Source organism: Alkalibacterium thalassium, assembly GCF_900101165.1.
Lineage (GTDB): Bacteria > Bacillota > Bacilli > Lactobacillales > Carnobacteriaceae_A > Alkalibacterium > Alkalibacterium indicireducens.
Window position 1 is genome coordinate 14,782 of record NZ_FNFK01000008.1, and the last position, 48,523, is coordinate 63,304.

The window sequence follows — 48,523 nt, forward strand, 5'->3', positions numbered from 1 at the left end:
CCTTACTCGGATGACTTTTCGCTTTGAGTGCCGGTGCTATCGGGATTGCTCCCTTTTCTCCTCGACTATGCCTTTTTGAACATAGTATGTGCCCACGGACAATGCGCTCTTTTGATAATAGGTTGAAAGAATTCTCTGAATTCTTTCCTTATTGACCTTTTCACCACACCACTCATATATATTGTTGACCGTAGCTTTCCTCTCAGGAAAAAGCAAAAAGTATTCCTCTATTTGACTTATAACTACTTTATCTTTAGATATTATCTGCATACAAGATTTACAGTACACCCTTCGTTGAGTGATCCTTATATCAAATTTTCCACAGTACAAGCATCGTATCCCCTTCCTCAATTCCTCATAAGTATACGCCGGCCTTTTGATTTGAATGCGCCCTTCCTTGTTATGTTCTTCAATCAGTTTTTCTGCCAGTCCCTTCATCTTTTTTATTCCCCATGGCTCGTCCCGCTGTCTACGATTGATTTCGGTCAGACGGGATTGAATTTGCCCATAGAAAATGAACGGGTCGGCAGGTGTCGCATGATACAGCATACATGCCGGATTGACAAACACAACATAGCCTTCGATACTCATTTTGACCTGCCAGGACTGCAGCAGCTGCCTCAGAAGAGACGACGTTCGATTAAGCTGGGTGAGCGGGTTCGATATCTCCTGGCCGGCTACTGTATAGATGTCGCCGTCTTTCATAATAAAGTCACCCTCGTAGTTCTTGACTTCAAAGATATACACGACTTCCGAAGTCAGGAGAACTGAATCGATCTGCACTGTGTTTCCTTTGATGGTCAGCGAAAGATCCTGCAGCATCACACACTCCTGCTCCAGATACTTCTCTCCCATCTCGTCGAACTGCCTTTCACCAATTAATCCCTTCTCCATATTCAGCAGATTCTGCTTCTGTTCAAATGAATATGCCTGCCTTTGGTTCAGAGCTCTCAGCACGTTGAGTTCTTTAGATGCTTCCCGCGGCTTCATTATCTTCATTGATTCTTTCCTCCAGCTGATCAATTTGTCTTCATTCATTATATTGTCCAAACGATTGAATTCTCACGAAATTGACTAGCGGCGTTTATCAAAAGCAGAAGATTTTCGCTCAAAAAAGATCCTCACTTTTCATAAAAAAATCACCCTCATGAACTGATGACAGCTCAAGAGGGTGATTCTGTTGACGAGAAGGCACGGGCCCCTCGCGTCTCTATCTTATTTTAATTAAGCTTTGTTTGAAGAACCGAATTCTCTCATTTTAGCTTTAGTTGTTTCAGTGATGTCTGCTTTACCAGGTCCGATGATTTTACGAGGATCGTAAACTTTTTCGTTGGTAGCAATAACTTCACGTGTGCGCTTAGCCCATACTTGCTGAAGCTCAGTGTTTACGTTGATTTTAGTGTGACCGTATTCGATTGCTTTTTCAATCTGGTGAGTTGGGATACCTGATCCACCGTGAAGTACAAGTGGTGCACCTGTCAGTTCAGAAATTTCTTTCATTTCGTCAAATCCAAGTTTAGGTTCTCCGTCGTAGTCTCCGTGTACAGATCCTAGAGCAGCTGCTAGGGCATCGATTCCAGCTTCGTCAACCATACGTTTACATTCTTCTTTATCAGCGTACATTACGCCACCGACAACGCCGTCTTCTTCTCCGCCGACAGTACCGATTTCAGCTTCAACTGACGCACCTTTAGAGTGAGCATATTCAACCACTTTTTTAGTGAAAGAAATGTTGTCTTCGATTGGATCATGAGAGTGGTCGATCATAACTGAAGAGAATCCAGCATCGATCGCAGCTTTACATGTATCAAATGATGAACCGTGGTCCAGGTGAAGAGCCACAGGAACTGTAATGTCCATTTCTTCAAGTAAAGCATTAACCATAGCAGAAACAACAGTGAATCCACCCATGTATTTAACTGCTCCTTCAGAAGCACCTAAAATTACTGGAGATTTTTCTTCCTGTGCTGCCTGTAAAATGGCTTGTGTCCATTCTAAGTTGTTGATGTTGAATTGCCCAACTGCATATTTTTCAGCCAAAGCTTTGTTCAACATGTCTGTCATACTTACTAAACGACTCATAAATATAGCCTCCTCAAATTTTTGCGCACTTTTTAAACCGATATACGCCCTCGGTCTCGCTTATTATTATATACAAAATTTCACAATAAAACTAGTATTAATCATTAGGTTGTCTCTCTATTTTCAATTTCTTTCATAAATCCAGCCTCATTATCATTTATCTATTCTTGTTTTCTAATGACTTTTCAATAAAGGCTTTAAACAACGGCTGAGGTCTGTTCGGTCTGGAAATAAATTCCGGATGGAACTGGCATCCGACGAAATAAGGGTGATCGGCCACTTCTATGATCTCCACCAGTTTATTGTCTGGAGAAACACCAGAGAAAATCAGCCCTTTTTCTTCAAGCAGCTCACGGTAGCTATTGTTGAATTCATATCGGTGACGATGACGCTCCTGAACGATTTCCTTATTGTCATAGGCTTCGGCAGTCACTGTACCCGGCTGCAATTGACATGGGTATAGACCCAGTCTCAGTGTTCCACCCATATCCGTCACATTCTTCTGATCCGTCATCAAGTCAATGATGTTGTGTTCAATGTCAGGATTGACTTCCGCAGATCCAGCCCCATCAAGCTTGGCTACGTTACGGGCAAATTCCACAGCTGCCAGCTGCATGCCAAGACAGATACCGAAGAATGGAATCCTGTTTTCCCGTGCATATCGAATCGCCAGCATTTTCCCTTCCAGACCGCGTTCTCCGAATCCACCCGGTACGAGGATGCCGTCCACATCATCCAGTTCTCTGACCAATTCTTCTGGAGACAGTTTTTCTGCATTGACCCATTTGATGTCGATATCCGAATCTGCAGCATAGCCGGCATGCTTCAGTGCTTCAACTACGGACAAATATGCATCCGGCAGTTCCACATATTTCCCTACAATAGCAATTCGAGTAGACGTCTTCAGGTTCAGCACTTTCTCTTCTAGCGCTTTCCATTCAGTCATATCCGCTTCCGGTACATCCAGTTTCAGATGATCGACTACAATCTGATCCAGTCCCTGTTTCTGTAAGTTCAACGGGATTGAATAAAGCGTATCGACATCCAAAGATTCGATGACCGCTTTGGAATCCACATCGGTGAAGGATGCGAGTTTTTCTTTCGTATGCTGCTCAACCGGATATTCCGAGCGGACGATCAGCACGTTTGGCTGGATTCCAAGGCTTCGAAGTTCTTTTACGCTGTGCTGGGTCGGCTTGGTTTTCATTTCACCTGCCGCTTTAAGGTATGGAATCAGTGTCGTATGCAGATACATGACATTGTCGGACCCGACGTCACTTTTCATCTGACGCAGAGCTTCAAGGAAAGGCAATGACTCGATGTCTCCTACTGTTCCACCAACTTCAGTGATGATCACGTCCGAATCGGTCGTCTGTGCCGCACGCATGATCTTTTTCTTTATTTCATCTGTAATGTGCGGAATGACCTGAACCGTTCCGCCCAGATAATCACCGCGACGTTCTTTGTTGATCACTTCAGAATAGACTTTCCCTGTCGTGACATTTGAATACTGGTTCAAATTAATGTCGATGAACCGCTCGTAATGCCCCAGATCCAGATCCGTTTCAGCGCCATCATCCGTTACAAACACTTCTCCATGCTGATACGGACTCATCGTTCCTGGATCCACATTGATATAAGGATCAAATTTCTGAATCGTTACTTTCAGTCCTCTGTTTTTCAACAGTCGGCCAAGAGATGCTGCCGCGATACCTTTTCCGATTGACGATACCACTCCGCCTGTTACAAAAATATACTTTGTCATAGTACTCCCTCCATAATTCTTTTAAGGAAAGGCAAAATGTCTCAAAAAACAGAAAACTCCCTATTCCATTTAATAAATGAAATAGGGAGCGTTGAACTGTCTTACATTCTGTCTTGTTGACCCTTCATATACATAACATGTACGTAGGGTGCCCAATAAATAGTTTAAAGACCTAATTGCTGTAAGTCAAGTACGAATTCTGTCAGTTTCCCCATTTGAGTATAGCAGCGGAGTTAATGATCACTGGAACCATCCGTCCGCCATATCGATGCCCTTTTACACTTTTATTCTGCAGACGCTTTATTCGATCTCGACTATTAATCTACGAATTTTTACGTATCAAAAAAGCTGACCCCGATAGACGGATGGTCAGCTTTTTCCGACAGGCTCGGTTATCAATTAGCCCATCTCTATTCTTATTCGTCTTCCTCGTCTTCAAGCACATCTTCATCATCAACGATGTTCAGACCTTTCAGCTCTTCGCTGTCCTCGTCCTCATCACCAAGATCATCAAGATCGTCTTTGTATTCTCCAAGGTCTTCTTCATCTTCGTCATCGACCATGACACCATGCTCATCGACTTCGACACGGTCCCCATACTTGACGGCTTCTTCCTCTTCTTCATCTTCTTCATCTTCTTCATCTTCTTCATCTTCTTCGACTTCTTCGTCATCATAAGCCTGATCAAATCCGGTACGGCTTCTTCGGCGTGGTCGTTCGTCCTCTGCATCGTTATCATGCGTAATTTCTTCATCGATCGAGTCGATAGGGTACCACGCACGTAGACCCCAGCGGTTGTCGCCTAAGGAAATGAATCGCCCGTCTACATTCAGATCAGTATAAAACTGAATCATTTCACGTTCCAATGTTTCATCATCCAGCGCCAGATAGTCTGCCACTTCTGACAGCAGGTCATTGAAATCAATCACTTGTCCAGTTGTTTCAAGGATGGCATGAGCCACATCTACCATAGCCAGTTCGTCTTTTTCCTGACCTTTAAATTGATTTAATTCCACGACTGTAACGTCCTTTCTCTCATCGGTTTCAGTGAACTACCCACCACTTAAATCCTTTGGATTTTGAAGTGGGAGCTTCCTACGAACTCCATTCTTGTTTGCACAAAATTCATGCAGACAGAGGAATCGGATATGGGTAGGCTCAAAAGGCAGTCCCTGCCTCATAGGTTTTCTTTTACTTGGCTAATGCCAAGGAATACTTAGTAGGCTTGGTTATCGCCTAAGTATAGACTTGGTTTTCGTCTACACAAGAAGTATACCAAATGAAACGGAAGTTCGCGACTTCAAGCTATCGCTTGACCGAAATTCATCTCCCACTTTCACTGGTGCTTCGTACCCATACGTTTAGAAGTGGGAGACTTCTTTCGGAATTACGTTAAACTTTCTCTTCAACTAATTTATACTACATGATTACGTTGTAAAACGCAATCTAATTTGATACTCCCCTAGTTTTTGTCCATTTGCATGCAGTTTATAATCGATATAGACTCTTCCGGAAAACGGGCGGTCATAATAGCTGACTCTCAAATCGTCGGTCAGTACCTGTAGCGGAATGATTCCCGCGGGTGTGGCGTAGTTGGTTTCTGTATGTCTGTCACTGTTGAAGGTCAGACGCATCGCCCGCTCACCATTTCTGATCAGATTCACTACTCCGTCAGGATTGATTTTGACCGTCACTGGAACTGTTGCTTCCTCATGCGTTTCTTCAAATCGAATGTAGTAACTGTTATTCATGTACACGACTCGTCCTTTTTCTTCGAACGAATGCTGATGCGTTTCTCCATTCTGTATATAGGATGTTTCCATTTTCACTTCGGCCGGCAGACCGTTTTTCAAATCTCTTGAAAGCACAAGCACTACCCCTTCCTTATTCTCTTTTGATTGTCTGTCCTATACAGTTTATCATAAATCATATTCGGCGTCTCATTCTATATTCGACTTCTGTATCCTAACCCCGTTGATTTTTGGTATACTGAAAGAAACTGACGATGAAATAATTAATGAGACAATATGAAGGACGGACATTATGACTGAAACCCATTCTTATTTTAATGATTACACACAGCCTTATCTGCTTTATGATAAGCTGCCGGCTGATTATTCAGAGCACCGCTTCGCTCCTTTTGCGCTGACGGATGCCTTTATCAAAGAAGCGGGAGAAAAGAAGCAGCCCATCCTGCACTTCTGGCAGACTGATCCGCTGATCATTTTAGGAATGATGGATACCAAGCTTCCATTCCTTAGCGATGCCCTGACAGCTTTTGCGTCCGGCGGCTACGACTATCTGGTCCGAAACTCAGGTGGACTAGCTGTTGTGAGTGATAGCGGAGTGCTGAACTTTTCCATGATCTTTCCTGAAGGCGAAGAGCGACTCTCTATAGACGAAGCCTATTCCCGAATCCATCATGTTGTTCAGACGGCCTTTTCTCGCTATAACAAAACGGTCGATGCGTATGAAATTGCAGACTCTTACTGCCCGGGTGAATTCGATTTAAGTATCGAGGGGAAAAAAATAGCTGGTATTGCCCAGCGACGGATCAGAGGCGGAATCGCTGTAATGATTTATCTCAGTGTATCCGGGGACCAGACCCATCGGGCAGAGATGATCCGCGAGTTCTATACCAAAGGTCTGGACGGATCCGAAACCAGATGGAGCTTTCCTGCTGTGAATCCGAACGTGATGACGACGCTGGAAGATGCCCTCGGTGTTTCCTTAACTATTGAGGAAACAAAGCAGCATCTGCTTTCTGTATTTACTCAGGCCGGTGTCACACTGGTTCAGGGCGATATGACAGCATCCATCGCCTCTGCTTACGACGAAGGCCTTCAGAAAATGATCACCCGAAATGACAAATTACTACCTTGATCCCCCTCAGTGCTTGAGGCTAAGAGAGGAAGGAATGGTCTACTTCACACAGCACCTTCTTGTTAATATAGAAGAAGATGGAGTAGAACCGACAACTATGTGTATCGACTCATTTGAAAAGCAGGACCGCCTGCCTATTGAAAAAGTATTTAAAGATCCCGTGCACGACTACATTCATGTCCGACACAAACTGATTTTAGATCTGATCGACACCAAGGAATTTCAGCGTCTGCGTCGGATCAAACAGCTCGGGACCGCCCAGTTCACCTTTCATGGTGCGGAGCATTCGCGTTTTTCCCATTCGCTGGGCGTTTATGAATTATCCCGTCGGATAGTGGATATGTTCGAACGCAACTATCCGGATGACTGGGACTGTTCCATGCGCCTCGTCACCTTATGCGCAGCTCTACTGCATGATGTCGGGCACGGCCCCTTTTCCCATACATTCGAAAAAATCTTCAATACGGACCACGAGTCTCTGACGACGGATATTATTTTATCCGAGGGAACGGAAGTCAATACGATCCTTAAGCGCGTATCTCACGACTTTCCTAACCAGGTGGCCAGTGTCATTACCAAGCAGCATCCGAATCCTCAAGTCGTTCAGCTGATCTCCAGCCAGATCGATGCGGACCGGATGGATTATCTGCAGAGAGACGCCTTTTTCACCGGTGCCACATACGGCGCCTTCGATCTGTCCCGCATCCTCAGAGTGATCCGTCCCTATAAAGACGGCATTGCTTTCCAGTATCAGGGCATGCATGCGGTGGAAGACTATATCGTGAGTCGTTTCCAGATGTATATGCAGGTGTATTTCCACCCGGCATCTCGGGGAATGGAAGTCACTCTCGACCGTCTTCTCTACCGGGCCAAACAGCTCTATAAAGATCAGGAGCTGTATCCGGCGTTCGACCTTCTCGATCCGTTTTTCGAAGAAGACCCGACTCTGGATGACTACCTGAAACTAGACGACGGCGTACTTCAGACGGCCATTATTTTATGGACTGAAAGTGATGATGCCTACTTGAGCGAGCTATCTAAAATGTTCCTTCACCGCAAACCGCTGAAATCAGTTACGTATATCGACGGAAAAGACGATGATGTGGTGGAGACTCTGAGGGATATAGTCGGGCACTTGACATACGATAAGAACCTCTATACTATGACCAATAGCAGCTCTGATCTGCCGTATGACTATAAATTGAAAAACAAGACACCGATTCATCTTATGCAGTCGGATGGGACCCTTGTCGAACTCAGCAAGGTCAGTCCCATAGTCAAGACACTGAGCGGGAACCTGCACGGCGACCACCGCCTGTATGTCCCGAAAGAATTTCTGGAAGAACAAAGCGATAACATTAATATGTTTCAGGAGGAATACGATGCGTTCCAGCGCCACATTGTCAACGGAGCAATCATCCACCCTAATGAAACATGAGAAAAGCTTCACGTGCCGTTCAGCCTCGACAAGAAAATACCTTAGTATCTGTTTGAGCTTCAGCTCTTACAGATATACTTGAGATCGTCCGACCGGTGGGAGTAGAGGGAATTTACCCTGAATTGCTGTGACTCTAGCATTTCAATGCGTAGAGACAGAGTATGCGGAAGAAGAGCATCATGCGCAATGGGTAAATTTATCTTTTTCTCGAGAGGCTGGTACGTCCTTACAAGTTGTAGTGCTTCAGCACGTACAACTATTGTTGTGATCGACCGACCAACGGGAGTAGTTAAGCTAGACAATATTAATTAATGCACGAAACTTATACTTTAACACTTTCAATTAAAAAATACATTGAAGCAAAGAATGGAGAACAGGCATGACGATCAAACTAGTTGCCATTGATCTGGATGGCACATTACTGAATGAAGAACATAAAATCAGTCCAGAGGTGAAGCAGGCGATTCAGGCTGCCCGACAGGCCGGCGTCAAAATCGTGATCTGCACCGGACGTCCTTTCCCAGGCGCCACAGCCTTTTTGAAAGAACTGGACCTGAGCGCTGATGATGATTATGTCATCACTTATAACGGCGGACTGGTACAGGAAGTCAAATCCGGAAAAGTAGTCGTCAGACATATGATGGATCATGACGATTACCTCACCTTGCAGGCAGCTGCTCAAGAAGCCGGTTCACATTTCCATGCTATCCACAATGAAGGAATCTTTACACCGAACAGCGACATTAGCGAATATTCTGTCCGTGAAGCCTATCTGATTGGCCTGCCGCTGTTTTACCGTAAGCCTGAAGACATGGATCCATCTGTTATCTACAATAAAATGATGATGATCGACAAGGAACCTGTTCTGGAAGCGGCAATTTCCCGTCTTCCTAAATCCTTATGGGATAAGTATACAATCCTTCGCAGCGAACCTTTCTTCCTTGAAGTCCTGAACAAACAGGCCAGCAAAGGAACCGCCGTTAAAGATCTGGCTGAACTACTGAATATTCCACGTGAATCCGTCATGGCTCTCGGCGACGGGGGAAATGATGTGGATATGATCGAATGGGCCGGAATTGGTGTGGCGATGGACAATGCGCGTGATGAAGTCAAGGCCGCTGCCGACCATATCACAGCTTCCAACCGTGAGAACGGCGTAGCACAGGCACTTGAAACCTTTGTTCTCGAAACTTGCGTATCTTAAAATTTGATATATATTAATGAAAGGCTATCATTTAGCCTTTCTTTTTTTTAGTGCTATACTTATAGTAGACTATAGAAAAGGAGCGTTTTAACTATGCCAGATAAAGTTGTTTACACTACAGCCGCAGTCAATACAGGAGCGCGAGAAGGAGAAAGTCACACACCTGATCGTTCATATGAAGTGCAGGTCGATACGCCAAAAGAAATGGGTGGATCTGGAAACGGAACTAATCCTGAGCAGCTGTTTGCTTTAGGTTATAGTGCTTGTTTCCACGCTGCTCTGGATCACTATAAAAAAGAAGAGAAGATCGACAACAAATCTCAAGTCACCTTGACTGTTCACTTGATGAAAGACCCCGATGATGGCGGATTTAAATTAGGAGTAGAAATCGAAGTCGGTATTGAAGATATGTCTGAAGAACAGGCCCAGAAACTTGCAGATAAGGCGCACGCCTTCTGTCCTTACTCAAAAGCTACTAAGGGAAATATCGAAGCCACAGTCAAAGCTGTGCCATATGTAGACGGAAAATAAACTCACCCCTGCATCGAAAAGAGCCGATCCATCAAAAGTGATGGATCGGCTCTTTTTTCTGTTCTGATGATGTCTCTTAAAGGAATCAGCTGGGCTGAAAGATGTGAAACTCGCTGTTTTCGGCTCGCTTCACTCGATCTTCCGCTCTCCTTTTTTAAATACAAATATAGAAAGGCCAAATCCTTACCCCTTCCTCTTTTCAGAGCCCTTTCACCTGACTTGAAGCACCTTCATCATCTCACTACCCACGCGTTCCCCTTGACGAAACGAATGTATGTTCCTATAATTAAAACAAACATACATTCCCTTAAAGGAGGTCCTTGCCATGCTTCAAATAATGGATTACTCCAGAGAGCCACGTAGAGATATATTATGTATCGATGTAAAGTCTTTTTTTGCCTCGGTTGAAGCAGTTGAGAGAAAGGAACACCCCCTCAAGGCCAAAGTTGCCGTTGTCAGTAAGCCGGACAATCATGGTGGACTGGTACTAGCTTCTTCCCCCATGGTCAAAAAACTTTACGGAATCAAAACAGGGACGCGGGTATATGAAATCCCAAAAGATGCGTCGATCGACATAGTTGAACCCCGAATGGCCTTGTACTTAGAAAAAAACTTGGACATCGTGAACATTTTCAAACGCTTTGTTTCGGACGAAGACCTTCATGTCTACAGTATCGATGAATCTTTTCTGGATGTGACACGCTCCCACAGATTGTTCGGCAGTACTGAAGATATAGCCAAGCGCATCCAGTACCTCGTATGGAAAGAAATGAAGCTAGTCGTCACTGTAGGTATCGGAGACAACCCTCTTCTGGCCAAGCTCGCTCTGGACCATGCGGCTAAACACGATCAGAAAAGCAATTTTATCGCAGCCTGGCATTATGATGATGTGCAGAATACGGTCTGGAAAATCTCTCCTCTGAAAGATTTCTGGGGGATCGGATCGAAAACGGAGAAACACCTCGAGCGAATCGGTATTCGTTCAATCCATGACTTGTCACAGACTGATGTCAGAAAACTGAAGAAGCGGTTTGGAGTCATTGGTGAGCAGCTCTTCTTTCACTCCCACGGCATCGACCGGACCCGACTGTCTGATACATTCACACCTAAAGAGACCTCTTTCAGTAAAAATCAGATTTTGAACAGAGATTACACCGTAAAGCATGAAGTGGAAATCGTGATACGTGAAATGGCTGAGGAGAATGCCGGGCGCCTGCGCAGACATTATCTGACGACTGGACTGGTGAAACTGAGTATCGGTTACTCAAAAGATGTCATGGACCGCGGCTTCAGTCACCAGCTGCCGATTGAAAAAACAGACTCATCTAAAAAAATCATTGAAGGGCTCCTGATTCTCTTCCATCGTCACTACAGATCCCTTCCTGTCCGGGTGGTCAATGTCACCTTCGGGAAAATCGAACCGAAGTCCGCACTTCAGCTCTCATTATTTGATTCCGCTGAAAAGCTGATCAACCAGGAGGATCTGGATCAGACGATCGACTCCATCAGACATAAATATGGTTACACTTCTCTACTTCACGCCAGCAGCCTGACCAGCGGCGGGATGGCAATGTACCGGTCCAAGCTTCTTGGCGGTCATCGATCAGGTACCCAGAAATAAACTGCTTTCTGTACATGCCTCAAAGAGCAAGCAGAAAAGAGTTAAATTCATACTTAAAAACTAAAATGAAAGGAGCGGATCAACATGCAGGAAGATGTAATCAAACTGTCCCCTGATGCTTTAGGGTACAAGGATCGGGGAAAAATGAAATGGATGGGCATGATGCTGTCTGACCATGCTGAAGCATTGAAAAAGCAGAAAAAAGCCAGCCAGTCAGCCGTGATCGTTCCAAAAGAGAAACAGACACTCGAAGACATCAGCGCCTCTCTTTATAAGAGTTACACCTCAAAAAAACCATTGGCCATTCAGATCGATATGATAAAAGATGGAAACTATCTTCCCGATACAGAAGGGCTTGTAAAAGGTTTTAGAGGTTCTGTCGTATTTATTGAACGTCGTGACCGCTCGATCAGACAGATCCGACTGGAAGAAATCAGACACATCAGCTGGATAGATGCTGCTTCCTGGTTTGAAAAATACCAGCGGCAGTCAGTTTCTTACTGAGCTAAAAAAGCCCTTCTGGATGAAAGAAGGCTATCTTCATTTCATCCAGAAGGGTACTGGTATCTGATTTCATAGTATTTAATTTTAGTGACAGTACAAATGCCTTATTTAATGCCGCGCCGTAGAGAATTTAGCATAAATCTTTTTCATCTGTTTATTGCCGGCAAAGAACCGTACGGTTGCGATGCGAACGACGACCATGATGGCATTCTGAATAAGTCGAGGCGGCAGAAGAACAGCAATCGGATTTTGAGTCAGAATATGAAGCCAGATCGTATTCAATGTCAGATTGACAAACAGAGCGATCAGCACTTCAGCCATTATGATGCGTTTCAAAGTCACGTCACGTTTGTTAAGAAACAGCCCGTAAATAAGTCCTGTCAGAAAGGCTGACAAGGTAAAGCCAGGGAAGAATCCACCGATACCCGGACCGATGATAAAACCTAAAATATCAGCCATAACTGCCCCAAATCCGCCTATCCATGGTCCGAAAAGCATCCCGATCAAAGCGGTTGGCAGGAAAGCGAACGTAATACGGACCACTGGTGTCGTAACGCCTACCATCCCGAGCGTAATATTCATTGCGACCAGTAGGCCAACAATGGCAATGCCTAATGTCCGGTTCTTCATTGTCCACCTGGATAAGCGGACAGCCCGGAAAACCAGCAGCCAGATATAGTATAAGAAGGCGATGCCATAAATAAGGCCATTGTCTTCATAAACTAGATTGATCTGAAACAGTTCTCTTTGAAAGAAAAGCAGAAAAGGTGCACCTGTAACCAGGAGGCCCAGCAGCAGACTGATGAGCATACTTTCTTCTTCCAGCTGTCTGGATACAGCCACACTGATCAGCAGTAGCAGTCCTGTAAAGAATGCAAGGAAGAGCATGTCTGTCAGAATCGTCTGTAGATCTCCAGTTCCGTCAAGCAGCTGATTGAGTCCACCCATTCCGCTTTGTGCGCGTGCGAAAGGAATGAGGAAAGCCAGGCATAAAGGTCCAGCCAGACCGATAAACCCATAGTGAATCCATTTGTTCTGGCGTCTGCCAGTATGTGGTGTTGCAGTCATATCGAAGATCTCCTTTAATTTTAGTTCTCTTTCAGCCAACGAATAAGAAAAGCTTTACGTGCCCGTTCAGCCTCGACAAGAAAATACCTTAGTATCTGTTTGAGCTTCAGCTCTTACAGATATACTAGAGATCGCCGGAGCGATAGCGAGTAGTGGAAATTTGCCCCGAATTGCTGTGACTCTAGCATTTTAATGCGTAGAGACAGAGTATGCGGCAGAAGAGCATCCTGCGCAATGGGTAAATTTATCTTTTTCTCGAGAGGCTGGTACGTGTAGCTAGACAGTATCAGCTACTACACGGAACTTCTACTTTTCAACAGACTGAAAAAGGGCATTAAACTGAGTACGGCAGCCCCAGTAAAATTAAAGAGTCCTCACTAAAAAACTATTCAGTTTTCAAGCGGATGCAGAGAAAAATCGCAAAACTACCGTTTCTTCGTCTGGAGGCAACATCCCATCCACCCAGCACTTAACGTTTTCCTCTTACTCTTTTTCCTTCTCTATTATAAGCGACTTGCCCGATATCCTCAATAGGGTGACGATAATTTACTGATCAAGTCCAGTTTTCTTCAACCCCTGCTCGGTTATCAGAAAGTCTACCGGCACATCATGTGCTTCAATCGGAAAAGATTCGACGATCTGATTGGAATGAAGCAGCGAGACAGTAGGCTTGTTGAAACCAGCAAGTAACCGGTCAAAATATCCGCCCCCGTATCCGATGCGGTAGCCCGCCGGTGTAAAAATCAGGCCGGGAACGATCATCAGATCCAAGTCTTCCGGTTCACGACGAGTGGTCTTTTCCGGTAAGGGTTCTTCAAGTCCGAAGTACCCTTTTTCCAGTTGTCTGAACGAACTGATTTCATAAAAATGGAGATCTTTTGTTTCGTGAATCGATTTCGGCACACAGACCGTCTTCCCTTCGTCCCAGGCCCGTTCGATGATCGTTCGTGTGTCCCACTCCCGACCGCTTGAAACAGTCACACCGATGGAGTCAGCATTCTTCCATAAGTCCGACTCAAACAAGTGATCGTGCAGATCGTTTTCCGTACGGTTTCTTTCGAGCCAGCCGATTTTTTCAAGAGAGAGGAGCATTCCCTTTCGTAAGTCTTCTTTCCCCATACTTTCTTCCTCCTTTAATCCGCACGCTGATTCCATGCAGCTTGAGCGACTTGTTCAGCCAGTATCGCGGTCGTGATCGATCCGACTCCCCCAGGTACGGGGGTGATCGCTCCAGCTTTTTCATACACATTATCATAGCTGACATCACCCACAGGCTTGCCGTCTTTATATCCGAAGCCTACATCAATGACTATGGCGCCTTCCTTGATGTGTTCTGCTTTTACCAGTTCAACAACACCTGTCGCTGAAATCACGATATCGGCCTGGCACGTATAATGCTTGATATCCTTCGTCTTTACGTGAACATTCGAAACAGTCGCTTCTTCATTCAGCAGCATAATGGACAATGGTTTGCCGACGACCGGACTGCTCCCGATGACGCAGACATCTTTTCCTTCAACTGCTATTCCATAAAATTCAAGTAAAGCCATGACTGCTTTAGGCGTGCTCGGGACGAGAGTGGTCGGATCATTTTCCACTACCCGACCAAGATTTTCAGGTGTCAGTCCATCGATGTCCTTATTTGGGTTAAGGCAACGCGCAATGTCATTGCGCGCCAAAGTGTCCGGCAGCGGCTGCATGACCAGTATCCCATGAATATCAGCTTTCTGGTTGAGTGCCTCTATCGATTGAAGGACCTCTTCGGCATCTGCTGTTTCTTTAAAAATGACAGGCTCCACTGCAATACCAGACTGCTGCATAGTCTTTATCGCCGCATTCTCATAAGAAATGGATGATTTATCGTCTCCTACTCTTACAATGGCCAAAGTCGGATAGCAGTCAATTTTCTTAAGGTCTTCCACCGTATTCATGGTCCGTTCCAGTAATGCCTTAGCTACAGGTCTACCTTTCAATTCTTTAGTCATAAAGTCCCTCCGTCTTTAATGATTGATAATAAACAGGTGAACAGCACGTTTCTCCCCATGTCCTATTCACCATTGTACCCTAAATAGATTCCGGCCACTCATTTTTTTCCAGAAAATATTCGATGGTCTGACGCAGCTGGCTGATTCGCTGTTTACCGGTTGACAGGCGCTCGATTGCTTTCTTCTCAAGTTCATTTCTTTCATTTTTATCTGAAAGAAGTTTCGTATTTATCGTGACATTCAAGACAGCTGTTTCAAGTACTGTCCCCATAAACAATGTCGCCACCATCAGATCATTCACGATTGTCCCTCTCATTTTCATGCGGGTCAGCTGCTCGATCAGATCGATCAAGTCGTGACTTTTTTCAAGCATCTCAAGAGGTGGCTGAGCAGCGCCTCTAATAGCTTTCTGAATTTCTTCCTGGCGTCTTTCTTTTTCATCTTCATTACCTTTGGGCAGCTTGTATGCCATCAGAACAGGCTCAAAAGCAACTGCATCATCTTTTGCCAGCTGTTCAAATGCTTTTCTCAAATCATGTGACGCTTCCAGAGCCTGTGTAATTTCTTCTGAATAATCAGCATAGGCCTTCTTGTCTTTCTGAATATCTGCTACCATGCGGACAAGAGCAGCACTCATTGAAGCAATGTAAGCAGCGGCACTTCCTCCTCCCGGTTTTCCTTCTTTCTTCCCGAGTTCAGTCAGATAGCCTTCAATCGTCAGTTCGTTCATTCCTAAGCCTCCTAAAACAGTCCGGAAATTTTGCCATTATCGTCCACATCCACATGTACCGCAGAAGGCACTTTCGGAAGACCAGGCATACGCATGATATTTCCTGTCAGGACGACGATGAATCCTGCCCCTGCAGACACAGTCAAATCTCTGATGTTGACATTGAAATCTGTTGGGCGACCTAAAGCAGTCGCTGTATCTGACAAGGAATACTGTGTTTTCGCCATACAGATCGGCAGATCCCCATACCCCATTTTTTCCAGACGTTTCGCCATCGTCTTAGCTTTTTTGCTCCATTCCGTTCCTTTTCCGCCATAGACAGACTGGACGATCTTTTCTACTTTTTCTTCGATTGGGTCACTCAGTTCATAAGCGTAGCTCAGGTCAGACTCTTCTTCGGTCATTCGGACGACTTCTTCAGCCAGTTCTACTCCGCCTTCTCCGCCTTTGGCCCAGACATCTGACTGGACAACCTTGCTTCCCGTTTCTTCAATAGCTTCCCTCAGCACATCCAGTTCATTTTGAGTATCACCAGGAAAAGTATTGATCGCAACGACAGCAGGAAGAGAGAAAGTCTCCTGGATATTTTCTATATGCTTAAGCAGGTTAGGTAGGCCTTTTTTCAAAGCCTGCGTATTCTCCTGATCCAAATCCGTTTTCTTTACCCCCCCATGCATTTTAAGCGCACGGATCGTAGCAACAATGACCACTGCATCGGGTTTGATATTTCCCAGGCGGCATTTGATGTCGATGAACTTTTCAGCTCCCAGATCAGCACCGAAGCCCGCTTCGGTTACGACATAGTCTGCATGAGCCAATGCCATTTTTGTGGCCAGCATACTGTTACAGCCATGAGCGATATTGGCAAATGGTCCGCCGTGGATGAATACCGGCGTATGTTCCAGAGTCTGAACCAGATTCGGTTTGAGCGCATCTTTAAGCAGCGCCGATACCGCTCCTTCAGCTTGAAGTTCTCCCAGCTTCACTGGTTCATTATCGAAGGTGTAACCAATCAGACAGTTTCTCAGTTTATCTTTCATTTCAGCCATTGAACTGGACAGACACAACACAGCCATGATTTCAGAAGCAACGGTAATATCAAACCCGTCTTCTCTTGGCATCCCGTTCGTTTGAGCGCCGATCCCGCTGACGATCGAGCGGAGCTGACGGTCATTCATGTCCATTGCCCGTCTCCAAGTCACGCGTCTCGGATCTATATTCAGTTCATTTCCCTGATAAATGTGATTATCGATCATCGCCGCTACCAGATTGTTGGCAGCCCCAATGGCATGAATATCACCTGTGAAATGAAGGTTGATGTCTTCCATTGGAATCACCTGAGCGTATCCACCGCCAGCAGCCCCACCTTTGATTCCGAAAACCGGTCCAAGCGAGGGCTCACGCAAAGCGATGGCCGTTTTCTTGCCAATTTTCTGAAGCGCGTCTCCCAGACCTACAGAGGTCGTGGTTTTCCCTTCTCCAGCTGGAGTCGGATTGATAGCCGTCACCAGGATCAGCTTGCCGTTTTTCCCCGCATGATTATGTAGTGCACTGTAATCCACTTTCGCTTTATACTTGCCGTAATGTTCAAGAGCATTGTCTTCGATTCCTAATTTCTGAGCAATGTCTCCAATCGGGAACATATCTGTTGACTGAGCTATTTCGATATCACTTTTTACCATTTTTTTATCCCTCCTGCTGATGATGATAGACTGATCCATTTAACTGGACACAAGTTTCTGGAAGTGATTACACATCACTTCCGATTTTACTTTTTCAGTATAACATAGAGTGTTTATGAGCCCACTTTAATTTCTTTTTTCTATCCATTTTCACCTTTTCATAGGGGCAGGTTAAAATTATCCCCTGCTCAATGAGAAACAATCGACATTTTTCATTAAATTTCGTATGATTATAATATAAGAACATTTAGGAGGAGCTCATTTTGAAAATAATTGACCGCGCCGCACTGACATTACTTATCATCGGCGGCATTCATCTATTACTTATCGGTTTGTTCGGGTTCAATGCTGCAGAAACCTTATTCGGCAATGCTGAAGAATGGGGAACACGTATCGTTTATATACTTATCGGCTTGAGTGCCTTATGGTGCTTCAAGTACTATTCCTTCACACCCCGGGGTGGCAGTCGGCTGAGAGACCGCTAACCTTCTGGACAAGCTGACTGAAAGCCCATCACCCTGTGACTGGGCTTTTTTTTCAGACATTTATTGTAAGCTTCGACCTGTTTCAGACTTAAGTAGGCCTCAAATGTTATCTCCTCACAGCCCTATGATTCCTGTTCAAAAAACAGGAGTATGCAGATCGTTCTGCATCTCCTGTCCCTAATCGTAAAGTTTATTTAGTCAGCTCTTCAAAAGCTTTGAATTCATAATCTAGATCCTTAGCCACTGCCTTATTGACCACATGTCCTTTGTATACGTTCAGACCGGCGGCGAGACCTGCATCACGTTTCAGTGCATCTTCAACACCCAGTTCCGCAAGCTTCAGAGCATAAGGAACCGTATCATTAGTCAGAGCCACTGTCGACGTTTTTGGTACGGCCCCTGGAATGTTGGCCACACCATAATGGAGAATGCCGTGCCTTTCCACTACCGGTTCATCATGAGTTGTCGGCTCGCTCAACGTTTCAAAATTACCCCCCTGATCAATAGCAATATCGACGATCACAGCTCCTTTATTCATTGACTTAACCATGTCTTCTGTCACCAGTTTTGGTGCTTTTCGTCCCGGCACAAGAACAGCACCAATCACCAGATCAGATTCACTTATAGCTTTCTCAATGTTGGCTGGATTTGAAGCTAGGGTCTGCACATTGCTTCCGAACAACTGGATGAGTTCTCTCATCCGCTGAGGATTCAGTTCGATGATGTTTACCTTTGCACGCATCCCAACAGCCATCCGAGCAGCATTCTCTCCTGCCACTCCGCCACCGAGGATCGTTACAGTCCCCCTAGGCACACCGGTTACTCCACCTAGGAGAATTCCTTCTCCCCCCGCATGTCTTTCAAGATAATGCGCACCGATCTGGACAGCCATTCTTCCTGCCACCTCACTCATCGGCGTCAGCAGCGGCAGCTTGCCGTTCTTTTCAACCGTCTCGTAGCCGATAGCCGTCACTTCATGATCCACCAGTGCTTGAGTCAGTTCGGGAGCAGCTGACAGATGAAGATAAGTAAAGAGGATCAGCCCTTTTCTTAAGTAAGTGTACTCCTCTTTCAGCGGTTCTTTCACTTTCATGATCATTTCAGCCTGTTTCCAGACTTGACCGGCCGATTCTGTCAGCTCTCCACCGTTTTCAGCATACTGCTCGTCTATAAACCCACTTCCTTCCCCCGCTCCTTTTTCTACAAGGACACGGTGTCCGTTGTCTGTCAGTCGTCCGACATTCGAAGGGGTCAGAGCTACACGGTATTCATTATTTTTTATTTCCTTAGGTAGACCAATAATCATAGCGACAATCCTTCCATTAGTTAATTAAATTATAAAGTAAGCTATCATCAGAAGCAGGCCAGTAAGCATGAACAGCAGCCCGCCAATTTTCTTAAGCTGCGGGAACCATTCCGGAAACTCCGTCTGTGCTCTACGCCCGCGCTTTCCAGGGTTAAGCTGATCTGAAAACCTGAATGACAAATAGCCTGAAATAAGCAATGCTAATCCGATAATCAGCAGCATGTCAGCACCCCTTTAAAAATGTAGTGAATCGCGGTCCTGGCCTCTTGAGACATCTCGCCAGCTGTAAAAGCCGGCATCCAGTCCTCTAAGCAGAACTTCAGCAGTCCCTATATTTGTAGCTAGAGGAATTTCATAGACATCACACAGGCGGAGCAATGCAGATATATCTGGCTCATGGGCCTGTGCAGTAAGAGGATCACGGATAAATATAACCAGATCCATCTTATTATCAGAGATGTAGGCACCAATCTGCTGGTCCCCGCCGAGCGGACCAGATTTAAACCGGTGGACATTCAGACCTGTTTCATCTGAAATTCGCTTTCCTGTCGTTCCTGTAGCAAAGAGGTCATGTTGTTCCAAAATGACCTTATAAGCTGCTGCAATTTTTACGATATCATCTTTCTTTTTATCATGGGCAATCAACGCAATATTCATAAAGGGAATACTCCTCCTTAAAATGTCGTATTTTTTTCATCATAACATAAAACAGAGCAGCTTATTGAATAAAAAATTGAGTATCTCTACCGTGAATCGTTTTACTTGAAGGATCTATGGTGAGTCGATAAACTGTGACTAGAATAAATGAAGGAGGAATTACAAGAATGGGCAAGAAAGTTGCAGTCGTTATAACAAAACTATTTGAAGACGTGGAATTTACTTCCCCTAAAGAAGAACTGGAAAAGGCAGGTCATACACTGACTACGATCGGATTTGAAGCAGGTGAAACAGTAGAGGGTAAAAAAGGAGAAGCATCGGTGACTATCGATAAAAGCATTGATGATGTCTCTCCGGAAGACTTCGATGCCCTACTGATTCCTGGGGGATTTTCTCCAGACCAGCTGCGTAAGGATGACCGATTCCTGGAGTTTACCCGTTCGTTCTCAAACGACAGTAAACCTATTTTCTCTATCTGCCACGGACCTCAGCTTCTGATCAATGCTGAAGTAGTAAAAGGAAAAGACATCACTTCAGTTAAGCAGGTGGCGGTGGATCTTAAAAACGCCGGAGCCAATTTTTATGACAAGGAAGTTGTTATAGATGACTCAGGTCTGATTTCAAGCCGTACGCCTGATGATCTTCCTGCTTTCAACAAAGCAATGGTCGATGCATTAAGTGAGTAAATTATCATTTTATTTGGATGAATGCTTAGGCAATTTTAAGGATTTTTCCAGATAGTTTTGCTACACTATGAATGTGGAATTTAAGTACACGGTTCTTTTCTCCCCAAAAAGATGATGAATGTTTCCCCCGAATCATTCATCATCTTTGAAAAGATAAACACTATTTGAGACCATTATTCTTTCTCCCCGGATTGAATGGGTTACTCAAATAAACTGAGACGTTTAGTCTTATCCCCAGCCACCTTTTCTAGAGGAAAAGGTGGCTTTTTATTATATTCATTTCCTTATCTTCCTGATTTACTTTGAAAAAGAAAGCGGTAATTCATCATGGATTAGTCACAGTAAATTCAAATTTAAAGACTATACTTTACTCATACCCACAACAACCAACTTATTTTTGGTTACTTGCACTCCTCCAAAGTGACAAGTTACCACTCCTTTTTTGCCACCTGCTGTTCACTCAGCAGGTGGTTTTTTATCGCAGAAAACTCATGTAAAGTACAATATTGTTTCAAAAACTCTCTTTTGCCACTTACTATTTGAAAGCTACCTGAGCTTCCAAATCCTTGATTTACCGCTTCCCATTCCTTCTTCGTCAATCACCTTCGTCTATTCCATGCTGGACATTATCTGTTTTTTATTACACATTAATGACTCATTTTATTGCTTCCCTTGCTGTTCCTACATATAATTGGCAGTGTTGTTTAAACAGCGACGTAAATGAAGGAGGTCTATAGACACTTTGATACAACTCCGTCAGATAGAAAAAACGTTTTTCAGTAAAAACCAGACACTGGCTGCACTCACGGATATCTCACTCGACATAAAGACAGGTGAAGCATTCGGTGTCATAGGTGAAAGCGGGGCAGGAAAGTCGACTCTTCTCCGTATGATCAATGCACTTGAGACACCCGATGCTGGTTCCGTAACCGTAGACGGTGTTGATTTGACTCATTTGTCAAAGAAAGACCTGCGTATGGAACAGAAGCAAATTGGCATGATTTTTCAGCAGTTCAATCTGCTCAACAATAAAACAGTAGCTGAAAATATCAGATTACCTCTGACTCTCCATAACTATGATCAAACTCTGACCGTAGACGAAGTCCTCGATTTCGTCGGGTTGAGCGACAAGAAGCACAGCTACCCTCAGCAGCTCAGCGGGGGGCAGAAACAGCGAGTTGGTATAGCCCGTGCCCTTATTACACGGCCAAAACTACTATTATGCGACGAGCCGACATCCGCTTTGGATCAGAATACTACAGAAGACATCGTAGCTGTTTTAAAAAAGGCACACAGAGAGTTCAAAATGACCATTGTCGTTGTCACACATGAACTTCCGGTCATCAAAGCCCTGTGCACACGGGCGGCTTTAATGGAATACGGTAAAGTCAGGCAAATTGTAGATATCACTCGTTCAGAAGACAAACTGACTGATCGACCGTATCTTGAGCGTGCAATCGAGGTGCTGACTAGTGACTGACTCTATTTCGATATATATAGAACGCATCATTGAATTCGCACCGCGTCTGCTCGACAGTTTATGGGAGACAGGCATCATGCTGTTTTTCGCCATGCTTGCTGCTATTCTTCTTGGAATACCAGTTGGCACGCTACTGTATCTGACAGCTGACACTCGGCCTATGGCTAATCGGTTCGTCAATCGCCTTTTAAATATTCTGGTGAATGTGATCCGGTCGTTCCCCTTCTTGCTGTTAGTTGTAGCCATGCAGCCCTTTGTCCGGCAAGTATACGGCCGAGCGACTGGCGACCCCATTGCTGCATCATTCCCCATGGTAGTGATTGCGATTGCCTTATATGCCCGTTTCGTTGAACAGTCTCTGATGGAAGTACCAAAAGGCATCATCGAAACGGCAAAATCTATGGGCGCAACAAACTGGCAGCTGGTCTGGAAATTCCTTTACGTGGAAGCCAGGAGCAGTCTGGTCATCGGCTTTACAACTGCTGTGATCAGTTTCGTGTCCTACTCGACGATCATGGGCGTTGTCGGTGGAGGAGGGATCGGTGATTTTGCCATCCGCTTTGGCTACCAGCGTTACGAAACAGATATTATGTATACCGCCATTGTCCTGATCATTGTACTCGTTGAGATATTTCAATGGCTCGGACTGGCTCTTGCAAGAAAACTGGATAAAAGATGATGAATGAAAAAGACTTAAGGAGAGATTATTATGTTCAAAAAAACCCTAATTTTAGGAAGTACTGCTCTGCTATTGGCTGCCTGCGGTGACGCCACTGAAGAAACAGTCGATGAGATAAATGGAACAGATGAAGAAACAACAGAAGAATCGGGAAACAGCAATGGTGAAGAGGTCGTCATTGAAGTCGCTTCTCACCTTCCTCCGATGACCGATATCGTTGAAATTGCCGGAGATGTGATCGAGGATGGATACAGTGTCGAACTTGTAGAAGTATCCGACAATATCCAGTACAACGAAGCTCTTCTTAATGATGAAGTGGATGCCAACTTCGCCCAGCACGAACCGTTCATGGAAATGTTCAACACAGAACGAGACGGTAACCTGGTAGCTATCCAGCCTATCTATAATGCGATTGTAGGCTTCTATTCTCCAGTCTATGAATCGATCGATGATATTGAAGAAGGAGCAGAAGTAGCACTTCCAAGTGACCCGTCAAACGAAGCCCGTGCTCTGATGATTCTGGATCACTACGATTTGATCACATTGAGTGAGGATGTCAGCTTCGAAGCCACTGTAAATGATATTGAAGAAAATCCGTATGATCTGACCTTTACAAGTATCGATCTGCTAAACTTGTCAGCTGCCTACGAAGACGGTGTGGAACTGGTATTCAACTATCCGACTTATATTGAATCAGTTGGGCTGACACCTGAAGATGCACTTATCCTGGAAGATGATGAAGACTTTACTTTCGCGATCCAGCTTGTAGCAAGAGAAGATAACCAGGATTCTGATGCTATCCAGGCCCTTAAGGACGCCTTTACCAGCCAGGAAGTCTATGATTTCCTTGATGATCTTGCCGAAAACGGCCATCTGGAACCAGCTTTTGAAGTGAATAATTAGTTTGAACTAAATTGACTGAACAACCAGTCAGTTTTCTGCCCGCCCAGTCGGATTCCAGTCCTGTACGGAGTATTTCTCCTGCAGGCTGATCCCTATGGTCGGGCATTTTTTGTACTGCCAGTTTTGTCTTCATCAGCGCCGGGGCACTGTCTGCTCATATACTCTCCCGGAAGTGGCTCCTGTCGCTGTATAGTGCTCTTTCAACACCTTTCTCATCCGTCTGAAATGAACCGCATCCCCGCACCACTCGTTTACTTTAGCCGTCGTCAGAGTGGTCTCAGGAAAGAGAAACTGCAGTTCTTCTATATTATCCAGAATTACATCCGTTACTGCACGTTTAACGAAACAGGATTTACAGTAACAGGACCGTTGAGTAATCAGAAGATCAAAAGATCCGCAGGCATTGCAAGATAACCCTTTCTTCAACTCCTTATAGGAATAATACGGCAGCTGATTCTGCACGGGACTGTCATCGTCATGCAGTTTGAGTATGCGTCTGGCCAGATCGTGATGATCCCTGCTCAGCATTCGGCTTTTTGTATTGAGATCCTCCAGGTACTCATCGATCTGATTCGGCAGGATGATTGGATCCTCTACTCTCGCATTGTATAAACTGAATTGTGGATGGATAAACACCAGATGAGCTGTGACCTTCAGCTCACTTCCCCACTCTTTCAGAAGCTGACTAAGAACAGATGCCGATCTATTCAGCTGAATCAGCGGATTCGCCACCTCCTCCCCATGTATCGTACTGAAGCCTTCCATATGCCTGACGTAGCGTCCAACATAGTTCCTGATTTCGAATATATACACCCCGTGTGAGGCAATCAGCAGGGAGTCCACTTTAAAAGACAGTCCTTTGTTCAATAGAAGCAGATCATTCAGTACGATGGCCTGCTTATCGATATGCTTATTTATTTTATCGTCAAATGCGGTCTCTCCACTTAATCCTTTCTGCAGATTAATCAGGTAACGCTTCTCCGGCTCCTTCAATTCAAACCGTTTATCCAAGTAATTCAGTCCTCTGAGCAAGTCGGATGGTTGTCTTGCTTTTAATATCTCCATTTCGTTCGCCTCCTTACTATACTCATTGTCTTTTTATCGAAAAACTGACTAAAATTGTTTGAGTTTTTTTAACTGCTATATTTATATGGGGAGTCGCCTCGTTTAGCGTAGATTCAGCTGCAGGCTCTTAGTTTACGTGTTTTTTGAACAGACCAGGGGGATGGGGGGGGGAATCTTGTGACAAACTGAAGAAAAAAAAGAGGATTCGAGTTGGTTGTAAAACGCATCTTACAACACACTCGTGTGGATAAGACATAGCGAGTTGGCTATAAGATCCTCCCACACTACACCCAGCATCATCCCACTGACGACTTTTCACTTTTTCTATATAGACGATACTCGTCAGCTGACTAGTATCATCCTCTCAACCCTTTCAGAACGAAAAAACAGCCGATCCAGTCGGCTGTTTTCAAATCATCTTATTTAGTTAAGGTGTCTTTTTCGACCTTGCCGTCCTTGACGACATATTGAATGGTATCGGTGTCCGCCAGGCTCGCAATGTCTTCGAGGGGGTCACCTTTAACGATGACAATATCAGCCAGTTTTCCTTTCTCAAGGGTGCCGACTTTGTCTTCCCATCCTAAACACTCAGCTGCCGTTTTTGTGGTAGCCACGATTGCTTCCATCGGTGTCATCCCCACATCGGTCATGAGTTCCAGTTCCCTTAAATTGAGTCCGTGAGGCATGACTCCAGCATCAGTACCCATAGCTATTTTAACTCCTGCTTTATGAGCTTTAGTGACACTTTCCTTGTGGATCTCAATGACTTCCTTGGACTTCTCTACAGCTGAATCAGGCATCCCGGATTCTTCAGCAAGTTCCAGAACGGATACTGGCGCCAGCAAGGTCGGTACCAGGAATGTTCCGTTTTCTTTCATCAGATCAATAGCTTCGTCATCCAGAAAGATGCCGTGTTCAATTGAATGGATGCCTGCCCGGACGGCCTGTTTGATCCCTTCAGCTCCCTGAGCGTGGGCCATGACTCGCACACCTTTTCTGAAACGTGCTTCTTCCACAATGACTTTCAGTTCTTCCAGAGAAAACTGGGTAAACTCCGGATGGTCGGTCGGGCTGAGTACGCCACCCGTCGCATGGACTTTAATGACCTCAGCTCCGGCACGAAGCAGTTCACGGACTTTCTTCCGGACTTCTTCCACACCGTCTGCCCGCCCGTCAGGCATACCCGGATAATTGGCCTGAAGCAGTTCAACCGTCTGACCAGATGTAGTATAGCCATCACCATGTCCACCGGTGATCGTCAGTGCATTGATGCTCAGCTGCAGACGCGGACCGGCGATCAATCCTTCTTCCACAGCTTTCTTCACACCTAAATCTGCCCCTAATGCATCTCTGACAGATGTGATTCCGGCATCCAGTGTCTTCCTCATATACTGGGCAGCCTGGTAAAATCTGTAGGAAAAAGGAGTCTCCAGTCGTTTCTGAACCCCTTCAAACTCCATCATGACGTGAACATGGGCATCGATAAGTCCTGGGAGGATGGTTCCTCCTCCGGCATCGACTATCGTTTCATCTCCAGTCAATGTGTATCCTTCCGCTTCTCCTGCGTATAGCAAGGTGTTTCCTTCAAATACAAACAGCCCATCGCTGACCGGCTGTCCGCCAAGTCCATCAATTAGACGTCCGTTGTTTATAGCTGTTTTTCCCATAGTATCTCCCCTATTAATTAGTGTATTTACTAGTGTATACGAAGTCCAGCCGCTTTACTATAATAAGATTAAAACCAAATGGCTTTATTCTAATTTAACCACCCTGATATAATGACCTGCTTGTCTGTACCCTTTACTGAATAATCTGCTCCAGAGCATAGGCCAGTTCCATTAACAGGACATCCTCTCCGGCCTGGCCGATAAGGGTTATGCCAATAGGCTCACCGGTTGCGCGAACATATCCAGGAACGGTGACTGCTGGATAACCGGATGCGGAATAGATAGCGGTCGCATAATTACTTAATGTCAGAAGAACATCCACGGAGTCAAAGGCTTTTTCCAGTGCCTGTCGTGTAACCGTCTGATTGGATGTGATGATCTGAGTGATGTCTTCAGCAGTCTCTTCAACACCGGCTGACTGAATCAGCAGCTCCTGATTGAAAGGGGCCGTCTGATCTTCCCCTTCTTCTTCATTGAACGCTCTAATTTTCTCAAGAGTCAGTGGATGGGTCCGACTCTGATTGAAAAAAGACTTGATCCCTGTATTGAATTCATACTTCAGAACCGGAACATAGTCTACTTCAAGTGCCTTTTCATCTAAAGAATACTCAGATGGGATCGCTCCGGCTTCTTTCAGCTTCTGCCGAACATCTTCTATTATTTCTTCGTCTTCTTCTCTATAGAGGGACTTGATCGATTCGTTTTCCAGGATACCTGTTTTCACACCTTTAAATCCTGCTTCAGACCACTCTGCTTCTTCTGAAACTGCTGACGCCATTCCCTTAAAAAGCAGATACGTATCCTTGACTGTTTTCGCTATCGGTCCTGCAGTATCATGCGTTTTAGAAATGGGAATGATGCCGTCTTGAGAGACTAGACCAAGTGTCGGTTTAAGTCCGACCACACCATTCTGACTGGCTGGATAGATGATAGACCCGGCCGTTTCCGACCCGACGGTAACAGGGGACAGGCTCAAGGCCGCAGCAGCGGCACTTCCTGCACTCGATCCTCCAACATCAAACTGTCCCAAGGGATGCATCGTCTGTCCACCTACTGCAGAATATCCATTGGAACTGTCAGTAGACATAAAATTTGCCCATTCGGTCAAGTTTGTTTTCCCCAGAATCAGTGCCCCCTTTTCTTTAAGAAGCTGGATAAGTTCTGCATCTTCCTCAGCTATATAATCTCTAAGAACAGCAGCCCCCGCTGTAACAGGCATCCCCTTCACACTGATATTATCTTTAACGAGGACCGGCATACCATAAAGCAGGTCATGCTCGTCATCAAAGACCAGTTCTTCAGCCTCCTGAATAATAGTCTCATTCAGAGAGATGACCGCATTGTATCTTTTCTGCCTGATTGTTTCATTCCAAAAGCACATCGCAATTTCGGCGTATGTAGTTCTACCTTCTCTGACTAAATTCTGAAGTGTCTGTATATCGCTCGATAGAATCTCCCGTCTCAGTTCATCGCTCAGATGATACTCTTCATGGTCCAGATCTAATTTATACCGACTCTTCTTCGTACGAATATGCTGCTTGTCTATCTGCCCCAAAAGATAGTCTTTACTGTTAAATCCCATTAGTTGTCTCCCCTGTTCTATCTAAGTATTTAGTTCCTCATTTTATTATACACAAAATGAGGAAAGAGCCTTTAACATTGTTCAGCGAAGGCCCCTTCCTCTTTCAGTTACGTTCAGTCATCAAGTTGTGCTAGTCAAAATCACCCGAGTCAAGCAGCTCCCGGACATAGGCCACATCTTTGTCTCCACGACCAGAAATAGTGATGATCACAGGCTCTTCAGGAGAAAATTCATCCGCCAGTTTTTTTACTAAGGCGACAGCATGGGCACTTTCTAGCGCCGGAATGATTCCTTCAGTTTCGGACAAGGTCTTGAAGGCAGACATGACCTCTTTTTTTGATACTGTATAGTATTCAGCACGTCCACTGTCTTTCAGATGACTATGTTCAGGTCCGATTCCCGGATAGTCCAGACCGGCAGCAATTGAATAGGTTGGTGCCGGGTTGCCGTTTTCATCCTGTAGGACAAGGGTTCTGAATCCATGCAGATCCGCCGCTTTTCCCTTGCTCATCGTCGCTGCTTCTTCAGGCTCCGCCCCGATTAGACGCACATCAGTATCTTCAATATAGTGAGCAAAGGAGCCAATCGCATTGCTTCCTCCACCGGCCACTGCAACAACCGCTGCAGGCAGCCTGCCTTCTTTTTCAAGAATCTGCTTCTTCGATTCCTCGCTGATCACTGACTGGAAATACTTGACGATGGACGGATAGGGATGCGGTCCGACGGCTGAACCGAGGAGATAAAATGTGTGATCATAATTCTCGATCAGATCTCCTAGAGCGACATCAACGGCATCCTTCAACCGCCCTTGTCCTTGCTCGACAGGAACCACTTCTGCTCCGAGCAGCTCCATCCTGAATACATTGAGTGCCTGGCGCTCGGTGTCCAGTTTACCCATATAGATCGTACAGTCCATACCAAACATCGCGCAGGCCGTCGCAGTCGCTACTCCATGCTGTCCCGCTCCTGTCTCTGCAATAATGCGATGCGCACCCATTCGTTTGGCCAGAAGAATTTGTCCCACCACATTGTTTATCTTGTGCGCTCCTGTATGATTCAGGTCTTCTCTTTTAAGATAGATTTTCGGGCCGCCGAAGCGTTCTGACAACCGTTCGGCGTAGGTCAGGGGATTCTCTCTGCCGACATATTCTTTTAGAATCGACTGATATTCTTTCTTGAACGCGTCATCTTCTCTAGCCTCGTCAAAAGCAGCCTCAATCTTATCCAAAGCCGCCTGAAGGTTTTCAGGGACGAAACTGCCGCCAAATGTTCCAAAAAATCCTTTTGCTGTCTCCATTATCCTTGCACTCTCCTATTCATTTACTTTTCCATCAGAAATTCTATTACAGTTAAATAAGCTGGGCTTTTTCTTCTTCAAACAGAACAAACAGATCTTCCAGCGTCATTTGTGCTTTTTCACGGGCATTCAGATCAAGTTTGATTCTTCCATTTTCCAGAACGATCAGCCGATTGCCGTACTTCAGGGCATCTTCCATCCGGTGCGTGATCATCAGACAGGTAAGGTGATTGTCTTCAATGACCTCCTGTGTCAGTTCCATCAGCCGTTTTGCTGTTTTGGGATCCAGTGCAGCAGTATGTTCATCCAGAAGCAGGAGCTCTGGATTTGTCAATGCAGCCATAAGCAGACTCAATGACTGTCTCTGCCCACCAGATAAATGCCCCGTAGGTGTATCTAGATGTTTTTCAAGTCCATTTCCAACTGAGGCACACAGGTTTTGGAATGAGTCTCTTTGAGCCTTCAATTTTCTCGGCAGCAGATACCGCTTCTCCCCTCGTTTCATAGCGAGCAGCAGGTTTTCCGCTACCGTCATTCGTGGGGCAGTCCCCATTTTAGGATCCTGAAAGACCCGGGCGATATGACGTGCTCTTTTTTCTTCAGGTAGTCTGGTTACTTCCTTATCTTTAATGTAAAGCTTGCCGCTGGTCAGTTCGATCGTGCCGCTGATGCTGTTGAACAAAGTCGATTTCCCAGCGCCGTTTCCTCCAAGGACTGTAACAAACTCTCCTTTTCTGATGGTCAGATCGATATGATCTAGAATCGTCGTATTCTTATCGGATTCATTCTGGATCATTTTAGTTACCTGCTCTAAAGTCAGCAGTGTTGTCATGGCTTACCCCTCCTTCCTGATCAGTGTATCCAGTTTAAGCACCTGCCTGATTTGTGGGATCATCAGACAGACAGCTAGTATGGATGCGCTGAATAACCTGATATAAGTCGTATCGAAGCCAAGTCTTATTACACCGAGAAGAAGTAGCTGATACAAAATGCTTCCGATGACGATGGAAATCAGTCGTTCGCCCAGAGTCACGTCCTTGAAGGCCACTTCCCCAATAATCAGTGAAGCCAGCCCGATGACGATGACACCAGTTCCTCCATTAACATCCGCATAGCCATTATTCTGAGCAATGAGAGAGCCTGCCAGCGCAATGATTCCGTTGGAAAAGACGAGCCCTATAATTTTCATGCGGTCTGTCTGAATGCCGAACGATCGAGCCATTGCTTCATTGTCTCCTGTCGCAATATAGGCCTGACCCAAGCTGGTGTAGAAGAAAAACAGTAGCAGACCAATCACCAGACTGACTACCACTAGACCGACCACTACTGCGTCGAAATAATTGGGTAAAAAGGCCAGGCCGTTAAAGATTCTTGGATGATTTAAAAGACTCAGGTTCGGACGCTGCATCACATACAGCATCACGGAATGCAGTGCCGTCATAACTAGAATGCCGGCAAGAATAACTGGGACTTTTCCTTTCGTATACAGGAGACCCGTTACCAGACCCGCGCTCATCCCAGCTAGAACTGCCAGCACCATAGCCAATACGGGAGGCAGTCCATTGACAATAGCTGTAACGGCGACCGCAGCTCCTAAAGGAAATGAGCCTTCTACTGTCAGATCCGGAAAGTTCAGAATCCGATAAGTTGTGAAAATGCCGATGCCGAGCACTGCCCAAAGCAGCCCCTGTGCAATTGCTGATATGACCATAAACTGATTCCCTCTCTTATTCCCTAGTTTCGATGATGACGGCATCCTCCAGAATAGATTCTGGAATGGTGACGTTCAAATGTTCCGCTTTCTCCTGGTTTACCAGAATATCCCCTTCACTCAGGACAAAAACAGGGAATGTACTCGGGTCTTGTCCGTTCAGTACTTCTGCAGCCATCCGACCTGATTCGATCCCCATCTGCTTCTGATTGATTCCAACTGTGACCAGCCCACCTTGAGCGATCATCAGATCGACTGTCGGAATCAGCGGCATGTCGTAACGGTCCGCTTCACTGACCACGGTGTCGAATGCACTTGCTATCGTATTGTCAGTCGGAAGGTAGATCACATCGACTTCCTGAGACATGGATGCAACCATCTGCTGAATATCATTCGTACTTGATACCGTATAAGTGACCGGTTCAAGCCCCATAGATTCAATCACTTCTGTCGCTCGTTTTGCTTCAGCCCTGGAATTGTCCTCACCTGAACTGTATAACAGCCCGATCGTTGAGGCTTCCGGAAGAACGGCATTCATCAGCTCCAGCTGAGCTTCGACCGGTGCTTGATCCTTCACACCTGTGACATTCGTTCCCGGCTCGTCTTCTGACTCCACCAGACCGGCACCGATTGGATCGGACACGGCACCCATGATGATTGGAATCTCACTGGTTGCATTGGCAAACGCCTGGCTAGCCGGCGTCCCGATACCGATCAGCAGGTCTGCCCCGTCTTCAACAAGAGCTTGCGCCATCGTGTTCATCAGGTTCTGATCCCCTTGAGCATTCTGAAAGTCGATCTCTGCGTTCTCTCCTTCCACATAGCCATGTTCAGCCAGCCCTTCGATTGCCCCCGCCGTAATTTCGTCCAGTGAGGGATGGCTGGTGGTCTGTAGAATACCAATTCTTACTGTTCTCTGTTCTTCATTCTCAATACCTGCTTGTTCGCTTCCGTTATCGCTCCCGCTATATGTAGCCGTGTCGTTATCTGAACTAGTCAGCGAGGCAACAAAGACTCCGATAAGTAAAACTAGAATAGCTCCTAAAGTGATGATTATACCTTTTCTTTTCATGATTGATTGGTCCTCTCTTAATTAGATTTATCCGTTTGTCAGTCAGTTTTTTATTTCGCCAGTCCCAGTCAGATTCCATCTGCATCCACTCCTTTAATTAAGACTCATTTGACTGAAGATTTTTTCCCATCCATTCCTAGCGGTACAAAAAAAGGCAATTTCCACGAATTGAATCGAATCGTGGAAATTGCCTTAAGATAAACAAAAACCACATAGATAACTTATCATCTATGCGGTGTAAAAAAATCCTCGTCAAAGTGAGCCGGCATAGATACAAAATTTAGATTTGTTCTAAACGTTGTATCTATGAAAGAAAGTCTTCATCTATACAACGATCTGCGCCAGCTGTTCCAAGCCATATTCAGTTGTCTGGATTGAGCAGATCGTGTAAGCATACTGACCTTCCTTTCGTCTGTTTTTTAATGTGATTCTCATACTACACCTATGAAATGGATCCGTCAACATCTTTTTTGAGAAATTTAAACTGATTTCAATTTTTTTAAATCACTGGTGGCCAGAAGGGGATTATACTGTATGTAAATCAATCTCTTTCTTTTTCCTGCTGTCCGGCCTGTTTCAACTGAGTCGGTAAAGAAAACTTCTTCAAAGCTGTCTGTCCACTGCTTGTCCTCCTGTTATTTCCTCTACTTTTACTTATGCATAATATAATATCTAATAAAACTGTTTTAATAAATTTATGTAAAAAGTATATACTGAACATTTCCTACTTATCAAGTTATTTCAGACAACCTTTATTTTTATTCCTTCATGTTTTCTTTTTTACCAGACATGTTAAACTTGGAAAGAGAGCAAAAGAAAGGTTTGACACATTATGAGTAAACGCGTTGCTATAATTGGAGCAGGAGTCGTCGGTGCTTCTGCCGCTTATGAATTGAGCAAAGATCCTTCTATCGATTTGACGATATATGACGAAGGAACGGGACAGGGAACATCAGCTGCTGCAGGAATAATCAGCCCATGGCTTTCCAGACGTCGAAACAAAAAATGGTATGTCATGGTCAAAGAAGGCGCTGCTTTCTACCCCGACTTTCTTTCTGAAGTCATGCAAGGAAAGGAAATTCCCTCTTCAGTTTACAAGAAAGTCGGCACCCTTCTGTTTAAAAAGAAGCCCGAGTATCTGACTGAAATGCTTGAAACAGGAGAAAAACGACGCCTCGACGCACCGGAAATAGGTGAGCTCGCTATTTTAACTGCCGATGAAATAAGAGAGAAAATCCCACTCTATCAAGGGGAAAATTCAGCACTCTGGGCTTCCGGAGGGGCACGCGTTGACGGTGGCCGGTTAGTTGAGCTGCTTTTATCACGAGCGGTTGAGAATGGGGCTGCAGTGATCAAGAAAAAAGCCCGATTCAAGCGAGCAGATCAGGGCTATTCAGTCCTGACCGACCACTCTGAAGGCATTTTTGATTCTGTCGTTCTCTCCGCTGCAGCCTGGCTCCCGGATCTGCTCGATCCTGCAGGCTATCACGTTGATATCAGGCCACAGAAAGGTCAGCTGGCGGAAGTCCAGCTGGCAGATCATCATACTGAAAACTGGCCGGTCATCATGCCTGAAGGCGAAGCGGACATTATTCCATTTGAAGACGGGAAAGTAGTGATAGGCGCGACGCATGAGAATGACAAAGGATTCAATCTGACGATCGACGAAGAACTAGTCAGCACACTGATCGATGATGCCGCTGCTTTCTTTTCGACAGAACTGCATCAGGCTTCCATTACAGCTTACAGGGCTGGGACTAGAGCCTATACCTCTGACTTTGCTCCATTTTTCGGAGAAGTTCCCGATCTTCCAAACGTGTATGCAGCCAGCGGTCTTGGATCGACAGGCTTGACGGCAGGTCCTTTAGTCGGAAAATGTCTGGCGGATCTTGTTAGACATCTCTCGCCTCTGCTTCCCGTTGAAGATTATCCAATCGCTGACTATGTCAAAAAAAAGAGCTGACTTAATTGTCTGACTCCAGTAAGTAAGGTATACTTTTAAAGTAAGAGTGAGACAGGTAGACAAGGAGAGAGAATCATGAAATCAGATAAAGTAGGCAAAATCATCGGATGGGCCGCCATGGCGATAGCCCTGATCGGATTTTTCATCTGGAATATCCCTCTAGGGTTAGCAGCAATCATTTTAGGAACTGTCGGTCTTGCCAGCAATGAAAAAGGATTGAACTGGACAGCCATTGCTTTCGGAGCGATCGCGATGATTATTGGTATTATATAAACTAAATGCACTGTAGATAAAAGAATCCCCCATGCGAAGGACCTATGTCCTGCTGCAAGGGGGATTTATTTACCGCTCACCTTTCTTGTACCCTTTATTCTGAAGCGAGGCACTGTAAAGTCCGATACTCAGTGAGAGAACCGCAAGCCCCAGTGAGTAGCCGCCAATGATGTCTGACGGATAATGCACACCCAGATACACTCGGCTGATGCCGATCAGACCAATCAGTGGGATAAGTGTCAACGAAGCGATAATAACGGGTTTCCAGCTTTTACTGGCCCGAATAATCAGAAACAGGAGCGCACCATAAGTAATGATCGAACCCATGGCATGCCCACTTGGAAATGAGTAGCCGCCCTGAACAATCAGATGCTCAACGTGTGTTGGTCGTGGTCGTCTGAAGAAAAACTTGACCAGCTGGTTCACACCTCCGGCTCCGACACTGACTGTCAGAAAATACCAGACCGCCAGTCGCGTGTTTTTTCTGGAACGCCAGATATAGAGAGAAAAAAGGATCGTAAACAGTCCCACGAACCAGCCATCACCCAGACGTGTGACAAAGATGAATTCCCATGTCAGAAGAGCTCGTCTCTCTTCATGAAACTCATTCCCTATCACTTCATCCAGTAGACCGATGAATCCCCAGTCATAAAAACTCATCCAGACTAAAAAGAGAAATGGAATGCTGAGCACCATGGCCAGGATAAACAGATTTTTTGGCTTGCCGAATTTATTAACTATATATTCTTTTGCTTCTTCCATTATTCTACCCTTTCGCAACCTATTTATGTTTTCAATTTACCAGTTTACCGTGTATACATCTGACTTTCAACCGTTACACTCGTGTTCGACATTCAGACATATCTAAATGCAAAGTGGCTTTGACATGAAGTCTGTCTTCCGGTAAAGTAGTTTAGGGAAACTCAATTTCAACCCATGTTTTTCTCCCTACTATCTGTCTTTCAAGACGGCAAAAAAGAGGAGTACACCATGAAAGTTTTTGATTATGAAGATATACAACTTATTCCGGCGAAATCGATCGTCAGAAGTCGTTCAGAATGTGACACATCCATTACATTAGGCAAGCACACCTTTGCCATGCCTGTAGTTCCTGCAAATATGCAGACAGTAGTGGACGAAGAACTGTCCATCTGGCTCGCAGAAAATAATTATTTCTATGTCATGCACCGGTTTGAAGAAGAAACACGTATGAACTTCATCCGTACTATGCATGAACGCGGTCTGTATGCTTCTATCAGTCTAGGCGTCAAAACAGATGAATATGATTTTGTAAAAGAACTAGCTGAAGAAAATCTTGCACCCGACTACATTACAATCGATGTGGCCCACGGTCATTCTGATCTGGTCATCGATATGATCCGCCACGTGAAGCGTCATCTTCCAGAGACGTTTCTAATTGCCGGTAATGTCGGCACACCAGAAGCCGTACGTGAACTTGAAAACGCCGGTGCAGATGCAACCAAAGTCGGTATTGGTCCAGGTAAAGTCTGCACAACTAAACTGAAAACTGGTTTCGGAACCGGTGGATGGCAGCTTGCTGCTCTTTCTCATTGTTCCAAAGCAGCCCGTAAGCCACTGATTGCCGATGGCGGTATCCGTACTCATGGAGACATCGCAAAATCCATTCGTTTTGGTGCAACTATGGTCATGATCGGTTCCCTGTTCGCAGGACACGATCAGTCTCCAGGTAAAATGGTGATGATCGATGGCAGACCGTATAAAGAATACTTCGGCAGCGCCTCTTCTCACCAGAAAGGCGAGCGTAAAAACGTTGAAGGGAAAAAGATGCTGACAGAATACAAAGGAGATATCGCTGATACACTCCTTGAAATGAAACAGGATCTGCAGTCTTCCATCTCCTACGCTGGAGGGAATGACATTGAGTCGCTTCGTAAAGTCGATTATGTTATTGTTAAAAATTCCATCATGAATGGTGAAAACTATAACGCAAGCGGAATTGATGTGCCGGACAGCTTCGCATCGAGCAATTTCACTTCCTGAACAGAATGACAGACTAATCTGAATAGACTAAGCCCCACAAGTTGATTGAGAGACAGTCAGCTTGTGGGGCTTTGTTTTCCTACTTTTTTATTTCAATTATTATAATCACTAAAATATAAAGAAAAACGAGAAATAAGGCGAGAAATAGTGTCCAGAACGGAAGGTCGAACAACAAGCTCAAAATCAGATAAATCAGCAAGGTAAAAAGGGGATACCATACAATCGTTTTTGGATCGATTTCCATAGGCTAGTCCTCGTTTTCAGTCATAGGCTGGTCTGATTTCTTGCTAATTAGACTCAGGATCTTATCAACAGTATTCTCAACAGACTTGTTTTCAATAATCAGATCTGCTTCTTCCAATGGTTTCAGTTCATCTGTCTGTCTGCTGAAAGATAGACGTTCACAAATTTTCTGTTCACTGTCTCCACGATTTCTCATTCTCTTTTTCATCTCTTCAGTTGAAACATATATAAAGACTACGACAGTTTCTTTTGGAAAAGTCTCTTTCATGGCACGCGCTCCATTTTTATCCAGAGAAACGTGGACGACTCGCTTATTTTTCAGCGCTTCAGTCACTTCCTTCTTTGTCAGACCGTAAAGTTTCTGATTATAGACAGTCTGTTCAACAAAATCATCCGAGTCCAGCTCCTCAACTTTTCTGAAATAGTAATCAACTCCATCTATCTCTCCTTCGCGAGGCTCACGGGTTGTCGTCGTCACCAGTTTCGGTATCCCTCTCTTTGTCAGAAGGTCCCCCACTGTCGTTTTACCGCTCCCACTTGGTCCAACCAGGACGATGATCCGATTATCGTTCGTCATTATATGCTCAGTCTCCTCTTTATGAAAAGAGAATAGACCGAATCGGTCTGCTTACTCTCTTCACTGGTTATATCTATAGTTATCCGCCTAGCGTGACATCAGTCTCCTGATACCATTCCAGTGCTTCATGCAGATGCTCAACTTTATAGTTCGGCCAGTATTCATCAATGACATAGATATCAGAGTAAATAGACTGGATCGGCAGAAAACCGCTCAAGCGTCTTCGTCCGCCCCATCTCAGGACCAAGTCCATACGGGAAATACCTTTAGATGCTATATGGTCGATGACATTATTATCACTAGAAGCTTCTCCATTTTTCAGTCCATAATTCAGATCCCAGTTCCAACCGTAATTGACGAGGAAATTGACTTTCATTCTGCCTTCGCCGAATTTTGTCCGCTTCATTGCATAAGGAAGCAGTTCTTTAGGAAATACTTTGGAATCCGTATTTCCTATGACGAGTAAATCTGCGTCACGTTTTTTCAGTTCATTCACTGAATCGACACATGCTTTCTGAAACGCTTTTGTCTGAAGCGAAGGTCTCTTGACATTATCCATAGTAAAGCCATAATAGGTCATTTCTTCTACACCGAGCTCAAGGCAGGCTTCGTATAATTTGAGCCCAGGTCCGATCCCATGATCATACCCATCATGTTTTTTTAACCCTTTATGGACGGCCCATCTCCTGTTGCCGTCTGGAATCACGCCAATGTGTTTTGGTAAACGTTTATAGTTTTTCATTAATCTAAAAGTCTCCCTCTAATTGTATTGCAAACATTCCAGAATCAATGGATAAAATGCTTACTACTATCATACCGTTTTTTAGACGGATTCATCAACTAAGAGAACAGTTTTCATTGAAAAAGTTCTGTATAAACAACATTATTAAGAATTCTTCTTCAGTAATCGAAAAGTTTCTTTCTTGCACTATAAAAGTGACCCTTTAAGTTTTAACTTGTTCATGTTTTATCAATATAATTAAGCTATGTTGTAATTATAATTTAAATGTATAGCACACTTTGTGATTGAACGATCAATATAGTTCATATATAATAACAGTAAGAATTTAACAAGAAAGGAAGAAAAAATATGAAAGCGGCAGTTGTAACGAGCGACAAGACAGTTGAAGTGAAAGACAAGGATATCAGAGCGATTCGTTCAGGAGAAGCACTCGTTGATGTGGAATTTTGTGGTGTTTGCCACACCGATCTTCACGTTAAAAATGCAGACTTTGGTGACAAGACAGGCGTTACCCTCGGCCATGAAGGAATTGGTGTTGTCAGAGAAGTAGCAGATGATGTCACTAGTTTAAAAGTCGGTGACCGCGTCAGTATTGCCTGGTTCTTCGAAGGCTGCGGCCACTGTGAATACTGTGTGAACGGCCGTGAAACGTTATGTCGTGAAGTAAAGAATGCCGGTTATTCTGTGGATGGCGCGATGGCCGAACAGTGTATTGTGACCGCTGACTATGCAGTAAAAGTTCCAGATGGGCTGGATCCTGCTGCTGCAAGTAGTGTGACCTGTGCAGGTGTGACAACTTATAAGGCTATAAAAGAGTCTAAAATCAAACCGGGCCAGTGGATTGCGATTTACGGTTTAGGTGGTCTGGGCAACCTTGCTCTGCAGTATGCCAAAAATGTCTTCAATGCTAAAGTCGTAGCGATCGATGTCAACGACACACAGCTTGATTTTGCTAGAGAAGTGGGTGCAGATCTGATCCTCAACCCGACAAAAGAAAATGCTGAACAAGTTATGCAGGAAAAAATTGGTGGAGCCCATGCAGCTATAGTAACAGCTGTAGCAAAATCCGCCTTCAACTCTGCCATTGACTGTGTTCGTGCAGGTGGTGTTGTCGTCGCAGTCGGACTCCCACCGGAAGCCATGGACTTGAGCATCCCTCGTCTCGTACTGGATGGAATAGAAGTCGTCGGCTCTTTAGTCGGTACCCGTGAAGACCTGCGTGAAGCATTTGACTTTGCAGCTGAAGGACTGGTCGTCCCTAAAGTTGAAAAACGTCCGATCGAAGACATTAATGATATCTTCGATGAAATGATAGAAGGTAAATTCAAAGGCCGCATGGTCATTGATATGAATATGTAACTAAGAACTTATGTACACAGGCTGTTCTGATAACACATTCAGAACAGCCTTATTTTTTTCACAGAATTATCGCGGCCCACGGGTATTAAGGACCTATCAGACTATCAGATGCCTGTTATGTGTAAAAAAGACCCTCACAGCTATAGTGACCTTTAAAAGTTAGAACCGAAAAATCTAACTTTTTGGGGCTGCACACAGCTGAGGGTCTTTACTTTATTCATTTAATTGATGGAATACGCTTTGCTTTCTTCAAGAAAAGCAGCTCGGTCTTTTTCAGGGACCATTGATCCGCCTGTTGCCCAGGCAATATGAGTAGCCTGATCCATTTTATCAGACAGACCTGATGATTCGATGTAGCCTTTGCCATTATCAGTCGTCATCAGACGATAAGGCCCGACCAGTCCAGCGACTGCAGCTGGCTCAAGGAAAATCGATTCAGTGTCATACAAGCTGAAAAGCAGCCCTTTAAACACATCATCTTGAACTGAGTATCCACCGCTGAAGAACGTTCTCATCAGTTTAGCAACCAGGCCTGATGTACGAGGAACAGCCAGACCATCAGCGATAGTCAGTCCCCCCAGCTGGAAGTCAAAGACAGATACATCATCATATTTTTCAGTCAGCAGCCCGACAAGCATGCTCGGCATTTTAGTCGGTTCTGCGAAAAAGCAATGCACATGTTCGCCGAAAGCCTGCTTCAGACCAAATGTGATCCCACCTGGAGACCCGCCGATCCCACAAGGCAGATAGACGAACAACGGGTGGTCAGCATCAACAGTGATGCCTTCTCTTTCAAGCTGCTTCTTCATTCGGTAACCACCTACTGTGTAGCCTAAGAAGAGCTCCACTGAATGCTCATCATCTACAAAATAGCTGTTAGGATTCGCATCTGATTCAGCACGACCATTTTCTACAGCCTTGGAGAAGTCTGTGTCGTGCTCGATAACTTCGACACCTTTGTCTCTTAGATAGTCTTTCTTCCACTGCTTGGCTTCTACTGACATATGAACCGTTACGTTAAATCCAAGTTTACGCGCCATCGTGCCTACGCTGATTCCCAGATTCCCTGTCGTTCCTACAGCAATATGGTAGGCGGAGAAAAATTCATTAAATGCTTCACTTGCAAATACAGCATAGTCTTCTTCGGTACTTTCGAGCATTCCTTTTTGAAGCGCAAGATTTTCTGCATGCTTAAGCACTTCATAAATCGCACCACGTGCCTTGATCGTTCCGGATATAGGCAGCAGATCATCACGTTTAAGTAACAATTTGCCACCTAGAGTCGTTTCAAGTGTGTCATTCAAGTAGCTCTTCATGTCTGAAATTTCTGACACCGGTGATTCTATTATCCCATCAGTGGCTTCAGTTTCCGGGAAAGCTACACGGATGAAAGCTGCAAATCTCTGCAGACGCGCCTCTGCATCCTCAATATCGGCCACCGAGTACTTAGTCTGTTTCATTGCTTCTTCAACAGGAAGATACATTAAATTGTTCCAAAAAATTTCTTCACTGTTTCTGATGTCAGTCAGTAAAGGGTTTGATGCAATAAGTTGTTCTATATCTGTCATAATTGTTCCTGCTTCCTTTCATAAAAAAGCTTCTCTGATTCATTCAAACTCGTTTATTGTAGCATATTCAACCTGATGAAAAAACCTTAAGGACGGCCTTCTCATCATAAGATAAGGAGGCTTTTACTATTCTGTAAATAAATCGTCACGCTTAAGGGCTTATTATGCGGTGGTCCGTTTTCAGGATTTGTTCGCCAAGTAGTCAGTGATCAGTTCCAGAAAGTCCTCACCGTATTTTTCCAGCTTCGCCTCTCCCACTCCATGAACGGAAAGGAAATCTGCTGGTGTCTGTGGGAATACGGCCGCCATACTCATCAATGCCTTATCTGTAAACACAACAAACGGGGGTTTCCCGATTTCCGCAGCAATGTCTTTCCGTAACGCTCTAAGCTGCTCAAACAGCGTTTCATCGTATTCTTCTACATCAGCTTGCTTGGCTTTTGTTCGCTCAGCCTTCTGATGTCTGGTCATTAAAAGCTGGCTGCGGGCATGTAGCAGATCCACAGACTTCTCCGTGAATTTCAGGATTGGATACTGGTCCCCTCCCACGTGAAGAAACTGCTCGCTCACCATAAGCGCAATGATGTCCTTGATTTCCTGATCAGCTGACTCTTTCATGATGCCGTAAGTCGAAAGGTCATCGAACCCCTGCGCTCTGATCCTCGCATTATCTTTCCCTCTCAAAACATCCGTCACTAGTCCCATCCCGTACTGCTGATTCATTCTGTAGATGCAAGACAAAATTTTCTGGCAGGCTTTGGTCACATCGACAAGTTCCGTTTCTCCATTACAGTTCGAGCAGTTGTCACATGTCTCAAACTGCGGTGTTTCATCGAAATAATCCAGAATGATTTTGCGGAGACACTGGCCCGTTTTGCAATAGGAAATGATCGTATTCAGATTCTTCTTTGCATGCGGGTGATTCCCCTGTTCGATCAGTAAATTATTCGTAATGATATCCTGACTCGAATAAAACAGGACCGCTTCAGCAGGTACTCCATCTCGTCCGGCACGACCGGCTTCCTGATAGTAACTTTCCATATCAAGCGGCATATTGTAATGGATAACGCGACGCACATTACTTTTGTCGATGCCCATTCCAAAGGCATTTGTCGCAACTATGATCGGGGTCTTATCATACAAAAAGTCTTCCTGATACCGGGTTCGCTCTTCTGGAGTCAGTCCGGCATGATAATACCCGACACCGTACCCCTTTTTCTTTAGAAACGCATGGACCCGTTCTACATTCTTTCTTGTGTTGCAGTAAATTACACTGGATTCTTTATCTTTAAGCAGATCAAGCAGCTTCTGCTGTTTTTTCTTGGGGTGCACAATGGAAAATGTCAGGTTTGGTCGGTCAAAACTGGCTGTAAAGGCGTAAGGATCGTCCAGTTCCAGTTTTTCCGCAATATCTTCTCTGACTTTCTGAGTTGCCGTGGCAGTAAAGGCAGCAAAAGGCGGATACGTCGAACAGTATGCCCGGACTTTTGGAATCGCCTGATAACTTGGACGGAAATCATGTCCCCACTGTGAAATACAGTGAGCTTCATCTACAGCAATCAGATTGATGTTCATCTGACTCAGACGGCTCAGAAAATAATCGTTTTCCAGTCGTTCAGGAGACACATAAAGCAGATCGACCTCGCTTCTGATTGCCTGTCTGATAATCTCATTCTGCTGATCAAGAGAGAGCTGGCTGGTCAAAAATCCTGCCCGGATGCCCATTGAAAGCAGCCCATCCACCTGGTCTTTCATCAGAGAAATAAGTGGAGAGATAACGAGCGTCAAGCCGTCCATTTCGACAGCAGGAATCTGGTAGCATAGTGATTTCCCTCCACCAGTCGGCATGATTCCCATGACATCCCGACCGCTCATGATCGCTTCAATGATTCCCTGCTGACCGGGGCGGAAAGAGGTATAGCCATAGTATTGCTTGAGTGTTTGATTAATTGTGTTCACTGTATCGCTCCTAAACATTCAGTTGTGTCACTGTGCATAAACAGACTGATCTATTCTAACATAATAACAGCAGGCCTCAAAGGTCTCATCAAGTGTTCTACGTATATATTATCTTTTCATGCTAAAACTCATTATTTTAATCTCCTCTCATCAACTTCTATTCGCAAAATTCAAGAAAACTCGTTATACTTAGCGTATTGAACACATTCAGGAGGAGTAGAAATGCAGAAGTATCCCGTAGCTGATATCCTTGATGTCTGCGTCGAAGCCGGGCGAGTTATGCTCGAAAATGGGGCTGAAACGTACAGAGTTGAAGATACCCTTTACCGTATAGCGAAAAGTTACAACCTTGTCTACATTAATGTTTTCGTTGTGCCCACAGCACTTATACTGACCGTACAAGGTGAAGATGGCCAGGACCATACTGAACTTCTGAGAATGACTGATCGACAGACAAATCTTGAAAAGGTCTCGATGGTAAATGATCTGTCCAGACAGCTGGCTCAGCGTGCACTGGCTCCAGACAAAGTTAAACTTAAATTGACCAATATAAAAAATACGCCACGAAATTTTTCAACCTTGCAGCGCAACCTGGCTATTGCATTTGCCTGTGGCAGCTTTCCACTTCTGTTCGGCGGAACCTATGACGATATGCTTCCCGCCTTTATCGCAGGCGGACTGGGACATATCCTGTTCGAAGTGATCAACGACTGGACGAATGTCAGCTTCTTTGCTGAAATGGTGGCATCATTTTTCATTGGGCTGCTGGCTCTGCTCTTTACGACCTCAGGTTTTGGAGATGATGTCAATATCATTATCATCGGCAGTGTCATGTCTCTTGTTCCCGGTATGGCTATCACAAACAGCTTCAGAGATCTGATGGCCGGTCATCTCCTCGCTGGAGTGGCTGTACTTGCCAAAGCCTTTTTGACCGCCGGAGCTATAGGCATAGGGATCGCAATGGTCTTGACATTTTTATAACAGATAAGGAGTTTTCAGATGAATTTGAATCATTTAACCTACTTTATAGCTGCACTTGTCGCCACATTTGGTTTTGGTGTGCTCTACAATGTTCCAACACGAACCTTATTTGCTTCCAGTTTTGCAGGAGCGATCGGCTGGATCGTCTATTATATCCTGTCTTTCCAGCTAGAACTCGACTTATTTGTAGGTGTCGGCGTAGCAGCTTTTTTAGTGGCCTATTTCAGCCAATGGTATGCTAGACATTTTAAAATGCCAGTAATCGTCTTTGCTATCCCCGGAATTATCCCTCTTGTTCCAGGAGGTTCTGCCTACAATATGATGCGAGCATTTATCGAGGGCAGCTCAGAAATGGCGCTCATGTACGCCACGGAAACCTTTCTGATTTCAGGTGCGATTGCTTTAGGCCTTTCGGTAAACAGTGGACTGTTCCAGGTCTTTTCTAGTCAGGCATTTGAAAAACGCGACAAACGGTACCTCCCTTAACACCCACTTTTACTCAAGTCAGCATATATCATTTTCATAAGTACAACTAAAAACCGGGAGCATCTCACGTGTTACTTGAGAGGCTCCCGGTTTTTTAGTTTAATGTCTTTTTTTATTCGTCTAATGTCAGTGATTAATACCCGCTGACGTAGTTCAGTGGATTGACAGGTTGGCCATTTTTATGAATTTCAAAGTGAAGGTGGACACCTGTTGAATCTCCAGTCGTTCCCATCGTACCGATTCTCTGTCCTTGAGACACTGACTGACCTCTTGATACCAGCATGTTCGGCTGCAAGTGAGCGTACCGGCTTGCGTATCCGCCACCGTGGTCGATGTCAATATAGTAGCCTAGTGCTCTGTTGAATCCCGCTGTTCTGACTGTTCCAGAACGTGTCGCAGTGATTGCTCCACTACCGGCAATGTCGATTCCACTGTGGAATCTACGTGTTCTGAAAATCGGGTGGATTCTGAACCCAAATGGTGAAGTCAGACGTCCGCTTGCCGGTCTGCTCCAGCTTACGCTTGATGGCGTACTGCTTGAGCTTGGACTTGGACTAGAACTCGATCCACCACTTTGAGATGAAGTGGCTGCGGCTGCTTCCTGTTCTCTTCTTTGGGCTGCAGCTCTTGCTTCTGCTTCAGCCTGACGACGCGCTTCATCTTCACGTTGTTGAGCCGCTGCTCGCTGACGCGCTTCTTCTTCACGTTGCTGAGCCGCTGCTCGCTGACGCGCTTCTTCTTCACGTTGCTGAGCCGCTGCTTGTTGACGGGCTTCTTCTTCACGCTGTTGAGGGGCTGCATGCTCGCTAGACTCGGCTTCACGGTGTTCTGCCGCTGCCTGTTCACGAGATTCGGCTTCACCACGCTCTGCCGCTGCCTGCTGACTCGCTTCTTCTTCGGCACGTGCTTGTTCTTCACGCTCTGCTTCCAGTCTAGCTGCTTCAGCGATTGCCTGACGTTCAGCTTCTTCTTCTGCTCTGCGACGCTCTTCTTCTTCACGTCTGCGTTGCTCTTCAAGACGACGTTCTTCTTCAATTCGTTCTTCTTCAGACTGAATTTCAGAAGACAAGGTCATCGCCTGTTGCGCCAGAACGTACTGTTCACTGATAAATGATTCTTTCTCTTTTTCATTCATTTCATACAATTCAGCGACGTGCATAATTTCATCATCGAGCGCCACCTGCTGAGAACTCAACTGTTCACGAGTTGCTTCCATTTCGTTAAGTGTATTCTGTACTTCTACTCGCTCAGCTTGTACCTGCTCTTCAGATTCTTTTACAAGCTGCTGGTCACGAATCTGGTCTTCAATAATAGAACGGTTAGCAGATACTAACTGGCTGACAATACCCATACGACCGATCAGATCTGACAAATTTTCTGCTGACAGAATGATATGTATGATTCTCGTCGGGTTCCACTGGGTTTGTGTGGAACGAGCTTGCTGCATTAGTTTTTCGTTACGCTGTTCAATCAGTACATTTAAGTGATCGATCTGTTCATTTAAACGGTCAATTTCTTTATTTGCAGCATCCAGACGATCATTCTGGTCAATCAAATCTTCTGTCAATTCTGAAATGCTGATTTGAAGTGCCTGAATACTCGCTTCAAGTTCTTCTCTTTCGCGAGCCAGCTCTTCCATTTCCTGTTCAGTGTTTTCAATGTTACCGTCTAATTCACCTGAACGATTTTCAACTTCTTCTTTTTCTTGTTTTAATTCATCAAGCAAATTTTCAGCCTGGACCGGTGAGCCGACAATAGGGAACGAACCAGCGAGCATGACAGAGGCTAATAAGCCAAGTGTAAACTTCTTCTTCAAAATAGTTCCTCCAAAATTCAAAATAGTCTCGTTTAATATGCTAAAATTATCATAATCAATAAGTTCATGTTTAATCGCTTTTATTTTTTAAGCTAAACTTATAATAGCATCAAACTGAATTTTGTTAAGCTATATGATGATTACAGTTATATTACACTTGTATTTAGTCAAAATATAGACAAATTATAGACAAATTATGCAGTTCTTATAATCCCAAAAAAACGCATATCATTTGACTTCTTAATTTTTACACAGACTTAAACAGCTTGAATTGAACAGGGATCCGCTGCCTCTCTGTGCTTGATCAATCAATTAATTTAACTCGATAAATTAGTTCTCTGTCATAAGGTACATCTATTTATCCTCTTATACCAGTAGTCTTATTTTGGAACTGTTAGTAATAGTTATAATTTAATGATTTAAAGTGTGATTGAAATATCTTCATCATTTGAAATTTATGACCAGCTAAAAAACAATCAGAAAAAAAGTTACTGACTAATTATTAACGAAAGGCAATTTCTAAAGTATATACTATTGGCGAGATTGCTTCCTCATTGAATTAATTGAGGTAGAGATAGTTGTGGGCGTAGTTCTGTCGGACCATTCATCCCAAAAGTCAATCGTTCCTGACGTTGGTTTTAATGTCGGTTCTTGTACTTTTATTCTACTTGGTAACAAAGATGAATCCCCAACTACTATAGCTTCCCCGATATCTAATACTGGGAGTAATTCCGCAAAGTTTCCCAAACTGTCCGGTAATAATCTTTTTACAACATTTTGATCATCCACGTTTGTAAGTCTCAATGCTACGAAATTATTACATTGACTAAGTACAGTTCTATTAACTTCTGATGGACGTTGGCTAATCACTACTAGGGCTACTCCATATTTTCTTCCTTCCTTTGCAACCCTTTCAAAAGTTTGATTAGCGTGATTATCTAGAGTATTATCAGAGCTCGAGGGTATATATAAATGAGCCTCATCACAAAAGAGTGCAACCGGGTGTCTATTTTCTCTAATAGTCCATTGTTGGATACTAAAAATGAGTCTTGTCACTAAACCAATAATCAAAGGTAGTATATCCGAAGGAACTTCTGAAAAATCGATAATTTTCACTCCTGAAGTCTCATTCGATGACCAGCCAATTAACTTTTCAGCTAATTCATCTAAGTAATCCAATTTTAGCAAATCATTGGACTCATTAAATAAAAAAGAAAGCCTTTTGTCACTCATTTTAGCATTGAGTCTTTGGATGAACCTAGTTAATTTTCCATTGAACGGCCCTTGTTTCGGTCCTCTTGAACCTTCTACCATTTCTAGATCTTTTATTTTTAGAAATTCTAAAACATTTTCTAGCTTATATGGAATTGGACTATCCAACGTAAAATTTTCATATTCTTGTAAAAGATCATTCTCCTTAAGCAAAGATTCTTTTTCGATAAGAACACTATTTGAAAAAATCATTGCTTGATTAGGAGCATTATTGTCTGAGCGGTCTAAAAGCATTGATAACATTTCTTCGTATGTTAATAGCCAATAAGGTAAAAATATAACGTCATTTTTAGGCTTATCATTAGGACCTGCTACTTTGTAGTGAACAAAACCAGCGGATTCTAAAGATTTGTATTCCCCATGGATATCAAAGACAACTGCATTAGAAGCATTTAACTCGGATACTTGTTCCAATAACCTTGCTACAGACCAAGATTTACCTGAGCCAGTGCTTCCAACGACTACAGCATGTCTTTGAAAAAATTTGTTGCCATCCAACCATGCTTCTGCTTCTTCATCAAGTATATATTTACCTAGAGATAAAGGGGATTTTGAAGATGATGATTGATTCGATATCGCCTGCATAAAACTAGTTAGTTTGTCTCCATTCAGAACAAAGCACTCTGAATTTATCTCTGGGACACTTTCGAGTGTACGTTTAAAAATATTCGTACTACTTCCTATTTTATTTACATGAGTTCCTATCAATGTAGCTTTAATAACATTTTCAACTGAGACTTGATCTTCCTCATCAGATACAAATTCAAGTAAGGATTTTCTCATTATTTTTGAAACGATAGCTATTAAATTTTGATTTGTTTTTGAACTTCTAATAACTAATAAATCCTGAATTATTCATACCTCTAAATGTGGATAACTATTTCTATTAAACTCACTGCTTTTTTAGACATTTTTAAGTATTAACTGTCTATCATGCCACTTTATATCCTTCTCGATTAGATCGAAAACAAAAAGATGAAAAAAAGAGTATAAAGACCCCTTGGTCTTACAATCGTCAAAAAATTAATATGATCTTCTGGAGTAGCTAATGCAACAGAACCAGCTGTTGAATATTCTCCAATATTGTCCAGAACAGTGAAGAGAAAACGTAACCTGTGGACAAGCGGACTTTTATTTTACGCGCATGTCGTGTCAGCCTTCCAGCAATGTGGAAAACTT

Annotated in this window: 45 protein-coding genes and 1 riboswitch; of the genes, 17 read left to right on the forward strand and 28 right to left on the reverse strand. The window is 44.4% G+C overall.

All coding sequences use genetic code 11. The features are described 5' to 3' along the window. Positions 1–36: 36 nt before the first annotated feature. The 5 genes from BLR76_RS03400 to BLR76_RS03420 all read right to left on the reverse strand — a co-directional run bounded on the left by BLR76_RS03400 (position 37) and on the right by BLR76_RS03420 (position 5,715). Positions 37–999: a nuclease-related domain-containing protein gene (locus BLR76_RS03400; protein ID WP_176759594.1), complete on the reverse strand. Its 963-nt coding sequence runs from the start codon at positions 997–999 to the stop codon at positions 37–39. 225 nt (positions 1,000–1,224) lie between these two features. Continuing rightward, positions 1,225–2,082: a class II fructose-1,6-bisphosphate aldolase gene (fba, locus tag BLR76_RS03405; protein WP_091265449.1), complete on the reverse strand. Its 858-nt coding sequence runs from the start codon at positions 2,080–2,082 to the stop codon at positions 1,225–1,227. Between the two features lie 157 nt (positions 2,083–2,239). Continuing rightward, a complete protein-coding gene (locus BLR76_RS03410; RefSeq protein WP_091265452.1) occupies positions 2,240–3,847 on the reverse strand; it encodes a CTP synthase in 1,608 nt (535 codons plus the stop codon). Positions 3,848–4,263: 416 nt separating this feature from the next. After that, positions 4,264–4,863, reverse strand: a complete 600-nt coding sequence (rpoE, locus tag BLR76_RS03415) for a DNA-directed RNA polymerase subunit delta (RefSeq protein WP_091265455.1) — start codon at positions 4,861–4,863, stop codon at positions 4,264–4,266. A gap of 411 nt (positions 4,864–5,274) precedes the next feature. Continuing rightward, positions 5,275–5,715 (reverse strand): YwiB family protein, encoded by a 441-nt coding sequence (locus BLR76_RS03420; RefSeq protein WP_245683014.1) that lies wholly within the window; start codon positions 5,713–5,715, stop codon positions 5,275–5,277. Between the two features lie 175 nt (positions 5,716–5,890). Between BLR76_RS03420 and BLR76_RS03425 the strand changes: the two genes are divergently transcribed. From BLR76_RS03425 to BLR76_RS03450, 6 genes are all read left to right on the forward strand, one after another. Next, complete coding sequence (locus tag BLR76_RS03425; protein ID WP_091265458.1) at positions 5,891–6,730, forward strand: lipoate--protein ligase family protein; 840 nt, start codon at positions 5,891–5,893, stop codon at positions 6,728–6,730. Between the two features lie 97 nt (positions 6,731–6,827). Beyond that, on the forward strand, positions 6,828–8,168 hold the full coding sequence (locus BLR76_RS03430; protein ID WP_091265556.1) for an HD domain-containing protein: 1,341 nt from the start codon (positions 6,828–6,830) through the stop codon (positions 8,166–8,168). Positions 8,169–8,547: 379 nt separating this feature from the next. Continuing rightward, positions 8,548–9,372: a sugar-phosphatase gene (gene yidA / locus BLR76_RS03435; RefSeq protein WP_091265461.1), complete on the forward strand. Its 825-nt coding sequence runs from the start codon at positions 8,548–8,550 to the stop codon at positions 9,370–9,372. Between the two features lie 93 nt (positions 9,373–9,465). Continuing rightward, positions 9,466–9,903, forward strand: a complete 438-nt coding sequence (locus BLR76_RS03440) for an organic hydroperoxide resistance protein (RefSeq protein WP_091265463.1) — start codon at positions 9,466–9,468, stop codon at positions 9,901–9,903. Between the two features lie 325 nt (positions 9,904–10,228). Further along, positions 10,229–11,524 carry a Y-family DNA polymerase gene (locus BLR76_RS03445; RefSeq protein ID WP_091265465.1) on the forward strand — a complete coding sequence of 432 codons (1,296 nt, stop codon included), beginning with the start codon at positions 10,229–10,231 and terminating at the stop codon, positions 11,522–11,524. Between the two features lie 84 nt (positions 11,525–11,608). Then, a complete protein-coding gene (locus BLR76_RS03450) occupies positions 11,609–12,028 on the forward strand; it encodes a hypothetical protein (protein WP_091265467.1) in 420 nt (139 codons plus the stop codon). Positions 12,029–12,136: 108 nt separating this feature from the next. On the opposite strand, the gene BLR76_RS12175 is transcribed toward BLR76_RS03450, so the two are convergent. The 5 genes from BLR76_RS12175 to BLR76_RS03475 form a co-directional block, all read right to left on the reverse strand. Next, positions 12,137–13,096 carry a folate family ECF transporter S component gene (locus BLR76_RS12175; RefSeq protein ID WP_245683015.1) on the reverse strand — a complete coding sequence of 320 codons (960 nt, stop codon included), beginning with the start codon at positions 13,094–13,096 and terminating at the stop codon, positions 12,137–12,139. A gap of 396 nt (positions 13,097–13,492) precedes the next feature. Then, positions 13,493–13,589, reverse strand: a riboswitch (THF riboswitch). Between the two features lie 53 nt (positions 13,590–13,642). Beyond that, positions 13,643–14,215: a 5-formyltetrahydrofolate cyclo-ligase gene (locus BLR76_RS03460; RefSeq protein ID WP_091265470.1), complete on the reverse strand. Its 573-nt coding sequence runs from the start codon at positions 14,213–14,215 to the stop codon at positions 13,643–13,645. A 14-nt stretch (positions 14,216–14,229) separates the two neighbouring features. Beyond that, entirely contained in the window at positions 14,230–15,081 is an 852-nt protein-coding gene (locus tag BLR76_RS03465) for a bifunctional 5,10-methylenetetrahydrofolate dehydrogenase/5,10-methenyltetrahydrofolate cyclohydrolase (protein ID WP_091265472.1), read from the reverse strand. Positions 15,082–15,160: 79 nt separating this feature from the next. Next, entirely contained in the window at positions 15,161–15,811 is a 651-nt protein-coding gene (locus BLR76_RS03470) for a cyclodeaminase/cyclohydrolase family protein (protein WP_091265476.1), read from the reverse strand. A gap of 11 nt (positions 15,812–15,822) precedes the next feature. Further along, positions 15,823–17,493, reverse strand: coding sequence for a formate--tetrahydrofolate ligase (locus BLR76_RS03475; RefSeq protein ID WP_091265479.1), 1,671 nt, complete (start codon positions 17,491–17,493; stop codon positions 15,823–15,825). Between the two features lie 263 nt (positions 17,494–17,756). On the opposite strand from BLR76_RS03475, the gene BLR76_RS03480 reads away from it, so the two are divergent. Further along, entirely contained in the window at positions 17,757–17,978 is a 222-nt protein-coding gene (locus BLR76_RS03480) for a DUF378 domain-containing protein (protein ID WP_091265481.1), read from the forward strand. A 190-nt stretch (positions 17,979–18,168) separates the two neighbouring features. Here the strand turns inward: BLR76_RS03480 and ald are convergent, their stop codons facing one another. Genes ald through mgsA form a run of 3 tightly spaced genes read right to left on the reverse strand, consistent with a single transcriptional unit; the run spans position 18,169 to position 19,941 of the window. Continuing rightward, positions 18,169–19,284 (reverse strand): alanine dehydrogenase, encoded by a 1,116-nt coding sequence (gene ald / locus BLR76_RS03485; RefSeq protein ID WP_091265484.1) that lies wholly within the window; start codon positions 19,282–19,284, stop codon positions 18,169–18,171. A gap of 24 nt (positions 19,285–19,308) precedes the next feature. Beyond that, entirely contained in the window at positions 19,309–19,506 is a 198-nt protein-coding gene (locus tag BLR76_RS03490; RefSeq protein WP_091265486.1) for a hypothetical protein, read from the reverse strand. 12 nt (positions 19,507–19,518) lie between these two features. Continuing rightward, positions 19,519–19,941: a methylglyoxal synthase gene (mgsA, locus tag BLR76_RS03495; protein WP_091265488.1), complete on the reverse strand. Its 423-nt coding sequence runs from the start codon at positions 19,939–19,941 to the stop codon at positions 19,519–19,521. 167 nt (positions 19,942–20,108) lie between these two features. Between mgsA and BLR76_RS03500 the strand changes: the two genes are divergently transcribed. Next, positions 20,109–20,627, forward strand: a complete 519-nt coding sequence (locus BLR76_RS03500; protein WP_091265490.1) for a type 1 glutamine amidotransferase domain-containing protein — start codon at positions 20,109–20,111, stop codon at positions 20,625–20,627. A 428-nt stretch (positions 20,628–21,055) separates the two neighbouring features. On the opposite strand, the gene BLR76_RS11990 is transcribed toward BLR76_RS03500, so the two are convergent. Continuing rightward, entirely contained in the window at positions 21,056–21,226 is a 171-nt protein-coding gene (locus BLR76_RS11990) for a hypothetical protein (RefSeq protein WP_218121385.1), read from the reverse strand. Positions 21,227–21,369: 143 nt separating this feature from the next. On the opposite strand from BLR76_RS11990, the gene BLR76_RS03505 reads away from it, so the two are divergent. Genes BLR76_RS03505 through BLR76_RS03515 form a run of 3 tightly spaced genes read left to right on the forward strand, consistent with a single transcriptional unit; the run spans position 21,370 to position 23,689 of the window. Continuing rightward, positions 21,370–22,107 carry a methionine ABC transporter ATP-binding protein gene (locus tag BLR76_RS03505; RefSeq protein WP_091265493.1) on the forward strand — a complete coding sequence of 246 codons (738 nt, stop codon included), beginning with the start codon at positions 21,370–21,372 and terminating at the stop codon, positions 22,105–22,107. Next, positions 22,100–22,786: a methionine ABC transporter permease gene (locus BLR76_RS03510; RefSeq protein ID WP_091265495.1), complete on the forward strand. Its 687-nt coding sequence runs from the start codon at positions 22,100–22,102 to the stop codon at positions 22,784–22,786. The genes BLR76_RS03505 and BLR76_RS03510 overlap by 8 nt, the downstream gene beginning before the upstream one ends. Positions 22,787–22,816: 30 nt before the next feature. Further along, positions 22,817–23,689 (forward strand): MetQ/NlpA family ABC transporter substrate-binding protein, encoded by an 873-nt coding sequence (locus tag BLR76_RS03515; RefSeq protein ID WP_091265498.1) that lies wholly within the window; start codon positions 22,817–22,819, stop codon positions 23,687–23,689. A gap of 132 nt (positions 23,690–23,821) precedes the next feature. Here the strand turns inward: BLR76_RS03515 and BLR76_RS03520 are convergent, their stop codons facing one another. The 7 genes from BLR76_RS03520 to trpX all read right to left on the reverse strand — a co-directional run bounded on the left by BLR76_RS03520 (position 23,822) and on the right by trpX (position 32,083). Then, on the reverse strand, positions 23,822–24,754 hold the full coding sequence (locus BLR76_RS03520) for a nuclease-related domain-containing protein (RefSeq protein ID WP_091265501.1): 933 nt from the start codon (positions 24,752–24,754) through the stop codon (positions 23,822–23,824). A gap of 419 nt (positions 24,755–25,173) precedes the next feature. After that, positions 25,174–26,421, reverse strand: a complete 1,248-nt coding sequence (locus BLR76_RS03525) for a metal-dependent hydrolase family protein (protein WP_091265503.1) — start codon at positions 26,419–26,421, stop codon at positions 25,174–25,176. 133 nt (positions 26,422–26,554) lie between these two features. Then, positions 26,555–28,003, reverse strand: coding sequence for an amidase family protein (locus tag BLR76_RS03530; RefSeq protein WP_091265505.1), 1,449 nt, complete (start codon positions 28,001–28,003; stop codon positions 26,555–26,557). A gap of 130 nt (positions 28,004–28,133) precedes the next feature. Beyond that, entirely contained in the window at positions 28,134–29,300 is a 1,167-nt protein-coding gene (gene trpB, locus BLR76_RS03535; protein ID WP_091265507.1) for a tryptophan synthase subunit beta, read from the reverse strand. A gap of 52 nt (positions 29,301–29,352) precedes the next feature. Continuing rightward, positions 29,353–30,132, reverse strand: coding sequence for an ABC transporter ATP-binding protein (locus tag BLR76_RS03540; RefSeq protein ID WP_091265510.1), 780 nt, complete (start codon positions 30,130–30,132; stop codon positions 29,353–29,355). 3 nt (positions 30,133–30,135) lie between these two features. Further along, positions 30,136–31,011 (reverse strand): ABC transporter permease, encoded by an 876-nt coding sequence (locus BLR76_RS03545; RefSeq protein WP_091265561.1) that lies wholly within the window; start codon positions 31,009–31,011, stop codon positions 30,136–30,138. Positions 31,012–31,027: 16 nt separating this feature from the next. Continuing rightward, entirely contained in the window at positions 31,028–32,083 is a 1,056-nt protein-coding gene (gene trpX, locus BLR76_RS03550) for a tryptophan ABC transporter substrate-binding protein (protein ID WP_091265512.1), read from the reverse strand. 832 nt (positions 32,084–32,915) lie between these two features. Here trpX and BLR76_RS03555 point away from each other — a divergent pair. Together BLR76_RS03555 and BLR76_RS03560 are read left to right on the forward strand one after the other, a co-directional pair. Further along, entirely contained in the window at positions 32,916–34,046 is a 1,131-nt protein-coding gene (locus BLR76_RS03555; RefSeq protein WP_091265515.1) for an NAD(P)/FAD-dependent oxidoreductase, read from the forward strand. Positions 34,047–34,121: 75 nt separating this feature from the next. Then, the gene (locus BLR76_RS03560) at positions 34,122–34,319 is read left to right on the forward strand and encodes a hypothetical protein (RefSeq protein WP_091265521.1); all 198 of its coding nucleotides are present in this window, start codon (positions 34,122–34,124) and stop codon (positions 34,317–34,319) included. 69 nt (positions 34,320–34,388) lie between these two features. Here the strand turns inward: BLR76_RS03560 and BLR76_RS03565 are convergent, their stop codons facing one another. Then, on the reverse strand, positions 34,389–35,081 hold the full coding sequence (locus tag BLR76_RS03565; protein WP_091265524.1) for a phosphatase PAP2 family protein: 693 nt from the start codon (positions 35,079–35,081) through the stop codon (positions 34,389–34,391). Positions 35,082–35,309: 228 nt separating this feature from the next. Between BLR76_RS03565 and guaC the strand changes: the two genes are divergently transcribed. Then, positions 35,310–36,341: a GMP reductase gene (gene guaC / locus BLR76_RS03570; RefSeq protein ID WP_091265526.1), complete on the forward strand. Its 1,032-nt coding sequence runs from the start codon at positions 35,310–35,312 to the stop codon at positions 36,339–36,341. A 247-nt stretch (positions 36,342–36,588) separates the two neighbouring features. On the opposite strand, the gene BLR76_RS03575 is transcribed toward guaC, so the two are convergent. Both BLR76_RS03575 and BLR76_RS03580 read right to left on the reverse strand, forming a co-directional pair. Then, on the reverse strand, positions 36,589–37,161 hold the full coding sequence (locus BLR76_RS03575; protein ID WP_091265532.1) for a guanylate kinase: 573 nt from the start codon (positions 37,159–37,161) through the stop codon (positions 36,589–36,591). A 79-nt stretch (positions 37,162–37,240) separates the two neighbouring features. Beyond that, complete coding sequence (locus BLR76_RS03580) at positions 37,241–37,903, reverse strand: undecaprenyl diphosphate synthase family protein (RefSeq protein ID WP_091265535.1); 663 nt, start codon at positions 37,901–37,903, stop codon at positions 37,241–37,243. A 348-nt stretch (positions 37,904–38,251) separates the two neighbouring features. Between BLR76_RS03580 and adhP the strand changes: the two genes are divergently transcribed. Continuing rightward, complete coding sequence (gene adhP, locus BLR76_RS03585; RefSeq protein WP_091265538.1) at positions 38,252–39,262, forward strand: alcohol dehydrogenase AdhP; 1,011 nt, start codon at positions 38,252–38,254, stop codon at positions 39,260–39,262. Between the two features lie 221 nt (positions 39,263–39,483). Here adhP and BLR76_RS03590 read toward each other — a convergent pair whose 3' ends face one another. Next, the gene (locus tag BLR76_RS03590) at positions 39,484–40,830 is read right to left on the reverse strand and encodes a D-serine ammonia-lyase (RefSeq protein ID WP_091265541.1); all 1,347 of its coding nucleotides are present in this window, start codon (positions 40,828–40,830) and stop codon (positions 39,484–39,486) included. A gap of 180 nt (positions 40,831–41,010) precedes the next feature. After that, a complete protein-coding gene (gene recQ / locus BLR76_RS03595) occupies positions 41,011–42,789 on the reverse strand; it encodes a DNA helicase RecQ (RefSeq protein WP_245683016.1) in 1,779 nt (592 codons plus the stop codon). 222 nt (positions 42,790–43,011) lie between these two features. On the opposite strand from recQ, the gene BLR76_RS03600 reads away from it, so the two are divergent. Beyond that, complete coding sequence (locus BLR76_RS03600; protein ID WP_091265545.1) at positions 43,012–43,770, forward strand: threonine/serine exporter family protein; 759 nt, start codon at positions 43,012–43,014, stop codon at positions 43,768–43,770. Positions 43,771–43,788: 18 nt separating this feature from the next. Then, positions 43,789–44,256 carry a threonine/serine exporter family protein gene (locus BLR76_RS03605; protein ID WP_091265548.1) on the forward strand — a complete coding sequence of 156 codons (468 nt, stop codon included), beginning with the start codon at positions 43,789–43,791 and terminating at the stop codon, positions 44,254–44,256. A gap of 133 nt (positions 44,257–44,389) precedes the next feature. Here the strand turns inward: BLR76_RS03605 and BLR76_RS03610 are convergent, their stop codons facing one another. Continuing rightward, positions 44,390–46,072, reverse strand: a complete 1,683-nt coding sequence (locus BLR76_RS03610; RefSeq protein ID WP_091265551.1) for a M23 family metallopeptidase — start codon at positions 46,070–46,072, stop codon at positions 44,390–44,392. A 531-nt stretch (positions 46,073–46,603) separates the two neighbouring features. Next, a complete protein-coding gene (locus BLR76_RS03615) occupies positions 46,604–48,127 on the reverse strand; it encodes an ATP-binding protein (RefSeq protein WP_091265553.1) in 1,524 nt (507 codons plus the stop codon). Positions 48,128–48,523 lie beyond the last annotated feature (396 nt).

Coding starts and splice junctions, on each gene's coding strand:
- BLR76_RS03400 (WP_176759594.1), bottom strand. CDS start 999: ATGAAGATAATGAAGCCGCGGGAAGCATCTAAAGAACTCAACGTGCTG.
- fba (WP_091265449.1), bottom strand. CDS start 2,082: ATGAGTCGTTTAGTAAGTATGACAGACATGTTGAACAAAGCTTTGGCT.
- BLR76_RS03410 (WP_091265452.1), bottom strand. CDS start 3,847: ATGACAAAGTATATTTTTGTAACAGGCGGAGTGGTATCGTCAATCGGA.
- BLR76_RS03425 (WP_091265458.1), top strand. CDS start 5,891: ATGACTGAAACCCATTCTTATTTTAATGATTACACACAGCCTTATCTG.
- BLR76_RS03430 (WP_091265556.1), top strand. CDS start 6,828: ATGTGTATCGACTCATTTGAAAAGCAGGACCGCCTGCCTATTGAAAAA.
- yidA (WP_091265461.1), top strand. CDS start 8,548: ATGACGATCAAACTAGTTGCCATTGATCTGGATGGCACATTACTGAAT.
- BLR76_RS03440 (WP_091265463.1), top strand. CDS start 9,466: ATGCCAGATAAAGTTGTTTACACTACAGCCGCAGTCAATACAGGAGCG.
- BLR76_RS03445 (WP_091265465.1), top strand. CDS start 10,229: ATGCTTCAAATAATGGATTACTCCAGAGAGCCACGTAGAGATATATTA.
- BLR76_RS03450 (WP_091265467.1), top strand. CDS start 11,609: ATGCAGGAAGATGTAATCAAACTGTCCCCTGATGCTTTAGGGTACAAG.
- BLR76_RS12175 (WP_245683015.1), bottom strand. CDS start 13,096: ATGACTGCAACACCACATACTGGCAGACGCCAGAACAAATGGATTCAC.
- BLR76_RS03460 (WP_091265470.1), bottom strand. CDS start 14,215: ATGGGGAAAGAAGACTTACGAAAGGGAATGCTCCTCTCTCTTGAAAAA.
- BLR76_RS03465 (WP_091265472.1), bottom strand. CDS start 15,081: ATGACTAAAGAATTGAAAGGTAGACCTGTAGCTAAGGCATTACTGGAA.
- BLR76_RS03470 (WP_091265476.1), bottom strand. CDS start 15,811: ATGAACGAACTGACGATTGAAGGCTATCTGACTGAACTCGGGAAGAAA.
- BLR76_RS03475 (WP_091265479.1), bottom strand. CDS start 17,493: ATGGTAAAAAGTGATATCGAAATAGCTCAGTCAACAGATATGTTCCCG.
- ald (WP_091265484.1), bottom strand. CDS start 19,284: ATGATTATTGGTCTACCTAAGGAAATAAAAAATAATGAATACCGTGTA.
- BLR76_RS03490 (WP_091265486.1), bottom strand. CDS start 19,506: ATGCTGCTGATTATCGGATTAGCATTGCTTATTTCAGGCTATTTGTCA.
- mgsA (WP_091265488.1), bottom strand. CDS start 19,941: ATGAATATTGCGTTGATTGCCCATGATAAAAAGAAAGATGATATCGTA.
- BLR76_RS03500 (WP_091265490.1), top strand. CDS start 20,109: ATGGGCAAGAAAGTTGCAGTCGTTATAACAAAACTATTTGAAGACGTG.
- BLR76_RS03515 (WP_091265498.1), top strand. CDS start 22,817: ATGTTCAAAAAAACCCTAATTTTAGGAAGTACTGCTCTGCTATTGGCT.
- BLR76_RS03520 (WP_091265501.1), bottom strand. CDS start 24,754: ATGGAGATATTAAAAGCAAGACAACCATCCGACTTGCTCAGAGGACTG.
- BLR76_RS03525 (WP_091265503.1), bottom strand. CDS start 26,421: ATGGGAAAAACAGCTATAAACAACGGACGTCTAATTGATGGACTTGGC.
- BLR76_RS03530 (WP_091265505.1), bottom strand. CDS start 28,003: ATGGGATTTAACAGTAAAGACTATCTTTTGGGGCAGATAGACAAGCAG.
- trpB (WP_091265507.1), bottom strand. CDS start 29,300: ATGGAGACAGCAAAAGGATTTTTTGGAACATTTGGCGGCAGTTTCGTC.
- BLR76_RS03540 (WP_091265510.1), bottom strand. CDS start 30,132: ATGACAACACTGCTGACTTTAGAGCAGGTAACTAAAATGATCCAGAAT.
- BLR76_RS03545 (WP_091265561.1), bottom strand. CDS start 31,011: ATGGTCATATCAGCAATTGCACAGGGGCTGCTTTGGGCAGTGCTCGGC.
- trpX (WP_091265512.1), bottom strand. CDS start 32,083: ATGAAAAGAAAAGGTATAATCATCACTTTAGGAGCTATTCTAGTTTTA.
- BLR76_RS03555 (WP_091265515.1), top strand. CDS start 32,916: ATGAGTAAACGCGTTGCTATAATTGGAGCAGGAGTCGTCGGTGCTTCT.
- BLR76_RS03560 (WP_091265521.1), top strand. CDS start 34,122: ATGAAATCAGATAAAGTAGGCAAAATCATCGGATGGGCCGCCATGGCG.
- BLR76_RS03565 (WP_091265524.1), bottom strand. CDS start 35,081: ATGGAAGAAGCAAAAGAATATATAGTTAATAAATTCGGCAAGCCAAAA.
- guaC (WP_091265526.1), top strand. CDS start 35,310: ATGAAAGTTTTTGATTATGAAGATATACAACTTATTCCGGCGAAATCG.
- BLR76_RS03575 (WP_091265532.1), bottom strand. CDS start 37,161: ATGACGAACGATAATCGGATCATCGTCCTGGTTGGACCAAGTGGGAGC.
- BLR76_RS03580 (WP_091265535.1), bottom strand. CDS start 37,903: ATGAAAAACTATAAACGTTTACCAAAACACATTGGCGTGATTCCAGAC.
- adhP (WP_091265538.1), top strand. CDS start 38,252: ATGAAAGCGGCAGTTGTAACGAGCGACAAGACAGTTGAAGTGAAAGAC.
- BLR76_RS03590 (WP_091265541.1), bottom strand. CDS start 40,830: ATGACAGATATAGAACAACTTATTGCATCAAACCCTTTACTGACTGAC.
- BLR76_RS03600 (WP_091265545.1), top strand. CDS start 43,012: ATGCAGAAGTATCCCGTAGCTGATATCCTTGATGTCTGCGTCGAAGCC.
- BLR76_RS03605 (WP_091265548.1), top strand. CDS start 43,789: ATGAATTTGAATCATTTAACCTACTTTATAGCTGCACTTGTCGCCACA.
- BLR76_RS03615 (WP_091265553.1), bottom strand. CDS start 48,127: ATGAGAAAATCCTTACTTGAATTTGTATCTGATGAGGAAGATCAAGTC.